Origin of the sequence: Pseudomonas syringae group sp. J254-4, assembly GCF_032586855.1 — a bacterium.
GTDB lineage: Bacteria > Pseudomonadota > Gammaproteobacteria > Pseudomonadales > Pseudomonadaceae > Aquipseudomonas > Aquipseudomonas amygdali.
This window is the reverse complement of sequence record NZ_JAWHOO010000006.1, coordinates 69474-126953: the sequence shown is the minus strand read 5'-3', so window position 1 is coordinate 126953 and position 57480 is coordinate 69474. Positions and strand designations below refer to the sequence as shown.

Annotated in this window: 52 protein-coding genes (2 of these 52 running past the window's edge); 19 read left to right on the top strand and 33 right to left on the bottom strand. The window is 60.1% G+C overall.

Annotated features, from left to right (window positions below; genetic code table 11):
- The 14 genes from RYB09_RS09925 to cpaB form a co-directional block, all read right to left on the bottom strand.
- Positions 1-459, bottom strand: the 5' end (the start) of a protein-coding gene (locus RYB09_RS09925; protein ID WP_316888170.1) for a DUF3426 domain-containing protein. 852 nt of this gene lie to the left of the window's left edge; only the first 459 of its 1311 coding nucleotides appear in the window; the start codon lies at positions 457-459; its stop codon lies beyond the left edge, outside the window.
- A 24-nt stretch (positions 460-483) separates the two neighbouring features.
- On the bottom strand, positions 484-1362 hold the full coding sequence (prmA, locus tag RYB09_RS09920; RefSeq protein WP_058402626.1) for a 50S ribosomal protein L11 methyltransferase: 879 nt from the start codon (positions 1360-1362) through the stop codon (positions 484-486).
- A gap of 138 nt (positions 1363-1500) precedes the next feature.
- Positions 1501-2844, bottom strand: coding sequence for an acetyl-CoA carboxylase biotin carboxylase subunit (gene accC, locus RYB09_RS09915; protein WP_058408668.1), 1344 nt, complete (start codon positions 2842-2844; stop codon positions 1501-1503).
- 17 nt (positions 2845-2861) lie between these two features.
- On the bottom strand, positions 2862-3317 hold the full coding sequence (gene accB / locus RYB09_RS09910; protein ID WP_002555370.1) for an acetyl-CoA carboxylase biotin carboxyl carrier protein: 456 nt from the start codon (positions 3315-3317) through the stop codon (positions 2862-2864).
- Positions 3318-3393: 76 nt separating this feature from the next.
- Positions 3394-3846 carry a type II 3-dehydroquinate dehydratase gene (gene aroQ / locus RYB09_RS09905; protein ID WP_002555369.1) on the bottom strand — a complete coding sequence of 151 codons (453 nt, stop codon included), beginning with the start codon at positions 3844-3846 and terminating at the stop codon, positions 3394-3396.
- 129 nt (positions 3847-3975) lie between these two features.
- Positions 3976-5766, bottom strand: a complete 1791-nt coding sequence (locus tag RYB09_RS09900; RefSeq protein WP_316888167.1) for a protein-disulfide reductase DsbD — start codon at positions 5764-5766, stop codon at positions 3976-3978.
- A 111-nt stretch (positions 5767-5877) separates the two neighbouring features.
- Positions 5878-6150 (bottom strand): DUF3613 domain-containing protein, encoded by a 273-nt coding sequence (locus tag RYB09_RS09895; protein WP_230016897.1) that lies wholly within the window; start codon positions 6148-6150, stop codon positions 5878-5880.
- Entirely contained in the window at positions 6147-6848 is a 702-nt protein-coding gene (locus tag RYB09_RS09890) for a hypothetical protein (RefSeq protein WP_230016895.1), read from the bottom strand. Before RYB09_RS09890 ends, RYB09_RS09895 begins: the two co-directional genes overlap by 4 nt.
- 37 nt (positions 6849-6885) lie before the next feature.
- Positions 6886-7770 (bottom strand): type II secretion system F family protein, encoded by an 885-nt coding sequence (locus RYB09_RS09885; RefSeq protein WP_058402623.1) that lies wholly within the window; start codon positions 7768-7770, stop codon positions 6886-6888.
- Position 7771: 1 nt separating this feature from the next.
- Positions 7772-8656 carry a type II secretion system F family protein gene (locus RYB09_RS09880; RefSeq protein WP_316888163.1) on the bottom strand — a complete coding sequence of 295 codons (885 nt, stop codon included), beginning with the start codon at positions 8654-8656 and terminating at the stop codon, positions 7772-7774.
- A 21-nt stretch (positions 8657-8677) separates the two neighbouring features.
- Positions 8678-9934 (bottom strand): CpaF family protein, encoded by a 1257-nt coding sequence (locus RYB09_RS09875; protein WP_005746717.1) that lies wholly within the window; start codon positions 9932-9934, stop codon positions 8678-8680.
- Positions 9934-11124, bottom strand: a complete 1191-nt coding sequence (locus RYB09_RS09870; protein ID WP_002555362.1) for a CpaE family protein — start codon at positions 11122-11124, stop codon at positions 9934-9936. Before RYB09_RS09870 ends, RYB09_RS09875 begins: the two co-directional genes overlap by 1 nt.
- Positions 11121-12371 carry a type II and III secretion system protein family protein gene (locus RYB09_RS09865; RefSeq protein WP_219170294.1) on the bottom strand — a complete coding sequence of 417 codons (1251 nt, stop codon included), beginning with the start codon at positions 12369-12371 and terminating at the stop codon, positions 11121-11123. Before RYB09_RS09865 ends, RYB09_RS09870 begins: the two co-directional genes overlap by 4 nt.
- Positions 12372-12391: 20 nt before the next feature.
- Positions 12392-13351, bottom strand: coding sequence for a Flp pilus assembly protein CpaB (gene cpaB, locus RYB09_RS09860; protein ID WP_219170292.1), 960 nt, complete (start codon positions 13349-13351; stop codon positions 12392-12394).
- 322 nt (positions 13352-13673) lie between these two features.
- On the opposite strand from cpaB, the gene RYB09_RS09855 reads away from it, so the two are divergent.
- Positions 13674-13862 (top strand): Flp family type IVb pilin, encoded by a 189-nt coding sequence (locus RYB09_RS09855; RefSeq protein ID WP_219170290.1) that lies wholly within the window; start codon positions 13674-13676, stop codon positions 13860-13862.
- A 96-nt stretch (positions 13863-13958) separates the two neighbouring features.
- Positions 13959-14366 carry a response regulator gene (locus tag RYB09_RS09850; RefSeq protein ID WP_002555358.1) on the top strand — a complete coding sequence of 136 codons (408 nt, stop codon included), beginning with the start codon at positions 13959-13961 and terminating at the stop codon, positions 14364-14366.
- A gap of 20 nt (positions 14367-14386) precedes the next feature.
- Here the strand turns inward: RYB09_RS09850 and pbpC are convergent, their stop codons facing one another.
- A complete protein-coding gene (pbpC, locus tag RYB09_RS09845) occupies positions 14387-16735 on the bottom strand; it encodes a peptidoglycan glycosyltransferase PbpC (RefSeq protein ID WP_316888160.1) in 2349 nt (782 codons plus the stop codon).
- A gap of 95 nt (positions 16736-16830) precedes the next feature.
- Here pbpC and RYB09_RS09840 point away from each other — a divergent pair, with 95 nt between their 5' ends.
- Positions 16831-17124, top strand: a complete 294-nt coding sequence (locus RYB09_RS09840; RefSeq protein WP_002555356.1) for a hypothetical protein — start codon at positions 16831-16833, stop codon at positions 17122-17124.
- A 297-nt stretch (positions 17125-17421) separates the two neighbouring features.
- On the opposite strand, the gene RYB09_RS09835 is transcribed toward RYB09_RS09840, so the two are convergent.
- A complete protein-coding gene (locus RYB09_RS09835; protein ID WP_316888159.1) occupies positions 17422-22371 on the bottom strand; it encodes an alpha-2-macroglobulin in 4950 nt (1649 codons plus the stop codon).
- Between the two features lie 282 nt (positions 22372-22653).
- On the opposite strand from RYB09_RS09835, the gene RYB09_RS09830 reads away from it, so the two are divergent.
- A complete protein-coding gene (locus RYB09_RS09830; protein WP_219170284.1) occupies positions 22654-23994 on the top strand; it encodes an MATE family efflux transporter in 1341 nt (446 codons plus the stop codon).
- On the opposite strand, the gene RYB09_RS09825 is transcribed toward RYB09_RS09830, so the two are convergent.
- The 6 genes from RYB09_RS09825 to RYB09_RS09800 all read right to left on the bottom strand — a co-directional run bounded on the left by RYB09_RS09825 (position 23988) and on the right by RYB09_RS09800 (position 30898).
- On the bottom strand, positions 23988-24890 hold the full coding sequence (locus tag RYB09_RS09825) for an alpha/beta hydrolase (protein WP_219170282.1): 903 nt from the start codon (positions 24888-24890) through the stop codon (positions 23988-23990). The two genes, RYB09_RS09830 and RYB09_RS09825, sit on opposite strands and share 7 nt — an antisense overlap.
- Positions 24891-24970: 80 nt before the next feature.
- Positions 24971-26377 carry a type VI secretion system Vgr family protein gene (locus RYB09_RS09820; protein ID WP_316888155.1) on the bottom strand — a complete coding sequence of 469 codons (1407 nt, stop codon included), beginning with the start codon at positions 26375-26377 and terminating at the stop codon, positions 24971-24973.
- Positions 26378-26699: 322 nt separating this feature from the next.
- A complete protein-coding gene (speA, locus tag RYB09_RS09815; protein WP_058402612.1) occupies positions 26700-28613 on the bottom strand; it encodes an arginine decarboxylase in 1914 nt (637 codons plus the stop codon).
- 100 nt (positions 28614-28713) lie between these two features.
- Positions 28714-29085: a translation initiation factor Sui1 gene (locus RYB09_RS09810; protein WP_004655683.1), complete on the bottom strand. Its 372-nt coding sequence runs from the start codon at positions 29083-29085 to the stop codon at positions 28714-28716.
- 188 nt (positions 29086-29273) lie between these two features.
- Positions 29274-29819, bottom strand: a complete 546-nt coding sequence (locus tag RYB09_RS09805; protein WP_219170278.1) for an NUDIX hydrolase — start codon at positions 29817-29819, stop codon at positions 29274-29276.
- Positions 29819-30898: a DUF2333 family protein gene (locus tag RYB09_RS09800; protein WP_316888152.1), complete on the bottom strand. Its 1080-nt coding sequence runs from the start codon at positions 30896-30898 to the stop codon at positions 29819-29821. Before RYB09_RS09800 ends, RYB09_RS09805 begins: the two co-directional genes overlap by 1 nt.
- A 301-nt stretch (positions 30899-31199) precedes the next feature.
- Between RYB09_RS09800 and RYB09_RS09795 the strand changes: the two genes are divergently transcribed.
- The gene (locus RYB09_RS09795) at positions 31200-32855 is read left to right on the top strand and encodes a PleD family two-component system response regulator (protein WP_316888150.1); all 1656 of its coding nucleotides are present in this window, start codon (positions 31200-31202) and stop codon (positions 32853-32855) included.
- Between the two features lie 8 nt (positions 32856-32863).
- Here the strand turns inward: RYB09_RS09795 and RYB09_RS09790 are convergent, their stop codons facing one another.
- Positions 32864-33652, bottom strand: a complete 789-nt coding sequence (locus RYB09_RS09790) for a response regulator transcription factor (RefSeq protein WP_193601331.1) — start codon at positions 33650-33652, stop codon at positions 32864-32866.
- 168 nt (positions 33653-33820) lie between these two features.
- Positions 33821-34291 (bottom strand): A24 family peptidase, encoded by a 471-nt coding sequence (locus RYB09_RS09785; protein ID WP_058402698.1) that lies wholly within the window; start codon positions 34289-34291, stop codon positions 33821-33823.
- Between the two features lie 75 nt (positions 34292-34366).
- On the opposite strand from RYB09_RS09785, the gene RYB09_RS09780 reads away from it, so the two are divergent.
- A complete protein-coding gene (locus RYB09_RS09780; RefSeq protein ID WP_316888149.1) occupies positions 34367-34822 on the top strand; it encodes a TadE/TadG family type IV pilus assembly protein in 456 nt (151 codons plus the stop codon).
- Positions 34812-37580, top strand: a complete 2769-nt coding sequence (locus RYB09_RS09775; protein ID WP_316888148.1) for a PAS domain-containing protein — start codon at positions 34812-34814, stop codon at positions 37578-37580. The genes RYB09_RS09780 and RYB09_RS09775 overlap by 11 nt, the downstream gene beginning before the upstream one ends.
- Here RYB09_RS09775 and RYB09_RS09770 read toward each other — a convergent pair.
- The 3 genes from RYB09_RS09770 to RYB09_RS09760 form a co-directional block, all read right to left on the bottom strand.
- A complete protein-coding gene (locus RYB09_RS09770; protein ID WP_058402606.1) occupies positions 37577-39601 on the bottom strand; it encodes a pilus assembly protein TadG-related protein in 2025 nt (674 codons plus the stop codon). The two genes, RYB09_RS09775 and RYB09_RS09770, sit on opposite strands and share 4 nt — an antisense overlap.
- A gap of 137 nt (positions 39602-39738) precedes the next feature.
- Complete coding sequence (locus tag RYB09_RS09765) at positions 39739-41055, bottom strand: bifunctional DedA family/phosphatase PAP2 family protein (RefSeq protein WP_058402605.1); 1317 nt, start codon at positions 41053-41055, stop codon at positions 39739-39741.
- 3 nt (positions 41056-41058) lie between these two features.
- The gene (locus RYB09_RS09760; RefSeq protein WP_316888145.1) at positions 41059-41730 is read right to left on the bottom strand and encodes a DNA-3-methyladenine glycosylase; all 672 of its coding nucleotides are present in this window, start codon (positions 41728-41730) and stop codon (positions 41059-41061) included.
- Positions 41731-42014: 284 nt separating this feature from the next.
- On the opposite strand from RYB09_RS09760, the gene RYB09_RS09755 reads away from it, so the two are divergent.
- The 12 genes from RYB09_RS09755 (at position 42015) to lipA (ending at position 53426) form a co-directional block, all read left to right on the top strand.
- Positions 42015-43280: a glutamate-5-semialdehyde dehydrogenase gene (locus RYB09_RS09755; RefSeq protein ID WP_316888143.1), complete on the top strand. Its 1266-nt coding sequence runs from the start codon at positions 42015-42017 to the stop codon at positions 43278-43280.
- Positions 43281-43302: 22 nt separating this feature from the next.
- Entirely contained in the window at positions 43303-43962 is a 660-nt protein-coding gene (nadD, locus tag RYB09_RS09750) for a nicotinate-nucleotide adenylyltransferase (RefSeq protein WP_161794688.1), read from the top strand.
- Between the two features lie 60 nt (positions 43963-44022).
- Complete coding sequence (rsfS, locus tag RYB09_RS09745) at positions 44023-44409, top strand: ribosome silencing factor (protein ID WP_002555337.1); 387 nt, start codon at positions 44023-44025, stop codon at positions 44407-44409.
- A gap of 9 nt (positions 44410-44418) precedes the next feature.
- Positions 44419-44886, top strand: a complete 468-nt coding sequence (rlmH, locus tag RYB09_RS09740) for a 23S rRNA (pseudouridine(1915)-N(3))-methyltransferase RlmH (RefSeq protein ID WP_002555336.1) — start codon at positions 44419-44421, stop codon at positions 44884-44886.
- A 28-nt stretch (positions 44887-44914) separates the two neighbouring features.
- Positions 44915-46810 carry a penicillin-binding protein 2 gene (gene mrdA, locus RYB09_RS09735; protein ID WP_058402603.1) on the top strand — a complete coding sequence of 632 codons (1896 nt, stop codon included), beginning with the start codon at positions 44915-44917 and terminating at the stop codon, positions 46808-46810.
- Positions 46811-46841: 31 nt separating this feature from the next.
- Positions 46842-47945 (top strand): rod shape-determining protein RodA, encoded by a 1104-nt coding sequence (gene rodA, locus RYB09_RS09730; protein ID WP_003368803.1) that lies wholly within the window; start codon positions 46842-46844, stop codon positions 47943-47945.
- A 17-nt stretch (positions 47946-47962) separates the two neighbouring features.
- The gene (gene mltB, locus RYB09_RS09725) at positions 47963-48970 is read left to right on the top strand and encodes a lytic murein transglycosylase B (protein WP_002555333.1); all 1008 of its coding nucleotides are present in this window, start codon (positions 47963-47965) and stop codon (positions 48968-48970) included.
- A complete protein-coding gene (locus RYB09_RS09720) occupies positions 48970-49998 on the top strand; it encodes a septal ring lytic transglycosylase RlpA family protein (protein ID WP_002555332.1) in 1029 nt (342 codons plus the stop codon). The genes mltB and RYB09_RS09720 overlap by 1 nt, the downstream gene beginning before the upstream one ends.
- 242 nt (positions 49999-50240) lie before the next feature.
- Positions 50241-51401 (top strand): D-alanyl-D-alanine carboxypeptidase family protein, encoded by a 1161-nt coding sequence (locus RYB09_RS09715; RefSeq protein ID WP_058408686.1) that lies wholly within the window; start codon positions 50241-50243, stop codon positions 51399-51401.
- A gap of 93 nt (positions 51402-51494) precedes the next feature.
- Positions 51495-51770, top strand: coding sequence for a DUF493 domain-containing protein (locus tag RYB09_RS09710; protein ID WP_002555329.1), 276 nt, complete (start codon positions 51495-51497; stop codon positions 51768-51770).
- Positions 51770-52426 carry a lipoyl(octanoyl) transferase LipB gene (lipB, locus tag RYB09_RS09705; RefSeq protein WP_005745386.1) on the top strand — a complete coding sequence of 219 codons (657 nt, stop codon included), beginning with the start codon at positions 51770-51772 and terminating at the stop codon, positions 52424-52426. Before RYB09_RS09710 ends, lipB begins: the two co-directional genes overlap by 1 nt.
- Positions 52419-53426 (top strand): lipoyl synthase, encoded by a 1008-nt coding sequence (lipA, locus tag RYB09_RS09700; RefSeq protein ID WP_002555327.1) that lies wholly within the window; start codon positions 52419-52421, stop codon positions 53424-53426. The genes lipB and lipA overlap by 8 nt, the downstream gene beginning before the upstream one ends.
- A gap of 145 nt (positions 53427-53571) precedes the next feature.
- On the opposite strand, the gene RYB09_RS09695 is transcribed toward lipA, so the two are convergent.
- The 6 genes from RYB09_RS09695 to leuS form a co-directional block, all read right to left on the bottom strand.
- Positions 53572-54909 carry a lytic murein transglycosylase gene (locus RYB09_RS09695; RefSeq protein ID WP_316888138.1) on the bottom strand — a complete coding sequence of 446 codons (1338 nt, stop codon included), beginning with the start codon at positions 54907-54909 and terminating at the stop codon, positions 53572-53574.
- Positions 54910-54992: 83 nt separating this feature from the next.
- On the bottom strand, positions 54993-55148 hold the full coding sequence (arfA, locus tag RYB09_RS09690) for an alternative ribosome rescue factor ArfA (protein ID WP_002555325.1): 156 nt from the start codon (positions 55146-55148) through the stop codon (positions 54993-54995).
- 273 nt (positions 55149-55421) lie between these two features.
- Complete coding sequence (locus RYB09_RS09685) at positions 55422-55637, bottom strand: hypothetical protein (RefSeq protein WP_316888135.1); 216 nt, start codon at positions 55635-55637, stop codon at positions 55422-55424.
- 6 nt (positions 55638-55643) lie between these two features.
- The gene (holA, locus tag RYB09_RS09680; RefSeq protein WP_057402161.1) at positions 55644-56681 is read right to left on the bottom strand and encodes a DNA polymerase III subunit delta; all 1038 of its coding nucleotides are present in this window, start codon (positions 56679-56681) and stop codon (positions 55644-55646) included.
- A 41-nt stretch (positions 56682-56722) separates the two neighbouring features.
- Positions 56723-57328 carry an LPS assembly lipoprotein LptE gene (lptE, locus tag RYB09_RS09675; RefSeq protein WP_002555323.1) on the bottom strand — a complete coding sequence of 202 codons (606 nt, stop codon included), beginning with the start codon at positions 57326-57328 and terminating at the stop codon, positions 56723-56725.
- Between the two features lie 89 nt (positions 57329-57417).
- A protein-coding gene (gene leuS, locus RYB09_RS09670) for a leucine--tRNA ligase (RefSeq protein ID WP_316888131.1) crosses the window boundary here: on the bottom strand, positions 57418-57480 show its 3' end. 2544 nt of this gene lie beyond the right edge of the window; only the last 63 of its 2607 coding nucleotides appear in the window; the start codon falls outside the window, past its right edge — the gene reads right to left on this strand; the stop codon is at positions 57418-57420.

The following is a 57480-nucleotide window of genomic DNA, read 5'->3' as shown; positions in this document are numbered from 1 at the left end:
CCAGGCAGCCTCGTCGGTCTGGCGGTTGTCACGCTTCGCGGTAAGGCTCTCATCGTCAGTGCCGTCATCGCTGGCCGGGCGGGCGAAGGTGTCGGGTCGTCGAGTCTCGCGCTGTTCGAGGCGAGCCAGTTCTTCGTCCAGGTTCAGATTGTCCAGATCCAGCTCGCTGACCTGCCAGGGGTCATCGTCTTCAAGTGCCTTTTCCGGTTCTGGCTTCAGCTCGGGTTCGGGCGTCGACGCAGGCTCTGGTTGGGGCGGGGCTATGACCACCGGTGCGGCGCTCAGGGCCTCCTTTTCGGAGTCGACTATGGCGCGCTGCTCCAGCAACTGCCGGGCTGCGTTGAAAACCTGCAGGCAGGCGCCACATCGCACCACGCCGCGGGCCACGCTCAGTTGAGCGTGGCTGACTCTGAAACTGGTCTGGCAGTGCGGGCACTGGGTGACAAAACTGTCGGTCATGCGGCTGTCCGGTTGAAGCGGCGGTTAACGGCGGCGTCCCGTGATGCGTACCCAGCCATCTCGGTTTGCGATCGGGTCCAGATCAAAGCTTTCAGCATAGGCCGCAGCGACTTCCTCACCCTGTTCGGCCAGGATGCCTGACAGGGCCAGGCGACCGCCGGTTCTGACCAGCGATGCCAGTTGCGGTGCCAGGGAAACCAGCGGGCCAGCCAGAATGTTGGCGACCAGCACATCGGCTTGCTGGTGCGGCAGGTCCTCGGGCAAGTACAGCGGGAAGCGCTCGGCAGCGATATTATTGCGTCCGGCATTGTCACGAGAGGCTTCCAGTGCCTGCACGTCGATGTCAGTACCCACGGCCTGTTCGGCACCCAGCAGCAGGGCGGCGATGGCCAGAATGCCCGAGCCGCAGCCGAAATCCAGCACGTTGCAGCCTTTGAGGTCCTGGCCGTCCAGCCATTCAAGGCACAGTGCGGTGGTCGGATGGGTGCCGGTGCCGAATGCCAGGCCAGGATCAAGCAGCAGGTTCACGGCATCCGGTTGCGGTGCAGCATGCCAGCTTGGCACGATCCACAGGCGCTTGCCGAAACACATTGGCTGGAAGTTATCCATCCAGCTGCGCTCCCAGTCCTGATCTTCGATGACTTCGGCGCTGTGCTCGGGCAGTTCTTCGCCGGTCAGCAGGCTCAGGTGTGCCAAGGCCATTTCGGCATTGGTGTCGGCTTCGAACAGCGCCAGCAAATGGGTGTGTGTCCATAGCGGCGTGGTGTTGAGTTCAGGCTCGAAAATCGGCTGGTCTTCGGCGTCCATGAATGTCACGGACACGGCGCCGACTTCAAGAAGGGCGTCTTCGTAGGTTTCGGCTTGTTCTGGGCTGATGGCGAGACGGACTTGCAGCCAAGGCATGGCGGATTACCTTCGATTCGGAAATTAAGTGCGGCTTGCACGGCCGGCGCGGCCGCAGGAAGCGGGCAAGTTTACTGCTATGCGCTGCAAACAACAAAGCCGCATCGCTGCGGCTTTGTCGTTCTGAAACACACTGGCTTATTGATTGGCCAGTTTGTGCTCCAGGTAGTGGATGTTGACTCCGCCTTCGCAGAAGCCTTCATCACGGGTCAGATCACGGTGCAGCGGGATATTGGTCTTGATCCCGTCGACCACGATTTCGTCCAGGGCATTGCGCATGCGTGCCATGGCTTCTTCGCGGGTCGCGCCCCAGGTGATCACTTTGCCGATCAGCGAGTCGTAGTTGGACGGAACCTTGTAGCCGCTGTACAGGTGCGAATCGACCCGCACACCGTTGCCGCCTGGTGCGTGGAAGTGCTTGACCAGACCTGGGCTTGGAACGAAGGTTTTCGGGTCTTCAGCGTTGATCCGGCATTCCAGCGCATGCCCTTTGATGACCACGTCATCCTGGGTGTACGACAGTTTGTTGCCGGCGGCGATGCTGAGCATCTCCTTGACGATGTCGATACCGGTGACCATTTCGGATACCGGGTGCTCCACCTGAACACGGGTGTTCATTTCGATGAAGTAGAAACGGCCGTTCTCGTACAGGAACTCGAAAGTACCCGCGCCGCGATAGCCGATATCGATACATGCCTTGACGCAGGCAGCCAGAACATCTGCACGTGCCTGTTCGTCGATGAACGGTGCCGGTGCTTCTTCCAGAACCTTCTGGTGACGGCGCTGCAGCGAGCAGTCGCGGTCGCCCAGATGAATCGCCTGGCCCTGACCGTCGGAAATAACCTGGACTTCCACGTGACGCGGGTTGGTCAGGTATTTTTCCAGGTAGACCATCGGGTTGCTGAACCAGGCCGCAGCTTCTGCGCGGGTCTGGGAGGCAGCTTCGATCAGGTCTTCTTCGCGATGAACCACACGCATGCCGCGACCACCACCGCCACCGGCGGCCTTGATGATCACCGGGTAACCCACTTCACGACCGATGCGCAGAGCGGTTGATTCGTCTTCCGGCAGCGGGCCGTCGGAACCCGGAACGGTTGGCACGTTGGCCAGCTTCATGGCGTCCTTGGCAGAAACCTTGTCGCCCATCAGGCGGATGGTGTCTGCTTTCGGGCCGATGAAGGCAAAGCCCGATTTTTCGACCTGTTCGGCGAAATCGGCGTTTTCAGCGAGGAAGCCGTAGCCAGGGTGGATCGCCGTGGCGCCGGTCACTTCGGCAGCCGAGATGATCGCCGGAATGTTCAGGTAGGACAGATTGGCTGGTGCCGGACCAATGCAGACGGTTTCGTCTGCCAGGCCCAGGTGCATCAACTCGCGATCTGCCGTGGAGTGTACAGCGACGGTCTTGATGCCCAGTTCTTTACAGGCACGCAAGATGCGCAAGGCAATTTCGCCGCGGTTGGCGATTAGAACTTTTTCCAACATCGCAGGCTCTCCCCGGGTCAAACGATTGTGAACAGCGGCTGGTCAAACTCAACCGGCTGACCGTTTTCTACCAGGATGGATTCGATCACGCCGCTGGCTTCTGCCTGGATGTGGTTCATCATTTTCATCGCTTCAACGATGCAGATGGTGTCGCCTTTCTTGACGGTCTGACCCACTTCGACGAATGCAGGCGAAGTAGGTGCCGGGGTGCGGTAGAACGTACCGACCATTGGCGACTTGACCACAAAGCCGTTCAGTTTCGGAGCCGATGGTGCTTCTGCTGCGGCCGGAGCGGCTGCTGGAGCCGGTGCGGCGACAGGCGCAGCAACCGGGGCTGGCGCGTAGTAAGGCTGCGCTGGAGTCTTGCTGTGACGGCTGATCCGTACGGACTCTTCGCCTTCACGAATTTCCAGCTCGTCGATACCGGACTCTTCCAGCAATTCGATCAGCTTCTTGACTTTGCGAATATCCATTAATCAACTCCCAAGGTTCTGTAAGGGCAATTTGTCGGCCGTTTCAAGCGATGTGGTCAGCTTCAGGCTGGACTCGTCATGGCTTGGCACTGGCGGCCAGTTGTTCCAGGGCGGCTTCCAGGGCCAGGCGGTATCCGCTGGCTCCCAGGCCGCAGATCACTCCTACAGCGACATCTGAAAAGTAGGAGTGATGGCGGAAAGGTTCGCGTTTGTGCACGTTTGATAAATGCACTTCGATGAATGGGATGCTCACTCCCATCAGCGCGTCACGTATTGCAACGCTTGTGTGCGTAAAAGCGGCCGGATTGATCAAAATAAAGTCCACACCCTCACCGCGTGCGGCGTGAATACGGTCGATCAGTTCATACTCGGCATTGCTTTGCAGGTACATCAGATGGTGACCGGCATCGCGCGCGCGTTGCTCCAGGTCCTGATTGATCTGGGGCAGGGTGATGGTGCCGTAGACCCCGGGTTCCCGAGTGCCCAGCAGGTTCAGGTTGGGCCCGTGAAGGACCAGGATAGTCGCCATTGCGTGTTCCTTTTATTGTCTGCGAGCGGTTTACGCCCGGCGACTATGCCGGAAGGGCAATGGACTGTCCAGTTAACAACAGTAGCCAGCACGATGAGCGATATTCGCGCAAAGTTTGTGACTCACCGTTTAGTTTTGGTCATTTGCCCTATTCAAGCGTTCAATCAGGCCCGTGGCGTCGATTTCGCCGACGACTCGCACATTTTGCAGCTCTTCGCCGTTTTTTGCGAAAAACAGCAGCGCGGGAGGACCGAACAGCTTGTAGCGGTCGAGCAGGGCACGTTGCTCTGCGTTGCTGTCGGTCATGTCGAAGCGAACCAGACTGTAACCCGATAACCCGGCAACGACTCCGGGATCGGGGAGAACTTCGTGCTCGATGACCTTGCAACTGATGCACCAGTCGGCGTACCAGTCGAGCAACAGCGGTTTGCCTGCGCTTTGCGCTTCCTGCATCACACGGTCCAGTTCGGCCGAGGTGGTGATCGTCTGCCACTGGTTCGAGGTTGATGCGACTGCCGGGCTGTTTGCCGTGGCGTATTCGCGGCCCAGCGGACGCATCGGGTCGGTTTGCCCGGACAGCGCGCCATACCAGCAGGCCAGCGCGTAAACCAACAGCGCCAGCCCCAGCAGTTGAGCGAGCTTTTGCCGAGTGGTCTTTTCAGTGAGCTCCAGTGCGCCGAGAAACAGCGCAACGCCCGCAGACAGCAGGCCGACCAGCAGCAAGGTGATCTGCCCCGGCAGGACGCGGCTCAGCAAGCCGATGGCCAGTGCCAGCAGCAGCACACCGATTGCATTTTTCACCGTGACCAGCCAAGGCCCGCTTTTCGGCAGCCATGCAGCACCACCGGTGGCTATCAACAGCAATGGCGCGCCCATGCCCAGGCCCAGCGCGAACAGTTTCAACCCGCCACCAACAGCATCGCCGCTGGCGCTGATGTACAGCAACGCACCGGCCAGCGGTGCGGAAACACAGGGGGAGACCAGCAGGCTGGAAACCATGCCCAGCACTGCTGCGCCCCAGAGTGATCCGCCTTCGGTCTTGCCAGCGATACGGTCCAGACGAGAGCTGATCGACTGCGGCAGACGCAGCTCGAAAGCGCCAAACATGGCGATGGCAAAGATCACGAAAAACGCCGAAAACGGCACCAGCACCCAGGCCGATTGCAGGCGTGCCTGCAGATTCAGACTCGCGCCAAACATACCCATCAGCGCGCCAAGCAAGGCAAAACAGGCCGCCATCGGCAGTACGTAAGCCAGTGACAGGCTCAGGCCGCGCAGGCCGCCAACCTTGCCGCGTAGCACCACCCCGGACAGAATCGGCAGCATGGGCAGTACACAGGGGGTGAAGGTCAGGCCTACGCCTGCGAGGAAAAACAGCGCCAGTTCTTTCCAGCTCCAGGCGGCTGCGGTGGCTGCTGTAGTGGCGGATGCCGAGGCGGCCGGGCTGGCGGCCACATCGCCAATGTTCAAACGCTCGGTTTCAGGCGGATAGCACAGGCCCTTGTCGGCGCAGCCCTGATAGGTGACAGCGAGCGTGAAGGGGCGTTGTTCACCGGGTTTGCGTGGCAGGTCGATGTCGAGAATGCCGTGATAGACCTCGACATCGCCAAAGTATTCGTCGTGTTTCTGTTCGCCCTTGGGCAGTTGCGCTTCGCCCAGGCCGATATCAGCAGGCTCGGTGCGAAACTGGAAACGATGGCGATACAGATAATAGCCATCGGTGGCGACCAGCCTCAGCTTGATCGATTCTGGTGTGGTTTCGATCAGGCTCAGCTGAAAAGCCTGACGCACTGGCAGGAAATCCTTGCTGTTATCCAGCGAGCCGCCGCCCAGGGTTGACGACGGGCGGCTGTCCAGTAGACCGGCACCGGAGGCGGGCAGGGCCAGGATCAATAACATCAGGCATAACAAACGGCGCATGGCAGTCTCGAATCTCGAAAGTCCGCGCATGATAGCGGAGTGTTTCGCGGCCTGCTGACAGGAGGTTTGTAAGGTGTGGTGTCATTCAGGTAACAGAACCGCCCCGCGAGGCTATTTTCTACCCGCTGAAAACTTGCCGCCAGCCTCCTGTTCGTAGTACTCGGGGATTTTGTACTTATAGGTTTCCAGCCAGCGTTGCAGGCTCAGGTCACGCTCGGCGGCGGTATTGATTTGTGGCGTCGGCGATGCAGCCTTGCCGCTGGCTTGCAGTTGCAGCCAGGTTTCAGTCTGTTTCTGCGCGTAAGGTGATTGCTCGTCGCTCGCAGCCCAGGCGCTGCTGACGATAAACAGGGTGAAAATGCTGCCGACCAGTGCGCCTTTCATGGTTGTGCTCCTGTTGTACTGGCGGACGCGAGTGGTGTGGCCCGGGTTTTTCCGATTTTTTCGGCTCGCGCCTGGGCCTCGGTGATCTGCTCGGGTGTCAAACCGGCGCGGGAGGCCAGTTCGGCGGCTTGCGTCCATTTGTTCTGGTAGATCAGCAAGGTGGCCAGATTGATTGCCGCCAGCGGATCGGACTGTTTGAGCTCCATGGCGGTCAGAAACTGGAAGCGCGCCTGCTCCAGTTTCAACTGGTTGAGATAGACAACGCCCAGGTCGTTGCGGATTTTTTCGTCAGTCGGTTGCAGTTTGCTGGCCATGAGCAGATGTTGCTGGGCCAGCACGTTGTCGCCACGCGCCGCAGCCAGTTGTCCCAGCCCATGCTCACCCTCGGCTGCCAGACAGGTGCCCAGCAGGCTGCGATACAGCGGCTCGGCTTCGTTGCTGCCCAACAGCCGCAATACCCGCGCCTTGCGCAGGCGAACCTCACCAAGGCTGTCCGGCAGGCTCTCCAGATTGGCGAGGCTGGCGTGCAGGCGGCCCTCATCTGCCATGTTCTGAGCCAGGTTCAGGGAGAACTCCTGATCCGATGTCAGTTTGGGGCACTGGCCGGGCTGAGCCGTGGCCTGCGTCCAGAGCGTGCGACCGTCACTGGTACATCCGTTCAGTAACAGCAGCCCGATTAGAGCGATCACTGATTTCATTGCAATGCGTCCTTTCGTGCATTGTTAGCACTGGAGCTTAACTGCCCAGTGCGCGGCTTATGGCGATAAACCCGGGCCCCGCCAGTACGATCAGCAGGGCCGGAAACAGAAAAACCATCATGACCACCGACATTTTTGCCGACAGTTTGGAAATATATTCCTGCAGGCGGGTCAGGCGTCGGTCGTCAATCAGTTGCTTGAGCGTGAGCAGAGACTTCAGGGCACCGCCGCCCTGATGAATCAACTGATTGAGGATCACGCACGTGTCACTCAATTCATCGACGGCCAGCAAGGCCGCGGTTTTTCGCAGTTCTTCGCCCAGTTCCAGGCCAGAGTCGACCCGTATCAGCACCACGCGAATTTCCTCGGACAGCACCGGCAGCAGGTCTTTACCCTCAATACTCAGCACGCGCAGCGCTTGCTCGACTGCCATGCCGGACTCGAACAGGATGCGCAGCAACGGGATAAACGTAGAAATTTCCACCACCACTTGTTTCTGGCGGCGCTGAGCGACGGCCGCAAGAATCCGTTTGGGCAGCAGATAACCGATTCCCAAGGCAAATACCGGTGCTATGAGCGGCTGCTCGACGCCTTTGAAAAGCAGCAGTTGGGCCACAATGACCACGACCATCATGCCGAGCGGAACGCCGACCTGGCACGCGGCAAACAATGAGCGTTTGCTGGCGCGCCGCCAGCCGATTCGATTGAGCAACATCTGGGTTTCCGAGTCCAGGCTGATGCTGCGCTGGCCAACGCGGGTATCGCCGAGCAACCGCAACAGGCTGCCGATGCGGCTTTCGCGAATCACCTGGCCCCTCAATCGTCTTGCCACCAAACGTTCGTTGCGGCGTTGCCGAGCCATGCCGGACAGCAGCAGAAATGCGGCAGCGGCGAGCATCAAGGCAGCGAGTAACAATTCCATCTCAAATGCTCCTCAGCATGCGCCACAGCACCACACACCCTGTTGCCTGTAGAACGAAGGCCATGCTCAATAGGATCTTTCCGCTGTCATCGTTCCACATATGCAACAGATAGCTGGGGTTCACGGTCAGAAAGTAACCGGCCATGCCGACTGGCAGCAGCGCCAGCACTAGCGCTGTCATGCGGGTTTCACCGGTCATTGCGCGCAATTGGCGACCGGCCTGTTCCCGGTCACGAATCAGCTTGATCAGGTTTTCCATCAGCTCGCTGGCATTGCCGCCATATCGATGATTGACCCGCAAGCCAAGGGCAAACAGATGAAACTCGTCGCGCTCATACAGCTCGGCGAAATCCCTCGCGGCATCCGGCAGGCTGACGCCCAGTTGTACGTTACGCTCGATACGGCTCATGCCGTCCTTGAGTGGCTGATCCGTTGCTTCGATGCCGTGCAGCACCGCGTCGGCCAGGGTTCTGCCTGATTTAAGGCTGCGTACGGTGTGGTCGAGCAGTTGCGGCAATTGCTGGATCATGCGGCGCACACGAACCTCATAGCGCCACGACACGAATAGGCGTAGCGTCAGTGGCACCGCCAGCAGCACGCAGACCGCGCCGATGCCGCCGCCCAGTCCGTAGCCGATCAGAATCAACAAGGCATAGAGCGACAATGCCAGGCCCATGCGCTCGGTCGGTTGACCCAGCCCTGCCCGCAAAAAGGCCCGATCCAGGTAGGTCCATCCAGCCTTTTCGACCACTGGCTGAACCTGTCCGGCGGTCAGACGCTGCCTGACCCGTTCACTGGCACCCTGATTGAGCGCGAGGTAGAACATGCGAATGGACGCAGTCAGCAGCAGCAAGGAGATCAGGCCGAGTACCAGTGATGCATTCATTACGCCGCCTCCCTGAGCACGTCAGTAGCCTGGCCGCAGCTTATCGCCTGCGGCGTGTGCAGCTTCGCGCATGAAGCCGACTCCGGTGCGGCGATCAAGGCGGAACAATGTATTGGTTACATAGATGTCATCGCGTATGCCGACCACTTCCACCACTTCGCTGACACAGCGTCGACCATCAGGCAGGCGTGCCAGCTGGATAATCACATCCAGCGCTGCGCAGACCATCTGGCGCAGGGTCTTTTCCGGGATCAGTCGCCCGGTCAGGCCAACCAGTGTTTCCAGGCGCAGCAGAGCATCCTGAGCATTGTTGGCGTGAACCGTACTCATGGAACCGTCGTGGCCGGTGTTCATTGCCGTCAATACGTCGAGCACTTCAACACCACGGATCTCGCCAAGGATGATGCGGTCCGGGCGCATCCGCAGCGAGTTGCGGATCAGGTCGCTGGCGCGCACCTCGCCATGCCCTTCGGCGTTGGGCGGGCGGGTTTCCAGACGCACCACGTGCGGGTGGCTGAGCTGCAGCTCGGCAACGTCCTCGATAGTGACCAGGCGCTGGTTGCTGTCGATCAACTGGCTCAGAACGTTGAGCATGGTGGTCTTGCCTGTGCCGGTACCGCCGCTGACGAGGATGTTGCAGCGCTTGCCGACCGCTTCCTGAAAAAACTCGAAAATGGATTGATCAATGGTTTGCATGGCCACCAGATCTGCGCTCTTGAGCATGTCCTTGCGAAATTTCCGGATCGACAGGCAAGGGCCGTCCAGCGCAATCGGCGGGATGATGGCATTGACCCGGCTGCCGTCGGGCAGGCGCGCATCGACCATGGGCGAAGATTCATCCAGGCGCCGCCCGAGTGGCGCGAGGATGCGCTGCATCACGCGCTCGACGTGGTGTGAGTCGATAAAGCGCAGGTCGGTGTGGTGCAGCACGCCATCGCGTTCGACAAACACCTTGCCCGGCCCGTTGACCAGAATTTCCGTGACCGACGTGTCGCGCAGCAACACTTCAAGCGGGCCGAAACCGGTCAGCTCATCGACCAGCTCTTCGGCCAGTCGCTCCATTTCGTAGCGCGAAATAGCCAGCCGCAATCGCGCGACGTATTCGGCCACCTTGTCGATGACAAATTGCGCCAGCGCCGGTCGTGAGCCTTCGAGCAGGTTTTTGCCGCTTTCTTCGATGCCATCGATGATGTAACGGTGCAGCACCAGTTTCAGGCCTTGGCCGTCATCGGCCTGCCCGCTGCCACGCGACGAGATGCCAAACAGTTTTTCCGCCATTACCTGTTCCCCCACAGTCGAGCGAGCCAGCCCTGATCGGGTTTATCGTGAGCCTCGGCATTGCGTGCCAGATGCTCGCCAAGCCGACGCAGCCCGGAACACAACGCGTCGCGTGAGGCCAGCTCGAACAGCGTCACTCCCTGGTTTTTGGCGTTGAGGCGCAGCTCTGGTGCCAGCGGCAATACGGCCTGCACCGGCAGGCCGAAGGTCTTGGCCACGGTTTCCGAATTGGGTGCGACCGAGCGCTGATAGCGATCAATCAGCAGGCTGGCGTGTTGCATTCTCATGCCTTTCTCACGCCAGTTATTAAGCACCGTCAGGTTGCGTCGACAGCCCAGTACGCTCTGGTCGGCGTACCACAGCAACTGATCGCAATGGCTGACCAGCGAGCGCAACGCCTCGCTGTCCGGCTGGCCCACGAGGTTCACGACCACATGCTGAAAATGCTGGCGCAGGGCGCTGAGCAGCATATAAAGCTCCGCTGCGCTGGACTGCTCCAGATGATCGTCGGCTTCGCTGTACGCCAGAATGCGCAGACCGCTTTCACTGGTGGTGAACGCACTGTCGATCAGCGTTGCATCGAGCCTGCGCAAGTGGCGCAGGGCATCGCCAAAGCTGAATGTGGATTCAAGGCCGAGCATCAGCAGGCTGTCGCCGCGCGGCAGGCCGAGGTCCAGCAGCAGCGTGCGTTGCCCGGTCTTGTGCACCACCATCGCCAGGTGCGTCGCGATCAAGGCTCCGTCGTCATCGCCTTGCGCGCCATACAGCACTGACAGGCCGCTCATGTTCGGGTTGGGTGTCACGGCAGGCAGGCGCTTGCTCAAGCGTCTGACCAGGCCGGCGACCTCACTGGAGCGAGAGCCATAGGCGACGAAATCCCGCGCCCCGGCACGCATGGCATTGAGCACCAGCTGGTTATCCATACCATCGCCGAGCGCAACGATGGCCAGCATCGGCTTGGCCTCCAGCGCACTCTCGATCAGGGCGCTCTGGGTCATCAGATGCTCACGGTCCAGCCCGACGAACACCACGCTGGCAAAGGTCACGTCCACCAGCGCGAGCAGATCGTCGAGGCTGCCGGTGCCTGCGCTGACCACCTGGCCCAGTGAGCCAAGGGCACTCTGCAGCCATTCCAGATCAGTGTTGTTACGGGTGATTGCCAGGAAGGTCTGGCTCAGGCTCTGGCTCATTTGGATAACCCGTCGCGACGGTCAAAGTCGCCGTTTTCCAGAAAATACAGGCGCGGAAAGCTTGGATCGTAGGTGCGCAGCCCCTCACCCGGCAGCGAGGGCAATTGCGCGTTGGCGGCCAGTGGTTGAACCAGGTGCGGGGTGACGATCATCAGCAGTTCGCGTTCATCGCGCTGGATTTGCGAATTGCGGAAAAACGCGCCGAGAATGGGGATGTCACCCAGACCGGGAAACTTGCCTACGGAACCGACGTTACTGGAGCTGATCAGCCCACTGACCACAAAGCTTTCTCCGTCGGCAAGCGCGATACTGGTGTCGGTACGCCGTATGTTAAGCGCCGGCACGTTTGTGCCGGCGATGGTGATACCGGCAGAGAAATCCAGTTCGCTGACTTCGGGGGCAACTTTTAGCAGGATTCGATCACGGCCCACTACTGTCGGCGTCAGGGTCAGGCGTACGCCAAACTCCTTGTACTCGATGGAAATACCATTGCCCTCGCCATTGGGCACAGGCACCGGGAATTCTCCACCGGCCAGAAAGCTTGCACTTTGCCCATTGAGCGCAACAAGGCTGGGTCGTGCCAGGGTGTAGGCGTAGCCGCTGTTTTCCATGGCATTGAGCATGCCCAGCACCTTGCTGCTGCCACCGCCCCAGACAATATTGAAATTGCTGTTGTTCAGCGGAATGCTCGGCCTTGTGCCACTCACCGTACCGGGGGTGACGTTGACGCCGGGAACCGTGCCAGGCGCGCCGAACAGAAAGTTGTTCGAGCCCTTGCCGAATATCGAGGTACTGGCCTCCTTGAGTTTGGTGCGGCTGACTTCGATAAAGCGGATGTCGGTCTGCACCTGGCTGGGTAACTCGGCATCAGCAGATGGCGCAGGGACGGTCTCTACCATCGACGCCGTGGCCCGACCGCGCACGAACACCATGCTCTGGCGCGGAGCGGTGGCGCAGGCGGTCCAGACCATCAGGCTGGTGGTGCCCTGCGCAACGCCCGTCAACAGAAAACCATCGGTGCCGTTGACATGCACATCGGCGATTTTCGGGTCGCCGACGGCAATGCGGGTGATGGCCACAGGTGAGCGCACTTCCTGCTGAATGCCTTGATCGATTTCCACCGCCGCTGGCATTGCAGCAAGTCCTGCACAACTGCCGGAAGCGGCCCAGGCTGATTGTGCAGACAGCGCCGCCAAGGCTAACGCCAGCAGCCGGGGTTTTGTTACTGGCACGGAACAACAGCTCATCAAATGCAATCCTTGCTCAATCAGGGAGTTTGTTGCGTGATCTGGTTACCGCGTATGACCTCGACTGCGCGAGGCGTGCGAGTGGCTGCGCCCTGTGTCGGCGAGTTGGCCGGGCCCAGGCTCAATTGTCTGAAGCTGACCAGTTGGCGGTTGGCAGAGTCCAGTCGTTCGGCGGCATCACGGCTACCGGCTTCGCTCGCCCAGTAATTCTGAAGGTTGCCCTCGTCGGCGCTGCGCACGGCCAGACGCAGGACACCGGTTTGCGACGCCAGCATCAGCCGTGCCAGCAAGGCTTCCGGTACCGCGACGGTGACGGTTCGCGCGTTGATCCGCAGCTGTTCCTGTTTAAGGCGTTCGTCAGCGTTGATGTCCTGCACCGGCTTGCCGTTGCGATCCGGGCCGAGCAGCCCGCCAACCCCGAGAACTCGCAGGGCGGGTACGACCACCTGGCTGGAGCGATTCAGGTTGCTGGTGTCCTCGGGCAGGTAAAGCAGCACATCCACATAGTCGCCTGGGCTGAGCTGCCCGGATGCGCCAATCACCTCGTCAACCTGCAACGCCAGCGCTCGTTCATGAGGGCGAATCATCCGCGCCAGTGTGCCGCCTGCTTCAAAACTGTTCTCGCTAAGCCAGGTTCCGGCCGTCAGTGTTCGCCAAGTGCTGCGGCCCACCAGTTTGTCGATGTGCTCGAAACTTCCAGGCGGAGCGACCTTGAGGCGCTCTACGGTCAGGTCTTCAGCCGTGATGGGGGTATAGGCCGGTACGTCCCGGGCCAAAACCACTACGTTGTGGCGCAGCGCATCCTCGACGGGCGGAGTCGGGGGCGTTTGGGGCGATATTTCGGTGGCGTCAGGCACCGTGGGTGGCGTGACAACTGCAGGTGCTTCGGCCGGTTTGCTGACGGCGATTCCCAGATAACCGGCAATCAACGCCCCCAGCAAAAACAAGACAGCAAGCACCATGGTAATGCGACTGCTCATGGCAACGTTCCCTTTGTCATTGCAGGACAACTTCAAACCGGTGCGACAACTTCGCAATGTGGCGCGGCGGACGACGTTCCCGTCCGTTATGTGACGTTAGCTCAAGACACTCAGAATGCCATTGTGCTTTGGTATAAAAATGCTGTTGCGTGAACAACATAGCGTTTGACCACGCCAGACGCAGGGGATGGCCAGTCTTATAACTTTCCGGTTAATGCTTTATTGAGATTGTGGGTTTACGGATTGGAGACAATGCTGTGCAGGCAGACAGTTTCGCATGTGACACGCATGTTCGCGCCTAGAAGGCACAAGGAGAAATGAGATGTCCCTTACACGGCTATACGTAGGTACCTATATCCGGGTTAAATCCTTTATCAAAGACCGTGAAGCCGCTTCGGGTATAGAGTACGCCTTGATCGCAGCGATGGTTGCAGTGGCTATCATCGCTTTTGTTCCCACGATAAACGCCAAGATCACTACAATGTTTACAACTATTCAGAATGCGTTGTGAGTTGAGCACAGATGGAGATATGTCAGTAGATAGCCTTTTTTAACAGGAGTAATCTGGATATCCTGATCGCATTTATTCACGTTTAAAGGTGTCAAAATGGCTGTCCATCCTACCCGCCAACAGCTGCTGTTGGTTGATGACGAAGAGGACGCGAACGAGGAGCTTGCAGAACTGCTCGAAGGCGAGGGGTTCTGCTGTTTCACGGCGTCGTCCGTGAAAATGGCCCTGCACCAGCTGACAGCCCATCCGGATATCGCGCTGGTGATTACCGATCTGCGGATGCCGGAGGAAAGCGGTATCCAGTTGATCCGCCACCTGCGCGAGCACACGTCGCGTCAGCACCTGCCTGTCATCGTGACCTCTGGGCACGCCGACATGGACGACGTCAGCGACCTGTTGCGCCTGCATGTACTGGACTTGTTCCGCAAACCTATCTACCACGTTCGTCTGCTGGAAACGCTCAACAACCTGTTCCCCGAGCCGAAAATCTTTCAGGTTCAGTGACCACAGCGTTTTCGTAACCTTCACTCCACCACGCTGAATTCAACCCTCGCGGTCTGGCCGCTTTCGTCCAGTACGCTTAATTGATAACGGCCCGGCTTGCTCAGGGTCGGGGTGAAGTCTTGCCGGGTGTCGGTGTCTGCCAGTGGCGCGCCGTCAATGAACCACCAGCGATGTCCGCTGCCGCCCAGGGCCGAGAGTCTGAGGCGCAGCGCCTGACGGCTGCTCGCTGGCAGGCGCAGGTTGTCGCCTTCGCGCACGCCGACGATGCTAAGCGGCGGTGCCTGGTTGAGGTTCTGTGGTGGACAGTCCGGGTCGGCGGGTGGCAGGCGGGCTTCGCGTCGTTCGGCCCTGGGCAGCCAGGGTTCCAGAGGGGCAGGCCAAAGCGCGATGTCCTGCGCTTGAACGTCCGGGCAACCGGCAGCCACGCGTAACCCCTTGGCGTTGATCCAGACACGTTCCTGCAAGCCCAGGCCGAGCGGTTGATCGGCCGCCTGCAAGGTTGGCGGCGTGGTGCCGTCCAGTGTCCAGGCGAAGCGCTGTCGACGGCAGTTCGGGTCGCTTTTGCTCATCGGTTGCCCCAGCGGCCAGCAGATCGCTGCCATGCCGACATTCAGCGGCACCGGTTGCACCGGCGCAGCGATCCCGCGCTGGCTGTCGCGATTGACCAGCACATCATGAACCTGAAGCATCAGTGGCGCTGCCGACGCCAGCCCGAACTGCCCCGGCACCGGTGTGCCGTCCGGGCGACCGATCCATACCCCGACCAGAAAACGCGGCCCCACGCCAATCGCCCAGGCATCGCGGAAGCCATAGCTGGTGCCGGTCTTCCAGGCCAGTTGCGGGCGCTGCACCAGCTCGGCGCGCGGGTCTATGTCCGGACGCGACTGGCCGCTGAGGATGCGCCGGATGATCCACGCGGCCCCTGGCGACATCATCCGCCGTTCGCGCAATCGGTCCTGCGGTTGCAATCGAACATCGGCGCTTCGCCCGCCACGAGCGAAGGCGCTGTATCCCGTCACCAAATCCTCCAGCCGACTGCCCGCACCTCCCAGAATCAGCGCCAGATTCGGCTCGGCCAGCGGCGGCAGGGTCAGCGGTACGCCGCCATTGCGCAGTTCGGCGGCGAAGCGTTTCGGTCCATAGACCTCCAGTAACTGTACGGCAGGCAGGTTGAGCGACATCGACAGCGCCGAACTGGCCGCGACCGGCCCGCCGAAGCCGGTCGAAAAGTTGCCCGGCCGGTAGTCGCCGTAGCGACGCGGGACGTCCTGCATCAGTGATTCGGAGTGGATCAGCCCGGCATCCATTGCCATGCCGTACAGGAATGGCTTGAGGGTGGAGCCGGGCGAACGCAGCGCTGTCACCATGTCCACATGCCCGAAACGTTTGGCGTCGTTGATGTCCACAGAACCCACATAAGCGCGCACGGCCATGTTTTCTGCCTCGACTACCAGAATCGCTGCCGAGGTCCGTTTCGGAAGGCGCGCGCGCCAGCCCATCAGCAGGTCTTCCATGCGCCGTTGCAGTGAGGCATCCAGCGTGGTGCGGATCAGCGGCGGGCTGTTGGGGCGATTAAGGCGTCGGGCCAGCAGCGGCGCAAGGCTGGGTTCCTGTCGCGGTGCCAGCCATAACGGCTCTTCCAGAGCCTCGTCCACACTGGTTTGCGGCCATACCTGAAACTCGGCGAGACGCCTCAGGACCTTGTCGCGGGCAGCTTGCGCCCGTTGTGGATGACGGTCCGGACGCAGGCGGCTGGGTGCCTGTGGCAGCACCGCCAGCAATGCAGCCTCTGCGCGAGTCAGATTGTGTGGGGATTTGCCCAGATACGCCCAGCTGGCGGCCGCCACCCCTTGCAACGTGCCGCCGAATGGTGCGCGATTGAGGTACAGGCTGAGGATTTCATCCTTGGACAGGTGCCACTCAAGCTGCAAGGTGCGCCACAGCTGGCGAAACTTTCCGGATAACGTACGCGAATGCGGATCGAGCAGCCGCGCCACCTGCATTGACAGCGTACTGCCACCGGATACCACGCGCGCGCCACTGAGGTTTTGCCAGGTAGCACGTACCAGCGCCAGCGGGTTTACGCCAGGATGGCTGTAGAACCAGCGGTCTTCGTAGGTCAGCAGTGCTTCAAGGTAATAAGGCGAAACCTGCTCGTTGCTGACCGGATAGCGCCACACGCCATTGGCATCGGCAAAGCGCCACAGCGGTGTGCCGTCCTCGGCCAGCACGACGCGGGCCAGATCGTCTTTGGGCAGTGGCAACGGCCACAGGCGATCCGCCAGCCAAAGCAGGGCGATCAGCAGCATGATCGCGCCTGCCAGCCACTTGAGTTTTTGCCGCAGACGCAGAAGAAATTCAGGTTTCAACGCAAAGAGCCTTTATTATCCACGGAACCTGACACGCCTTGCGACGGCCAAAGCGGACAGATCATTTTCTTCACGACCCCAATCAGGACGTACATATGCAGGTAGAAGGCTTTTTTGAATGGCTCGGGCAGGCCATCGGCGCGGTGATTCGCTTCTTCGTCGACGGTCTGGCGTGGTTGTTCAACGGGTTTACCCATGCTGGAGGAAATTTTGTCGATGGCCTGTCACGCACGCTGGGCATGGACACTTCACTGATCAGCATCGTCGCACTGATCATCGGCCTGATGCTGCTTTACTCGGCTGTCCGGGCATTCATGCGCGCCTCGATCATCCTCGGGATCATCTGGCTGGCGCTGGGCCTCTGGTTGCTGAGCTGGATCATTCATTGATGCGTTGAAGGCTAGCCTGCCGCCATTGTGGGTGAACGGGGCGACGCCTTCGCGAGCAAGCTCGCTCCCACGTAGATACACCGAAGAACCACCATTGCTGTCGATGCAGTGAGGCCTTTGTGGGAGCGAGCTTGCTCGCGAAGACGATGGTTCGGGCACGCTGTTTCCGAAGCCTGTACCGGTCCTTTCGCGAACAATGCGGATCGCCGCCCCGGTCGCTCCTACTGGATCTGTGGTGCGTCGGCCCCTTTGTGAGCAAGCTTGCTTCCACTGTCATGCATTCCAATCAATTGGCGATCATTTTCCCTTCACCACCATCTGCGCTGGCGCTTCGCCCAGGGCTTGCCAGTTCGGGCGGTACATGGATTCGACCTGCGGCGGCGGCACGCGGTACGTACCCGGCGTGACTGCCCGGGCCAGGTAGAGCAGGTGCACGGTGCTGCTGCCGTCGATATCCAGCGCCGCCACGTAACGATCACCGCGGTATTCCTGATGCTTGATCCCGGCGTTTTCCATCGATTCGCGGATCGTCTTCACTTCTTCACTGGCGTCTTCCAGGCTTGCCGAGCTTTGCGCCAGGTTCTGGTTTTCCAGTTCCAGGCCCGCAGGCAGCAGGTCCACCACCAACGCATCCGGTACGCGCTGTTTGGCACCAATCTCCAGATGCACCAGCACCAGTTGCCCGGTTTTCAAGGCGCCGACGTTCAGTGGCGCGCCGCTCAGGCTCAGGTATTCGCGACGAATACTCAGATTTTCGCCACCGGCCGCAGGCGCCTGGGTTGGATAACCGGAGACGGTCAGTTGCTGATAGAGCGGCTCGCTACCTTGATTGTGTACTGAAAGCGGCGAAGCCAGCAGTGCACCGTCCAGCTTGAGGCCCGGCTGTTTGTTGCTCAGCTCGCGGGTTTGAGTGCCGCTGGCGAGGCTGGCGGTCCAGTCCTTCTCCGCCTTACCCAGCAGGTTACGACCGGCAAGGAACAGCGAGTTGCTTTCCTGAGTGGACAGGTAGCGATTGGCGGCCACTTCATCGGCCAAGGCAAACAGGCGCTCGTCACGCCTTTCCCTGGCGAGATCATTTTCTTCCAGCAAGGCCAGAATCAGTGCCTGATCACGCAGCGAGCTGCCGTAGTCGGCCAGCCATTCATTTTTGCGGCTGACTGCCAGGCCTGCGCTCAGGGCCAGATCGGCACGCGGTTTGTCGCCCATCTTCTCCAGCGCAACCGCCAGTTGCACCAGCGGCAGCCCGGAGCGGGCGTCACTGCGTCGGTCGAACAGGCTGCGCAAGGCCGCTAGCGGAGCCTGTTGGCTGCGTGACAGCACCAGCCCCGCATAGGCTTGCACGGCGAAGCGCGTATGTTCGGCGTTCTGGCTGTAATTGACCTGAATCTGGCCGGCATCCTGCAGATAACGCAACAGGCGTTCACTGGCTTTCTTCAGCGCATCCGGCGGCACGGCAAAGCCCTGATCGCGGGCGCGCAGCAGGAAGTCGGTGACATAGGCGGTCAGCCAGTATTCCTCGTCGCTGTCCGAGCCCCAAAGGCCAAAGCTGCCGTTGTAACGTTGCATGCCCAGCAGGCGCTCGATGCCGATCTCGACCTTGCGCTTGCGTTCGGCATCCGGTTCGCCGCTCAGGCCCAGACGCTTGAGGGTCGCCGCGTCGGCATACAGCGATGGATACAGGCCGCTGGCGGTCTGCTCCAGGCAACCGTAAGGGTAGGCCTTCAGTGCCCGAATCTGTTCACCAATGTTCAGCGGCGGACGGCTCGACAGCGACAGCATGGCTTCGCGACCGGCAGGCTCGAAGGCTTCAAGTGCACCGTCCGGCAGGCTCCAGCTTTGCTCGTTGAGAGTGGCGCGATAATGCCTGAGCATCGCCGGGTAGGCAGGGCGCACACCGATGCTCCACTCGCGAGTGAAGGCGGGCAGGGTTTCACCGGGCAGGTCCAGACCTTCGACCAGCACTTTGATTTTGCCCTGACCCAGTCCACCCTGCGCCAGTACCGGCACTTTAAGGGTGACGCGCTGCCCCTCTTTGAGTTGCAAGGGTTTGCTCTGATCGCCGCCAGGAATGCTCAACTGGCCTTCAGCGCTGATCTTCACGTCCAGTTTCTGTGCTTTGCCCGACAGGTTGGAGATGTCCAGCGCGACGCTGGTCTGGTCGCCACCGGCCAGAAAACGCGGCGTCGACAGCTCGGCGATGATCGGCGCAGCCACCACGGTTTTCGCCTCGGCCATGCCGTAGCGGTCGTCGGTCCAGGCCTGAGCCATGACCCGCAGTTCGCCGTTGAAGTCTGGAATGTCAACACTCGCTTCGCCTTCACCCGCGTCGTTCAGGGTAACCGGCGCGCTTTGCAGTGCCACGATGGTCACGCTGGTGTCCGGACGCTTACCGCCTTTGGCCAGCGCATCACCACCGAACGCCATGCTGGCCAGACGGCCCTGACCGGCTTCGATCAACTGGCCGTAGATGTCCAGTTGGTCCGCGCCATACTGCTTGCGGCCAAACAGGCTGGCAAACGGGTCGGGCGTGGCGTAGCGGGTGATGTTGAGAATGCCGACGTCCACTGCCGACACCAGCACTTGCACCTGCCTTGGCACGCTGCCATCGGCATTTTTGGCGACAATCTTGAGTTTAAGCGGCTGTTTGGGGCGCATTTTCTCCGGTGCGGTGACCGTCAGCGCCAGTTTGCGTTGCGCACGATCCAGCGGCAGGTGCAGCACTCCCACTGCGCGTTTCGGTGTGACGTTGGCCTTGCGCTCGCCGGGGCGTATGACCAGAGCGGTGACGTACAGATCGTGGCGCGCCCATTTTTTGTCCAGAGGGATTTCATACGATTTGCCCTCGGCCGGCACGTCGATTTCCTTCCACCACAATGGGCCTTCGCTGGACTCGACCAGCAGATAGCCCTTGCCCGCAGCGGGTGGCGTGACGGTCACAGTGGCGGTGTCGCCGTCGTTGTAGGCCGGTTTGTCCAGCGCCAGCTTGACCTGATCCGGCCTGACCGCGCCGCCATCGGTGTTGTCCTGCCAACGATAGCCCGCCCAGAAGCGCAGGCTGCTGACCATACCGGTGGACGGGTCTTCCACTTCGACACGGTAAGGGCCCCACTCGACCGGGAAGCTGATTTTGGCCGTTGAGTCCTTGGTGATGTTGAGGGTTTCCTCGTTCAGGTTGAGGAATTTCTCGTTGAAGTGGTAGCTCCAGCCATCGTTGGCCGAATAATTCCAGTAGTAGTCACGGCGCTCACGAATCAACCGGACTTTTACATTATCTGCGGCCAGTTTGTTGCCAGCGGCATCGGCCATCACGATTTCAAATTCGGCCGGGCCGTCGCCGTTGGTCTGCGCTTCGCCCTTGCCGGCTTCGTCGTCGTAGTCATCGCTGCCTGTACTGCTGCCGAACAACGCACGCACGCCGGGCAAGTGCTCGGCAGGCCAGATCGGCTGCACCAGACGACGGGTGATCGGACGCCCGCCGGACTCTTGCAGGCTGGCTTGCAGAATCAGTTGCAGTGGCGATTTGGCTTGCGCCCATTCGCTCTGCACGGCAAGCGTCGAGTGGCCTTCGGCGTCGAGCGTAACGGGCTCCAGCTCCAGGTCGTGCTTGAGGTCTTCTTCGGTGATCGAACCGAACTGATAGCCCGGCAGTTTCGGCACGGCTTCGCGCAGCGGACGCACGTAGACCTGACCGGTCAGGGTATTGCCCGAGGCGGGCGCGCCATACAGGTAGCGGCCAGTGATATCGAACTCGGGGTTGTCAGCAGGCGCAACCGGTGTGTCGCTGCCCTTGAGTTCCAGAGCCAGGCGCTCGGGCAGGAAGTCTTCAACCTTGAATTCATAAAGCTGCGGTTTGCCGTCGCCCAGGTCGAACACCAGTTGCCAGCGACCGGTGGGCGCTTCGTCGGCGAGTTGCAATTGATACTGGTAGAACCCGCTGCTGTCGGCTTCCCAGACGAATTTGCGGCTGACCTGATCATCAGGGCGGCGCACTTCGACGGTGATGGGTTGTGGCTTGACGTTCTTGCCGTCGCTGTCACGCAGCAGGCCGTTGAGCAGCACGGTTTCACCGGGGCGATACAGGTCACGCGGGCCGAAAATGAAGAATTGCAGCGGGTGAGCCTGCGGGCCGGAGATGTCGAACTCGGCCAGGTCCAGCGCCGAGCTGTTCAGGCGCAGCATGCTGGTCTGTTCGTCCTTGTGCGCCAGCACCACCGCGGCCTTGGCTGGCAGCGGCAGTTGAGTGTGGCCGTCGCTGTCGGTCTTGCCCTGGGCGACAACCTTGCCGCTGTCGTCGTACACGTCGATGCTCACATCGCTCAGCGCCTTGCCGCCCTCGAGCGCCTGAGTGAAGACGTCCAGACGGTTGCTGTAACGGTGTACCGACAGGCCGATATCACTGAGGGTGAACAGGGTGGCCGGCTGCGAGTAGCTGTAGGTCCCCGAAGCGCGCATGACTGCCAGATAAACACCCGGCTGTTGCAGGGGTTTGATACCGGCAATCGGCAGCAGCAGGGTCTCACGGGTATTGCGCGCAGGCTTGAGGTCGAAACGGCCGCTGTAGACCAGTTCGGCCATGGGCAGCAGTTCTTCGGAGCTGTAGCTGGACAGGCTCGACGCGCCGTCCCACTGGGCGAGGAAGTTGGGCATCGAGTCGGGTTTGACGCGGAAGAATTCGACATCCACCTTGTCGACGTTCAGGGCGATGACTGGCAGGCCCTCGGCCAGACGCGTCGGCAACAGGCTGCCACGGCTGGCGAAGCCGACGGTGGCTTGCAGGTCACGGGTTTCCAGACGGCTGATGTATTCGGCTGCGAGTGTGGCCTTGTTGACGGCCTGCAGACCGGCATCGACGGTCAGCACCAGTTTGCGCTGCGGCTCAAGGTGGCGCAGGCGCAGTTCCATGAGGTTGTCCGACAGCTCCCAGGCACCGTCGACCTTACCGTTCTTGCTGTCCACCAGATGAAGTTTTTCGCCGAACTTCTGTTCCGGATCGAGCGGCACGGAAAAGCTCACCGACAAGGCGCTTGCACCGTCGATCTGGATTTCCGACACGTCGATGACGGTCAGTTCGCGTCCTGCGTAGCGCTTGCTCAGCGCGGCGAGGTCGACTGCGGGTTTGGGCTTTGTATCGGTAACCGCTGCCTGAGTCGTGGGTGCCGCGGCTGGCACAGGCTTATCCTGAGAGGAGGAATCACAGGCGCTCAGCAACGCAAGCGCGCAAGCCAGAAACAATCCTTTGTTGAACATGGTGGCACTCATCGGCAACGGTAGAGAGGGTGCGACTATATAACAGTCGTGATGACAAGTATTACTGTCAGATTGAACAGGTAGCCCCTCGCATTCCTCGCACGCCAGCGCAAGACACAGAGCGCGGCGATCGTTCCTAACGCTCACCAGCGTGGGAATGCCTTGAGTGACGCTCCGCGTCACAACTGTTCGCTGCGCTGCACATTCATGACCTGGCCACCATCATCTGAACAGCAAAGCCTTGGCGCTCTGGCTACAATGCTCGCCTTGCCGGGAGTTCTCATGTCCACGTTGCTCAACGATTGGCGTCATCGCTCAACCCATCGTCGTGTCTGGGCGCTGGCTGCGCCGATGATTCTGTCGAATATTTCCGTTCCGCTGGTAGCGCTGGTCGACAGCGCAGTGATCGGTCATCTGCCGCACGCGCATCAGTTGGGTTCCGTCGCGGTCGGGTCGACGCTTTACACCTTCCTTGCCTGGGCCATGGGTTTTCTACGCATGGGCACCACCGGTTTTGCCGCGCAGGCGGCAGGGCGCAATGACAGTGCTGCGCTGCGCCGGATCCTGTTGCAGGGGCTGTTGCTGGCCGTCGGGCTGGCGTTGTTGCTGGGTGTGATCGCCTTGCCGTTCAGCCATCTGGCGCTGGCGATGATGCAGCCGTCTGCCGATCTGCAGCAAATGACCCTGGATTTCTTCCACACCCGGCTGTTTGGCCTGCCTGCGGCGCTGGCCAGTTATGCGCTGGTCGGCTGGTTTCTCGGCGCGCAGAACGCCAGAGCGCCACTGGCCATTCTGCTCATCACCAATCTGGTCAATATCGCGCTCAACCTGTGGTTCGTCATCGGCCTGGACTGGGGCGTGGTCGGTTCGGCGCGTGCCTCGGTGCTGGCAGAGTGGACCGGCGTAGTGCTCGGTCTGCTGCTGGCCCGCAAGACCTTGCGCGCCTGGCCGGGGCAGATCGTCTGGTCAGCCCTGAGGCTGTGGAGTAACTGGAGACCCTTGCTGGCGGTCAATCGAGACATCTTTCTGCGCACACTGGCGCTGCAATCGGTGATGTTCCTGATCACTGTGCAGGGCGCTCGTCTGGGTGACGCAACGGTTGCCGCCAACGCATTGTTGCTCAACGGCCTGCTGTTGACTGCCCATGCACTGGACGGGCTGGCGCATGCAGTCGAGGCTCTGTGCGGCCATGCCATTGGTGCGCGTGACCGGGATACGCTGCGGCGCTCGCTGGTGGTCGCGGGAGGCTGGTCACTGATTGCCAGCGTGGCATTTGCGCTGTTGTTTCTGGTGGGTGGGCATGGGTTCGTCAGCGTGCAGACCGATATTCCCGAGGTTCGCGCAACGGCCATGACCTACCTGCCATATCTGGCGCTGATGCCATTACTGGCCGTCTGGAGTTACCTGCTGGACGGGCTGTTCATCGGTGCCACCCGTGCGCGTGAAATGCGCAACGCGATGCTGTTCAGCGCAGCAGGCATCGCGCCGGTGGCTTATCTGGCTTCCAGCCACGGCAATCACGCGCTATGGCTGACGTTTCTGGCCTTCACCCTGCTGCGTGGCCTGAGCCTTGGCGCCATTGCCTGGCGATTGACACGCCGGGACGGCTGGTTCGTTCACTGACTCTTCAAGGCCGCACGGTTCTTTTCCGCGAGCCTTTGCGGGGTGTGATTGACGAACATGTCGACCTCGTCGACCACCGGTGCCAGACCGCTTAACAGCTTGGCAAATGCGCCGACCAGCGTGCCGTGATTGGTGCGCGAGAAATACAGATCGCGTACCGGCACACCCGCCTCGCGCAATGCCCGCGCCAGGCCACCGGTGTTGCGTTTGGGGTTGACCAGCGAGTCCGTATTCGAGGCCATCAGCAACGCAGGGGGCGCGCTGGAACTGACGTGGTTGATGGGTTGCGAGTCAGGCGGTGAGTCGGGGAAAAAGAATACCGGTTTCACATCGGCGTTCTCGATAGGCAGAAAGTCGTACGGCCCGGCCAGCCCGATCCAGCCGCTGAGAATGGACGGCGACAAGCCTTCACGGGCCAGCCAGCGCGGGTCGAGCGCCAGCATCGCAGCGTTGTAGGCACCTGCACTGTGGCCCATCACGTACAAGCGGTCAGGATCGCCACCGTAGGTTTTTGCATGCTTGTGCGCCCAGGCCAGTGCCTTGGCTGAATCTTCCAGAAAGCTTGGGTAGCGCACCTGCGGATAGAGCCTGTAGTCGGCAATCACGACGACCATGCCACGTGCAGCCAGAGCCTCGCCGACGAAGGCGTAATCGGCTTTCGAACCGGTGTTCCAGCTGCCACCATAGAAAAACACCACGACTGGCGCGTTGGCCGGTTTAGCCTGCGGGGTGTAAACGTCCAGCGTGTTACGTGGATCCTGCCCGTAAGCCAACCCGTAGACATGATCGACAGGGCCGGTCGGATTCAACGTGTTGAGCAGCTTCAAGGGCGAGCAACCGGACAATGCTGCCAGTACGGCCCCCGTCATCAGTGTCAGGAAAATCACTCGTATCATAAGGGAAGGGCTCTGGCAGATAAGTCGGATATGCCTGAGACCGTCGCGCTTCGCCCCAGTGCCGCATAGTTACTGCTACGTCATTCAATAGCGTCCGGATCACCCGAAGAACGGCCATTCGCCTTGCTGGCAAAGCTGATGCGCGGGCTGCTCAGTGTCAGGCCATCATCGTCGATCTGCACCGTGCTGGACCCCGCATCCAGCGTGACTTTGCTGCCTTCACCAAGGTATAGGCGGACCCCGTCTGCCAGTTGCAGCTGTCGGTCAGGCCCGATGAACATTTGCCGGTCGATGTGCATTTGAACGTTATCGACAGGCGCTGGATCATTCTCGCGACGCGTCTCCTGCGCCGGCAGACAGCCGATGATCAGTGGTGGGTGTGTGTCATCCTCAGAAAAGCTCACCGCCACTGACATACCGACGCGACATTCGATATCCAGCCCCGGTGCCAGATGCAGCCAGCAGCCACTGCCCGGATCATTCGGGTGCTGCCACTCCCATTCCAGCCGGACGCGCACCCGGCCTGCCGCATCAAGCCTTGCCGGTTCACCGTTGATGCCGATGATCCAGCCGCGCTGAAGTGGCGCAATGGGCGGTCGCGGCACCGGGGCAGGCGTTCTGAAGCCGACTTCCCATGGTATGGCCTTGAACTGGTTCGAGTATCGATCTGATGCCCCGCAGTCATTGCCATCAACGAGGCCGAAGCGATGCCGGACTTCGGTGATCAGCCACATGTGGTTCCAGTGCTTCTCGGGATGGTCGGCCAGCGGCAGCAGTTCTGCGCAGGTCATGAACGGCAAGGTACTCTCGCCGGTTGCATGTTGGCCTGCGCGGCTGCCGGGCAGTTGCGTTGCATGCTCGGCGACGGCAAACCGGGTGACACCGGACTGTTGCGCGAATTGACGCCAGCGTGCGACAGGGCTGCGCGCAAACCCGTGCAGGTTGGCGCCGAACACCAGTTCGTGGCGACGTCGTGAATGGACAAAGTGGTAGTGAATGCCTTCTTCTGCGCACAGGCGCTGGACCAGTTGCAGGTCGGATTCCTGATACTGCACGCAACAGTCGCGTTCGCGGCACTCGGTCGGCAGGTCAAAACGGAAACAGTTCTTCAGACCATGTTCTTCGAGCACCTGGGCGATGATCCGGGTGGCGGTCATGTGCTGAAAGATGCGCGACTGGTGGCGTAACCCGAGGCAGGCCAGCCGAGGCCCCATTATCAGCGTGTAACAAGCCGGGCCGGGTTGGTAATGCTTGCGTGTCGCGCCTTGAATCTGACCGTGAAAGTTCTTCCGGCTTCCGAAGCTCAGCAAGGCAGGCTTGTACATCAGGCCGGTCAGGTCCAGATCCAGGCCGTCGCCAAGAATGTCCAGTTCAAAGGCAAAAGGCTGGCTGATCGCCTCGCTTGCGCTGAACGATATGACAGTGAAGCAGCGCTGCAGGCGGGCAATTTCCAGACGAAAGAGCGGCGCGCTGGTGGGGTCGGGCATGATGGAGTGCTTCTCTACCGGGAATGCGACCGCGAATTCTGGCGCAGAAAACGGGCAGGGTAGAGGGCTGCAGGTAGAACAGGACGTTGCCTACAAGGAATGTTGGTAGCGGCTTACGATGTGCGCATGACCATCGCGCCAACGCCTAAGTCTCGTAGGAGCGAGCTTGCTCGCGAAGAGGCCGGAACGCACCCCGAAACAAGGCGTTTGGCCTCATTCTCCTGGCTTATCAGAACTTGCCTGTAACGATGAGTGCACAGCATTGGCACCACAGTCACAGTAGATGGGGCCCCAATTGCAGGCCCCATCGCAAATCCCGAAATCAGGACGAAAGGTACGAAGAACGTGTCAGCCCCAGGCGCAGGGCGTCGAGGAAGTAGGTACGCTCGCGCGGGGTAATCTTGGCGCTGGCGACCTTGTCCCGGTAATGGGTCATCAGTTCTTCCGGCGACAAATGCACGTAGCGCAGCATGTCTTCGATGGTGTCGTGGGTTTCGATGCCTGCGTGGTAAACACTGCCGTCCGGGTTCTGGTAGATGTTCACCGAGTCGGTATCACCGAACAGGTTGTGCATGTCCCCCAGAATTTCCTGGTAGGCGCCTACCAGGAAGATCCCCAGCAGATAGTCTTCGCCTTCGTTCAATGAGTGCACCGGCATGCTGGTTTCGATGCTCTGCTCATCGACGTACTGCTTGATCTTGCCATCGGAATCGCAGGTCAGGTCCTGAAGCACGGCGCGGCGCACCGGCTCTTCGTCCAGACGGTGCAAGGGCAGAATCGGCAGCACCTGGCCGATGGCCCAGGTATCGGGCAGGCTCTGGAACACCGAGAAGTTGCAGATGTACTTGTCGGCCAGCTTGTCGTTGAGTTCGTCGAGCACCTGACGGTGCGAGCGTTGACGTGCCTTCAGCGAGTTGTACAGGCGGCGGCAGACGGCGAAGTAGCATTGCTCGCCCAGTGCCTTTTCCGACAGGCTGATCTTGCCATCGGCATACTGGGCCGCGATGTCGCTCATGTAGTGCGTGGCGCGCCAGTAGGTTTCGGTGACCATCTCGATGTCGGTCGGACCCAGCAGGTCCACCAGCCATTGCACGGTTTCCGGCAGGCTGGCCTTGTCGGCGATTTCCGGGACTTCGTCGTTGTGTTTTTCGACGTCGGTCACCTGGACCACCAGCATGGCGTGGTGGGCGGTCAGCGAGCGGCCGCTTTCCGAGAAAATATGCGGATGCGGCAGGCTCTGTGCATCGCAGAATTCCTTGAGCATACCGACCACTACACCTGCGTAGTCGTCCATGTCGTAGTTGATCGAACTGGCGTTGCGTGAGTGTGTGCCGTCGTAATCGACGCCCAGACCGCCGCCGACATCGATGTAATCCACCGGCAGGCCGAGTTTGCGCAGCTCACCGTAATAGCGGATAGCCTCTTTGAAGCCGTGCTGGTAATCAGCCAGGTTGGCGATCTGCGAGCCCATGTGGAAGTGCAGCAGGCGGATGCCTTGATCGAGCCCAGCCTTGCGGAAGCGTTCGACCACCGACAGCAATTGTGCGGCCGACAGACCGAACTTGGATTTCTCGCCGCCGGTGTCTGCCCATTTGCTCGACGCCAGGGAGGACAGACGCACGCGTAGGCCCACCTGAGGGGCGACCTTCAGCTCGGCGGCTTCTTCGATGACCAGCTCGACTTCGGATTCTTTCTCGATGACGATGAACACGTTGTGGCCCAGCTTCTGACCCATCAGCGCCAGACGGATGAACTCACGGTCCTTGTAACCGTTGCAGACGATGGTGCCGCCTTTGGGCGCCAATGCCAGCACAGCCATCAGCTCCGGTTTGGAACCCGCTTCCAGGCCGATAGAGACGTTCTGCGTGGCGATGATGTTTTCTACCACCGCTTCTTGCTGGTTGACCTTGATCGGGTACAGCGCGGTGTATTGGCTCTGGTATTCCAGGCGCGCAATGTTGCTGTCGAATGCACCGGTCAGTTGACGCACACGGTCTTGCAGAATGTCGGGGAAGCGCACCAGCAAGGGCAGCGACAGGCCGCTCTTGCGCAGGTTGTCGACCTGTTCGTAAAGGTCGATGGGGGAGCTGTCCGGCCCATTGGGACGGACTTCAACACGACCTGCTTCGTTGATTGCAAAATAACCCGCGCCCCAATGGCGAATACCATAAACGCTGCGGCTGTCCGCAACTGTCCATTGGCTGCCATCGTCTTTGCGTGTGCGTCGTACGGACATCGAAGTCCCCTATAAAGAAGTCGTTGCGCCAGCCAATAGCCAGCTGGGCGCAGTGTAATGAGTTGAAATGACGATTTGATTCGCTGCCCGCTACGCGGGTTCAGCCGCCGGACTTTTTAGCCTTGAAGCCTTTTTTGATCAGCTCTGCCAATAGCAGTTCGACGTGATCGCCCTGAATCTCGATCACGCCGTCCTTGAGCGATCCGCCTGTGCCGCAGCGCTGTTTGAGGGCCTTGGCGAGGTCTTTGAGCGGCTCTTCGGCCAGCGGGACACCACTGATGGTGGTGACGGTCTTGCCGCCACGGCCTTTGCTTTCCCGGCGCACGCGGGCAATACCGTCACCTTCGGGGATGGCGGTCTGTTTGCAGGTGCAGTCGGCAACGGGCTGACGACAATCCGGGCAGTGACGCCCTGCGTCGGTTGAAAACACCAGGCCACCGAGGGCGGCGAGAGAAGCGGCTTTTTTAGCCACGCAAAAATCCTCTTGTTGAGGACTGAAGATGGGTCGGGCTCACACGAGCCATCGACCGCGAAGCCCCACTCTGGCAGGGGCAGCGCTACTGAAACGGCAGGGCCGGTCCAGCTTGAAAAGGTCGCGCAGTGTAACGGCAAACAGACCGGTTGCTAAGGGGCTGGATGCGCCAATTTCTGAACACTGGCTTACTGAGCATTCTCTATCTGCTGCAGGTAGCGTTTCAGCGCCGCGAGCGAGTCCGGGCAGTAAGGGATTTCTTCAGCCTGATGCAGAACGTCGGCGATGGGCATGAAGCGCGCTTCCAGCACTTCTTCGGGCTGCAATCTCAAGGGCCCGTCCCACACGGCTGAAAACACGGCGCACCAGAGCCGGTTGCCCGGCTGATCGAAGAAAAACCGTTCGTGGGCCTGCAACGGTACGCCATTGACGCCCAGCTCTTCTTCCAGCTCCCGGGCAGCGGACTCGTCATAGCTTTCATCCGCCTGCACCATTCCGCCTGCGGCGACATCCCAATAACCGGGATAAATCGCTTTGCTCAGTGTGCGCCGATGAACGCAAAGCTCGCCGGCACTGTTGAACAGCAGGATATAAGTGCCGCGCCCGATCAGTCCGCGCTCGCGCAAATCGGCGCGGACCCGCGAGCCGAGCAGTCGGTCCTGCTCGTCGACCCAGGCGATCTGCTCGGCATCCGAGGCGGCACGGTGCGCGGCCTCGTTGGCAGGAATAGACATCAGCCTTGATTCAGCAACTGGCGCAGGTCGATGACCGCGGCGTTGGCACGCGAGATGTAGTTGGCCATGACCAGCGAGTGGTTGGCGAAAACACCGAACGGGCTGCCATTCAGGATCATCGGGCTCCACAGCGGTTCCTGGGACGCTTCCAGCTCACGAATGATCTGACGCACGCTGACGGTTGCATTCTTCTTGGCCAGTACATCGGCGAAGTCGACCTCGATGGCGCGCAGCAGGTGCGACAGAGCCCAGGCCTGGCCGCGTGCTTCATAGAACACGTTATCCACTTCCAGCCATGGGGTCTCGACGATTTCCTCGTCTACCTGCGGCACTTCGCCGGGCTTGACCGAAGCAGCAGACTCGGTTTTCAGTGTGCTGTTGAGTTTGACCCGGCCGACACTGGCCGAAAGGCGTTGCGACAGCGAGCCCAGACGGGTGCCGACATCACCCAGCCAGTTGTTCAGATTGTCGGCGCGGGCATAGAACAGCGCGCCTTTCTGGTTCGGGTCGGACAAACGTGCCTGGTAGCGACTCAGAGAGTTGATACCTTCGGCGTATTGCGACTCGCTGGAAGGCAGAATCCAGCTGCGATTGTTGAAGTTGAACAGCGGCTCGGCGCGAGCCAGATCGCCATCTTCGGCAGATTGAGACTGGGAACGGGCAAAGTCCTTGCGCAGCGCACGACTCAAGTCACGCACCTGCACCAGTACGCCGTATTCCCAGCTTGGAATGTTGTCCAGCCACAAGCCCGGTGGCATGCGGTCGTTGGACAGATATCCTCCGCGCTTGTTGAGCAGGGTGCCAGCCACGGTCTTGAGCGTTTCAACCGTCGTGTAGCCGATAACCATTGGCTTGCCTTCGCGCTCGGCGGCGGCTTGAGCGTTCTGTTGTACCGGGAACAGTGCAGGCTCTTTGCTCCAGTACCAGCCGACTACCAGTGCAACCAGCAGGTAAATCAAGATCAAGGCGCCCAGAGCGCGGCTATAGAACAGGTTACCCAGGTAACCGCGGCGTTTGACCGATGAAGTGTCAGCGGTGCGCTCACCCGCGCTGCCTGCGCGGTTCTTCCAATCCAGCATGGTAGGGTCCTTTCGATCTTGAGTTGAATGCTTCACGTGGGGTTCGACCGCAACCTTACCCTAAGGTGCGATCGGGGCAGCTGCAAGCTTCGAGCTTCAAGCCAGAAGCGAATTGCTTTCAACTTCCAGGTTGCAACTCAAGGCCTATAGCCAGGCTCTATCAGTCGATTGATTTTGAGTAATGGCTAAACGCCATCAAAATGTTGTCAAATAAGTGACTTACGGCACTGTTCTGTTGTAACGGAGGTGCTAGCATAGCGCCATCAGCCGTATTGCTCAGTAAAACCACAGTAGTCTCAATATGACCGAGCCAGAAGACCCTAGCCGAGATCGCCTGAAGCATCATTTTGCCCAACGGGTCATCCACCAGGCACGCCAGATTCTGGAGACGTGGCAACGTCTGCAGAAAGCCGAGTGGTCGGCTGGCGACATGGCTGAGCTCAAGGAATCGACGTTGCGTTTACTGCGCTTTGCCGAGCGCTTCGAGCAGGTTGAACACATTTCACTGGCGCATGACATCAACCAGGCACTTGAGGCTGTCGAAGCCAATCGCGGTCGCCTCAACAGCAGCGTCATCACTGACCTCAATCGTCTGATGCAACGTCTCTCCCGCACCGGGCTGCGGCATGGCGACCAGCTTGAGCAAACGTCGCTGCCTCCGCTGCGCAAGCCGGTCTATGTGGTCCTTCAGGACCATGAGCGGGCCGAGCGTCTGGCCAAGCAGCTGGAGTTTTTCGGTCTGGCAGCCCTGTCGCTGCACAGTGTTGCCGAGTTTCAGCGCGCAATGGCGCAACGGCATCCGGCGGCGATTGTCATGGATGTCGATTTCAGCGGGGCCGGTCAGGGTCTGAAGCTGGCCTCACAGGCCCAGGAAGGCCTGGAGCAGAAGCTTCCGCTATTGTTTTTCAGCATTAACGAAACCGATACGCCCACCCGCCTCGCAGCAGTGCGGGCCGGTGGCGAAGAGTTTTTGACCGGCGCGCTGGAAGCGTCGAGTCTGCTGGAAAAAATCGAAGTTCTGACCTGCGTCGCTCAATACGAACCCTATAAAGTGCTGATCATCGACGATTCCCGCGCTCAGGCAATGCACACCGAACGCATTCTGAATGCAGCCGGAATTGTTACGCGGGTTCTGCTCGACCCGATTCAGGCAATGTCCGAATTGGCGGAGTTCCAGCCGGATCTGATCATTCTCGATATGTACATGCCCGGTTGCACCGGCACTGAGCTGGCCAAGGTCATTCGCCATAACGACCGCTACGTCAGCGTGCCGATCATTTACCTGTCGGCCGAAGATGATCAGGACAAGCAGCTTGACGCCATGAGCGAGGGCGGCGATGACTTCCTCACCAAGCCGATCAAGCCACGTCATCTGATCACCACAGTTCGCAACCGCGCCGCCAGGGCCCGCAGCCTCAAGTCGCGCATGGTTCGTGACAGCTTGACCGGGCTCTACAACCACACGCACATTCTGCAACTGCTGGAAGATTGCAGCTTTCGCTCACGACGCGAGGGCAAGCCGCTGTGCTTTGCCATGCTCGATATCGACCACTTCAAGAAGGTCAACGACAGCCACGGTCACCCGATGGGAGACCGCGTCATCAAGAGCCTGGCGCTGTTTCTCAAGCAGCGCCTGCGCAAAACCGACTTCATCGGTCGTTACGGTGGTGAGGAATTTGCCATCGTCATGCCGGACACCGACATTCAGAGTGCCCATAAAGTGCTTGATGAGATTCGCCATCGCTTTGCGGAGATCCATTATCCCGCGCAGCCGACTGATCTGTTCTGCACTTTCAGCGCCGGGGTAGTTTCTCTGGGGGCGAATGACGACAGCCTGAGCCTTGCGTCACAGGCGGATACGGCGTTGTACTGCGCCAAGCACGCGGGCCGCAATCAGGTGCATTCGGCCCTCGTGGATGTGCCTTATCACGTCGTGTTGACGGAAATCGAGGCCTGATTCCGTTTTTAGCCCTGGCTTTCGATCAGCTTTTGCCGCTCTGCCGATTGGCCGGGTGAAAATGCCAAGGCCAGTTGGGTGCGGTTATGCATGTGGGTCAAGCGCAGCACTTGGGAAACGTAGAGCTTGACGGTGTTTTCGGTAATGCCCAGTTCGCAGGCAATCTGGTAATTGGTCAGTCCCTTGCTGACCAGCCGCGCCACATCAAGCTGGCGGGGTGACAATTTGGCCAGCGCCACGGGCATCTGTGCATCACTTTCGAGGCTGGTTTTGCGCTCCGACTGCGCCCTGTTCTGAACGTTATCCAGATTCTGATAGAGGTCGTCTATGGAGGCGGCCAGAAACTGAAGTTTCTCGTTGAGCAGGCCCAATTGTTGGCGATTTTTCTGCCGTTCGTTCAGCGCTTCCACCTGCAACTGGACACCCTCAAGCAACTCTTCAAGGTTGACCGGCTTTTGATAGTAATCAGCGATGCCGGCTCGCAGGGCCTTGATGACATCCTTTTTCTCGGCTTGTCCGGTCAGCATGATGGCCTCGAACAAATGCGTCTTGCCGCCAGCCATCTTCATCGCTTCGACCATCTCGATCCCGTTCATGCCTGGCATTTCCAGGTCGCACACTACGATGCCAATAGCGCTGTCGCTGCTGAAATGCTCGATGGCCTCAAGGCTTGAATAGCAGCGCACGCACTCATAGCCGCTGCTCTCTAGAAACTCACAGAGTTCTTCAACGATAAGAGGCTGGTCATCGACCACCAGAACTTTCGTGACCGGGTAGTTATCCACATGCAACTCCATGCTGTAAGGCCGGCAGACCGGAACCTTTATCCATTCAGCAAACATGATTAAGCGTTGTATAAACCGTCTCGGGTATTCCGATGACAGTACGCCACAGCGATGTATTAACCGTAGTCGTACTTTCTGACTATGTACATAGCATTAAACTTCCCATTGGCCGAGAGTCGACTAATGGAGCAACGCGACTGTCAGCAGCGAGCCAGCCAACAAAAAAGGTGAAAAGGGATATTTATCTGACGCATCAGCGAACATATAGGCGTAACGCCGCGCAACCTGTTGGTTTATATGACGCTGTACTTTCCTGGCAAGCAACGCCCAGATCAGCACGGCGACGCCTGCGCCGATAAACGTGCACAGCAAATAGGCGCTGTTGGAGGCGAGCGCGAGTGCGGTCATCAGCTTGACGTCTCCGGCGCCCAGCTTGCCGAGCGCATAACCAGGCAACGTCAGGCCCAGTGCCAGCGCCAGTGTCTGCGCGGCTTCCAGCGGTGCGGCGCCCAGCCAGGTTGTTCCTGTGCCTGCCAGCCAGGCAGCGGCCAGTGCTGCTGCGCCCAGTGTCAGGCTGTTTGAAATTTGCTTGCGTCGCGCGTCCTGTTCGGCGCAAATTGCAAACCAGACAAGCAGAAGAAATAGTTTTATCAAGCAAAAAACATCCTGTTTTCCGGAAAGAATCTATGCTCTGTTGAAGCAGTAAATGTCAGGGTAGACGTTGATATGAAAACCGTTCTGCAGCATGCCTTGCCCGATCGGCAACAGGGTGCCGCCGCTATTGAGTTCGCTGCGGTGTTCGTTGTTTTCTTTGCTGTGTTCTATGGCATGGTGAGTTATAGCCTGCCGTTGCTCATGATGCAGTCTTTCAATGCGGCGGCGAGTGAAGCCGTGCGCCGAAGTGTTGCCCTTAGCCCGACAGTAACTGGCTATAACACCCTGTTGGTCAGCCAGGCACAGAGTGTCGTCATGAATCAGCTGTCATGGATGCCACCTGCGCTGGGTTTCAACGCCAGTTATACCAACGTGACCTACACCGCCGGTGTTCTGACGGTGACCATCCAGTACCCCAAGACCCGATTGACCCAGGTACTCCCGTTATTGACGCTCCCTGGCATCGGCGAGGTTCCGCGCTTGCCGACCAACCTTACTGCACAAGCGAGTCTGCAACTTGTCCCTTGAAAAAAATCGTCTGAGCCGTTGGCTGGGCCGTGGTGAAGCGCCGCCGGTATCCCAGGCTGTGCCCGTGTCAAGCGAGCCGGGCCCGGTCGGGGTCGACCTTTATGTGCTGCTCGATGACGAAGGGCGGATACAGAGCATCAGCCCGCAGTTGCTTGCGCGGTTGGGTATTGCTGCTCCGCTGGCGGCTGCGCAGCGGTTGATGAACCTGTTGCTGCCCAATAGCGCGCTGGTCATTGAAGGCGTGCCGCATGACTGGCTGGGGCACATGCTGGACCTGGACTTCAAGAGTGCCGATGCGCACACCTTGCACGCTCGTGGCTGGGTGCAGGCGCATGGCAAGGGCTGGCTGTTGCAACTGCTGGATATCAGCGACTTGATGGAAGAGGCCAGTGCCGCCCGCAGCCGCCAGCAATGCCTGCGCTTCGCCGGGCAGATGGCTGAGCGTGTGCGCGTGTGCAACGTGGACCGGCTGACTGCCGTGGTGACCGAGCAGCTCGAGGAACTGGCGCAGCTATGGCGCGTTCCCTGTCTGGCGCTGGTATTGCCGGAAGTCAGCGGCACTGGCTGGCGTGTCTACTGTCAGTACAGTGCCCACACCGCGCCGGAGTTATGGCAGGTCGGGCAGCGACTGGGTAATGCGCTGGATCGATTCGACGCCAACATTACCCATCAACTGAGGTTTGGCGGCGGCGTCGACCAAGGGCCGCTGCAGAGTGCCTTCGGCAACGCGGACGGTTTTCTGATTCCGCACAGCCGCGACAACGTTGCCAAGGCGTGGCTGATGTTCGGCTTCTATAACCCACAACAGCAGGCTCCAGACCTGGGAGAGCGCGAGTGGCTCAACCTGTGTTCGGCGCTGGCCGGGCCGGTGCTTTTTCGCTTGTCCGAGCAGCACAACCGTCACCATGTAGAGCGCCTGGCGGTGCTTCAGGATCTGCTGGGCACCGGTTGGTGGGAGCTGATGCCTGCGCGTGACGAAATCCTCCTGGCACCGCAACTGGCGCGCAGTTTACGTCTGAGTGATCGGGTCGAAAGCCTGTCACGTCAGGACTGGCTGGCGTTGATTCATCCGGTCGATCGACAAGAACTTTCCAGTCGTCTGGCGCAGTTGCGTGACAAAGGCACAGCCCTGATGCTTTGCGTGCGTCTGGCGCAAAGCGACCCTGCCCAGGAAACCCTCTGGTTTCGTATTCAGGGTCAGGCGCTGATCAGTGGTCAGGTTCAGCGGGTGTTGGGTTTCATGCTCGATGTCAGTGATATCAAGAATCAGGAAACCGAAGCAGCGGCCGCTCACGCCCGGCTGGATAACCTGATTGCCAGCTCGCCGGCCGTGATTTACGTGCAGCGCTACGATCACGGCAACCTTGAGCCAACCTTTTTCAGTGACAGCCTCACGCCCTTGCTGGGCTGGACGCTGGCTGAATGCGTAGACGGCCAGTTGGCGGAATACATTCACCCCGAAGACCGCGACATCTGGTTCGAGCGTAACCGGCAGCTGTTGCGCGAAGGCGTTGTCAGTCGGCGTTACAGGTTGCGCAACAAGAACGGCCATTACCATTGGTTGCTGGACGAAGCGCGATTGCTGCGTGACGACCTCGGCATGCCGGTGGAGGCGGTCGGCCTGTGGCTGGACGTGACCGAAGCCACTCTGGCGGCCGAGCATGTGCGTCAGAGCGAAGAGCGCTACCGCATTCTGGTTGAAGACTCACCGGCCATGATCTGCCGCTACTCTCCGGAGCTGGTACTGAGTTTCGGCAACCGGCCACTGGCCAATTACATGGAATGCACGCCGGAACAACTGACCGGGATCAATCTGGGGGACTGGCTTTCTGACGAGCAGCGCGAGGCGTTCATTCGGCGTATCGGTCAACTCACCCCGCAAGCGCCGGTCAGCACCGAAGAAATCTGTATCGAACTGCCCGGCCGTGAGTACGCCTGGTGGGTATGGGCTGACCGGGGAATATTCGACGAGCACGGCACGCTGGTCGAGGTTCAGGCTGTAGGCCGTGATAACACCGATGTGCGCCGCTCCAGGATGCAATTGAACCAGAGTGCGAAAATGGCCACGCTTGGCGAAATGTCCACAGGCCTTGCCCACGAGATCAATCAGCCCCTCAACGTCATGCGCATGGCGGTAGTCAATGTCCTCAAGCGTCTGGGGCGCGGTGACGTGGACATCGAATACCTCACCGAAAAACTCAACCGTATCGACACACAGGTACAGCGCGCTGCCCGCGTGGTGGACCACATGAGGGTATTCGGGCGGCGCTCCGAAGTGGAGGAGCAGCTGTTCGATCCGGCGCAGGCGGTGGAAGGCACTATCTCGATGCTGGCCGAAGGCATGAAGGGCAAGGGTGTGCAGTTGCGGGTCGGCACCATGATCGAAGACGTGCAGGTTCGCGGGCATGTCGATCAGCTTGAGCAGGTGCTGATCAACCTGATGGTCAACGCCCGTGATGCGTTGTTGTCGCGCCGGGAAAAAGACCGGGATTTCGAACCGTGGATCAGCGTCGAGGCCGAGCGGGATGAAAACATCATCAGGCTGGTGGTTCAGGACAACGGCGGGGGGATTGATCCGCGTTTGCTGGAGCGCATTTTCGAGCCTTTCTTCACCACCAAGCCGGTGGGCGTCGGCACCGGACTGGGCTTGTCTGTCAGCTACGGCATCGTCGATCAGATGGGCGGCCAGCTCAGCGTCGGCAACGTCGGGGAGGGCGCTCGTTTCCAGATCGAGCTGCCGATATTCAATGCCAGTTAGATAATCAGCGTCGCCTGACCGATGTTGCAGCTTAAATTGGCACCCACATCGGTGGCACCCAGATTCAGGCCAAGTGACTCGAACAGCGGGTCGACGACTGATGTCAGCAAGCCGGTCAGCGTGTTCTCCACAATAGCGTCCAGCGCAACGGTCAGGCTGTTCAGCGTTGCAGCTGCTCCAGTAATGACGTTGCCTAGCACATTGCTGGTCGCAGGTTTATAGACATTCACCTTTACGCTGGAAACCGTGCCGTTCAGCAACGTACTGGGTTTGGTGTGCGCAACGCTTGTCAGGAAATAGGGCGCGCTGTTGATTTCCGGCAGATTGGGCGAGCTGAAGGTTGTACTGACGACCGTTGAGCTGCCCAGCGGCGACTGGCTTACCGTGTCGAACGTGAGACCTATGCCGCCACCGCCGAAGGGGGTACGGGCGTCGCAAGTTCCCAAACCTGGCAGTCCCAGTGGCTTCTTGCAGGTTTGAGTGCCTATATCAATCACTGGCAGGGGCAGTGGGGCAATTGCCGATGGATCGGTGCTTGCAGGAAAACCGTCATTGATCAAGCCGACCTTGGCGCTGAGCAGTCCTGCATCTGTTTTGACGCTGAGGGTCTTGTTGGTATTGCTGGTGCAGGTGAAGCCGGTCACGTAGGTGTCGGCGCTGGCCAGCGACAGGCTCAGATCGATTCTGGGGCCCGATGTACCAGAGGTCAGAAACTTCACATCGGTGACCATGCAACTGGTCAGGCCCAGCGCGCAAGTGGTGGAGCCCAGTACGCCCGCGATGTTCAGGCTCAACGCGCTATTGAGGATTGGTGTCAGGCTGCCCACCACCGAGCCCGCAGTGTTAGCCAGCGACGTAATGGTGCCCAGCACTGGCAGATTGATCGACACCAGCGCGCGCATCTGCGCGGTGCGCACGTAGATCCGGTTGGCACCGGTTTTGGGATTGAGCGGATCAATCTTGCTCGGGTCGCCGATGGCCGATAACTGAGGCGGCTCAACCACCTGAAATCGTGTGGTGACCTGTGCCAGGGTGCCGACATTTATCTGCGCAGCTGTGGATATGCCGGTCTTGTCATTGGCCAGTTGCGCAATGCCCTGGACCAGGTCCAGAAGGCGCAGATTGGTGTTCAATGCAGCGAGGTCCGAACTGCCTTGTATCGACAACAAGTCTCCCAGCAACACAGTGGTTGCGCCGGCCGCCAGCTTCAATGCCTGCAGGCCCGCGATGGTGGCCGTACCGTTCAAGGTCGCGCCGGGGTCGAGCACATTGATAGCACTCTGGATCAACTGGCTGACAGAAACCGATGTGTTGAGCACCTCGCTGTAACCGACCGCAGTCAGGTTAAGGTCGGTCTTGAGTCGGTTCAGATAGCTCAACAGGCTGAGGTCGGTGCTGGCGAGGCCCTGCCAGTTCGCTACGCTCAGGTTGAGCGTGCCACCGAGCAGGCTGCCGATGAGCGGATTCAGAATGGCCGCCCGTGTGCTGTCCACCGTCACGGCCGCACTGCGAATGGTCAGCGCCGCCAGTGGCGCGGCACTGGCAGCCACGGCCGTGGCGCTGATGGTGATGTTCGCAGGGGAGGGCGTTTTTTCGAACAGGGCAACAATACCGGCAGCAATACTTCGTGGCACCGGATGCGCCGCGACCACTTGAATGGCCAGTGCCTGAGTGGAGTCCGCGACAAATACGCGCTGGCTCTGCAGGCCCACCGTAAGGGTGCCGCAGAGGGTCGTTAGCGTTCGCCCTCCGGTATTCGGGGTAAAGCCGTTACGCGTGGCGCTCTGCGTGGCGAAGCCAGCGGCGGTGGCCGCATCGCTGCATGTCCCCCTGCGCCCCGCAGCTTCCAGGGCGGCGATGTCCGCGATCCGCTGCAACGAGCGTTTTTCCAGATACAGCCTGCCGCTGTCGACCACTATCAGCGTGCAAAGCAGCGCCAATCCCAATGTCAGCGCGGCCATCATGCCGATCGCGCCGCGTTGCCGGGTGGGCATTGCCGCATAACCATCCAGTGGGGACATCAGCACTCCTTCGGCCACGCCGTTGCTCACTCACCTGCTTCAGGGGAGTGTAGTCAACGCCTCGAAAGAGCACTGGCAAGGTGCCAGATTTGAGAAGTGTCGCACCCGTTTCGTACGGGCGCGATCAGGTATGCCGATCAGTACTGGTAACGCAGTACCGCGTGGGAGAGGGCGCGCACTGCGAAAATGCCTAGCAGCGCGGTCATTGCCGGGACGATGAGCCACCAGACCCGGACCGACATGGCGGGCAAGGGGTCGTTGCGCTGAATGAATGCCAGGCTGGCGGCGCAGACACAGAACGCCAGGAGCATTCCTGCGAGGATGTCCGTTGGCCAGTGAACGCCCAGATAAACCCTGGAAAGCGCGATGGCCAGTGCCGGAATGCCGCCGACCAGCATCCAGCTCAGGCGCAGGCGCACGGGCTGGCCGCGCCCGGCCAGCACCGCCAGCGTCATGAACAGCGCAAAGGCCGCAGAACTGTGGCCACTGGGCATGCTGTAAGTGGTCAGCGGCTCTACCAGCACCTCCGGACGAGCGCGGGCGAAGAACGTTTTCAGGGTGCCATTGGCAATCGCGGTACCCAGTGTTGCGGTCAGGGCAAAGGCTGCGTGACGCCATTGTCTGGCAACGGCCAGCACGATGATCAGCAGGGAGGCCGCCAGCAACTGGGCCTTGAAGTCGCCGATGCTGGTGACGAAGATCACGATGTTCTGTGCGGCCTCGCTGCGATGCTCTTGAATGAGCGTCATCAGGCCGTTGTCGAAGTCTGCCAGATAGGGCCAGCCGATGAACAGCGCCGCGACCAGCGTCAGGCTGAGCACGGAAATAAGTTTGGTTGCATAACGCTTTTGGCGAATGCTGCTCTGAATACTCAGCCCGAACAGAATCGCCAGACCGGCACCGACCACTGCCGCCTCAGGCCAGAAGCCTTCCGGCAGCGGCAGGCGAATGGCCGCGCCCGCCGCCCAGCCCGGCATCAGGTAGGCAATCGACCAGCCTGCCGCGGCCAATACACTGACGGCCGCAAAGCGCGGCAGCGGCATGTCGCACATGCCGGCAATCATTGGCAGCATCGGGCGTAGCGGGCCGATGAAGCGCCCGACCAGCAAACTGGCGATGCCGTAACGGTGGAAGTATTTTTCCGCACCTTCCATCCACTCCGGGTGCGTGCGCAAGCCGGGCAACTGACGGATATTCTGATGAAAGCGCCGACCTATGAAGTACGACACCGCGTCACCCAGCAGCCCACCGAGAAAACCCAGTAACAGCACTTCGCTCAACGGCAGTATGCCGCTGCCCGCCAAGGCGGCGATGGCAAACATGATGACCGTGCCCGGCACGACGATCCCGACGATCGCGACGCATTCAGTGAAGGCCACCAAAAAGATCGCGACAGCCACCCAGGAAGGGTTTGCGGTCAGCCAGCCGGTCATGCCATTGAGCAGATCGCCCATCGGTCAGTTTCCTTGATCGAGAAATAAGTAGTCGCGGCCTTCGACCTGACCGCGTCTGAGAGGGTTCCGTGTGCAGAAACGGGCATAACCGGCATCTACGAAGCGATACATCAAATGCTCATCGCGCCCGGCAGGGATACCCAGGCGGGTGGTCTGGATAATGCGCTCGGGTGTCTGGCCGATGTCTTCGACCAGCAACCTCTGGGGGTCGAAGCGCCTGGCGTCCCACTCCGGTACTTTCAGACCAAGCGCCTTGCAAAGCAGCGTCTGGCCAGCACAGAGCCGTTGCGGCGGGCGGATTGCGCCGCTGGCGTCGGGGTTGTTCAACTGCATCTGCGCCAGGGCGTTTTCTTCGCTGGTTGCGTCGGTCCAGGGAAATGCCGATTTGATCAGCACTGCATTGCCCGGCCCCTCGGCGCTGAAATTCAGCGAGTCACCGCCGCGCGCGTAGTACATATAGATATGCCCGCCGTCGAGGAACAGTGCCTTGCGCTTTTCGGTATAGCCCAGCGAAGCATGGCTGCCTTTTTCAGCGCAGTAGTACGCTTCGGTTTCGATGATTCGGGCGGCCAGCCACAGCTCGCCCACCTTATGCCGAATGACCTTGCCCAGCAGATCGCGGGCCAGCAACTGAGCATCGCGATGGAAGAAATGGTCCGGAAGAGCTGCGGGCATAGTCAGGCAGGTACGTTGAGAAGGTGCCCGATAATAACAAGCGCAACTTTAATTGCAGCTGAATGTGTCTGGATTAACGGCTTTGTTGTTTCTGAACGTGACTGAATCATGACAAGCCATTCAGCGCCATGCGCGATGTCTGCATGCGCATGGCGTGCTGCAATGCCAGTCGCCGGTCAATAAATCTGCGCACTGATATCGACCATCCGCCTGTCTGCGCTGTCGTTCGTGCGGCACGACAGCTATAATCAGCCGCTTTCCTCTTTGCCAAGACCTCTGAGACCATGACTGAGTCCGTTCTTGACTACATGACCCGCCTGGGTCGCGCCGCCCGCGAAGCATCGCGAGTGATCGGTCGTGCCAGCACTGCGCAGAAGAACCGCGCCCTGCAAGCCACTGCCGCTGCTCTGAATGAAGCGCGCGCCGAGCTGTCTGCCGCCAATGCGCTGGACCTGGCCAATGGTCAGGCCAACGGCCTTGAGCCGGCAATGCTGGAACGACTGGCCCTGACCCCCGCGCGTATCGACAGCATGATCGTCGGGTTGCGTCAGGTAGCAGGTCTGGCAGACCCGGTCGGTGCGATCCGCGACATGAGCTATCGGCCGTCGGGTATTCAGGTCGGCAAGATGCGTGTGCCGCTGGGGGTTGTGGGAATCATCTACGAGTCGCGTCCGAATGTGACCATTGATGCGGCCAGCCTGTGCCTGAAGTCCGGTAACGCGACCATTCTGCGCGGCGGTTCCGAGGCCATTCATTCCAATCGTGCCATTGCCGCCTGCATCGAGCGTGGTCTGGCCGAGGCCGGTCTGCCTGCTGCCGTGGTGCAGGTGGTTGAAACCACCGACCGTGCAGCGGTTGGCGCATTGATCACCATGCCCGAGTACGTTGACGTCATCGTTCCGCGTGGCGGCAAGGGCCTGATCGAGCGGGTCAGCCGCGATGCGCGTGTGCCGGTCATCAAACATCTGGACGGCATCTGCCACGTGTATGTCAGCGCTCACGCCGATCTGGCCAAGGCGCAGAAGATTGCCTTCAATGCCAAGACCTACCGCTACGGCATCTGCGGCGCGATGGAAACCCTGCTGGTCGATCAAACCATCGCCGCCGACTTCCTGCCCGCCATGGCCGCGCAGTTTCGCGAGAAGGGCGTCGAGTTGCGCGGTTGCGAGCGCACCCGTGACCTGATCGACGTAATTCCGGCCACCGAAGACGACTGGCACACCGAATACCTGGCTGCAATCCTGTCGATTCGCGTCGTTTCAGGGCTGGACGAAGCCATCGAGCACATCAACCATTATGGTTCGCATCACAGCGATGCCATCGTTTCCGACCATCAAAGTCAGATTCGCCGGTTCATGGCCGAGGTCGATTCCAGTTCGGTCATGGTCAATGCACCGACCAGCTTTGCGGACGGTTTCGAATACGGATTGGGTGCCGAGATCGGCATTTCTACTGATAAGCTGCACGCCCGCGGTCCAGTCGGGCTTGAAGGGTTGACCTGCGAGAAGTACATCGTGATCGGTGATGGTCAATTGCGCGGACAAGCCTGACTTGAACAACCCCACGACAGCGCTGCCCAGACGTATCGGTATGCTTGGGGGTACGTTTGACCCGGTTCATATCGGTCACTTGCGCGGTGCGCTCGAAGTGGCCGAACTGCTGGAACTCGATGAGTTGCGCCTGACGCCCAGCGCCAGGCCTCCGCATCGTGACATGCCGAGTGTCACTGCCGAGGACCGTCTGGCGATGGTTCAGAGCGCGGTTGCGGGTGTGTCGCCCTTGACGGTGGATGACCGTGAACTGAAGCGGGACAAACCGTCGTATACCCTCGACACACTGGAATCGATGCGCGCCGAACTGGCGCCTCAGGACCAGTTGTTCCTGTTGCTGGGTTGGGATGCCTTTTGCGGGCTGCCGACCTGGCACAGGTGGGAAGAACTGCTGGAGCACTGCCATATCGTGGTGCTGCAACGCCCGGACGCGGACAGCGAGTCGCCGGATGCCATGCGTAATCTGCTGGCGGCACGCGCGGTCAGCGACCCCAAGGCCCTGAAAGGGCCGGGTGGACACATTACATTCGTCTGGCAGACGCCTTTATCGGTGTCTGCCACCCAGATCCGTCAACTGCTGGCCAGCGGTAAGTCGGTACGTTTTCTGGTGCCAGACGCGGTACTGGCCTATATCGATGCGCGCGGGCTTTACCGTGCGCCGAACACTGATGGGTCGTCCTGAAACTGCTTTGATCGATAAGCGTTTGAACGGTCCCACACATACGAGCTGAATGAGTTTTATATGACAAAGCAAAAAATGAGCAGTGAAGAAGTCATCAATGTTGCGATTGCAGCCCTTGAAGAAGTCAAGGGTGCCGACATCCTGACCATCGATGTGCGTGACAAGACCAGCATCGCCGACTACATGCTGATCTGCACCGGTACGTCCAACCGTCAGCTGAACGCACTGGTCGATAACGTCCGTGACAAGGTCAAGGCGGCCGGCCTCAAATCCCTGAGCGAAGAAGGCAAAGGCGACAGCGACTGGGTTCTGCTGGACCTGGGCGATGTGATCGTTCACGTAATGACCGCTGCTGCACGCCAGTTCTACGACCTGGAACGCTTGTGGCAGGGTGCCGAACAAAGCCGTGCCGCCAGCGCTGCGCATCACACTCCAGGCAACGAATAAGGCCTTGATGTGCGTCTGCGTCTGATTGCTGTGGGTTCGCGCATGCCCAAGTGGGTGGAGGAAGGTTGGCACGAGTACGCCAAGCGGATGCCCTCCGAGCTTGCGCTGGAACTGGTGGAAATCCCGCTCAATACCCGAGGCAAGAACGCCGATGTCGCGCGCTTCATCCGTCAGGAAGGCGAGGCGATGCTGGCGAAAGTGCAGCCGGGCGAGCGGATTGTCACGCTTGAAGTGCATGGCAAACCGTGGAGTACCGAACAGCTGGCGGTCGAACTCGATCGCTGGCGCCTCGATGCGCGCACGGTCAACCTGATGGTCGGCGGCCCCGAGGGGCTGGCACCTGAAGTCTGTGCCCGCAGTGAGCAACGCTGGTCTCTGTCGCCGCTGACCCTGCCGCATCCACTGGTGCGCATTCTGATCGGCGAACAGATGTATCGCGCCTGGACGGTCCTGTCCGGGCACCCTTATCACAAGTAGCATCGTCTTTACTGTGAATACGGCCTAAATGTCTCAACCGATCCGCCTCAAAGACCACGAAAAGGACGCACGCCTGGTGCGCGGCAGGGTCGTGTTCGGTGCCGTGGCGGTGGTGTTGCTGGTGTGCGTGCTGATTGCCCGGTTGTATTACCTGCAGGTCATCCAGTACGAGTATCACTCCACGCTTTCGGAAAACAACCGCGTTCACGTTCAGCCGATTCCACCCAGCCGTGGGCTGATCTACGATCGCAATGGCGTTGTGGTCGCCGACAACCGGCCCAGTTTCAGTCTCAGCATGACCCGTGAGCGTGCTGGCGAGTGGTCCAGCGTGCTCGACACCATTGTCGAGATCCTGCAGCTAACCCCTGACGATCGCATCATCTTCGAAAAGCGCATGAAACAGGGGCGTCGGCCATTCGAACCGGTGCCCATCCTGTTCGAACTGAGCGAAGAGCAGATCGCCTTGATCGCCGTCAACCAGTTCCGCCTGCCGGGTGTCGAAGTGGTTGCGCAACTGGTCAGGCATTATCCGCAAGGGCCGCACTTTGCCCACTCGGTCGGCTACATGGGACGGATCAACGAGAAAGAGCTCAAGAGCCTCGACCCGATCAATTACAGCGGCACGCACCACATCGGCAAGACCGGTATCGAGCGCTTTTACGAGCCCGAGCTGCATGGTCAGGTCGGCTACGAAGAGGTCGAGACCAACGCCCGTGGTCGCGTGCTGCGTGTACTGAAACGCACCGACCCGATTCCCGGCAAGGACATCGTCCTGAGCCTGGACATCAACCTTCAGGAAGCTGCCGAGGCCGCACTGGGTGGGCGTCGTGGCGCGGTAGTCGCGCTGGACCCGGCCACCGGAGAAGTGCTGGCGATGGTCAGCGCGCCGAGTTTCGATCCGAACCTGTTTGTCACCGGTATCAGCTTCAAGGCCTACGCCGAGCTGCGCGATTCCATCGACCGACCGCTGTTCAACCGCATTCTGCGCGGCCTTTACCCGCCCGGTTCGACCATCAAGCCTGCCGTGGCGATTGCCGGGCTGGACGCCGGTGCGGTAACGCCCGGTTCAAGAGTGTTCGACCCGGGGTATTACCAACTGCCCAATTACGATCACAAGTACCGTAACTGGAACCGCACCGGCGATGGCTGGGTGGATCTGGATACCGCGATCATGCGTTCCAATGACACGTACTTCTACGATCTGGCGCACAAACTGGGCATCGACCGGCTTTCCACCTACATGAACAAGTTCGGCATCGGGCAGAAAGTGTCGCTGGATATGTTCGAGGAATCCCCCGGTCTGATGCCGTCCCGTGAATGGAAGCGCGCGACCCGTCGTCAGGCCTGGTTCCCTGGCGAAACGCTGATTCTTGGCATTGGGCAGGGCTATATGCAGGCCACGCCGTTGCAACTGGCCCAGGCGACCGCACTGGTGGCCAACAAGGGTGTGTGGAACCGTCCGCATCTGGCCAGAACCATCGAAGGCAAGGCGCCTGTGGATGAAAACCCGATGCCGGATATCGTGCTGCGTGATCCGGCCAACTGGGGGCGAGTCAACCACGGTATGCAGGAAGTGATGCACGGCGCGCGTGGTACGGCGCGCAAGGCTGCCATCGGTGCGCAATACCGGATCGCAGGCAAGAGCGGTACGGCTCAGGTTGTCGCCATCAAGCAGGGCGAGAAATACGACCGCACCAAGGTTCAGGAGCGTCACCGTGACCACGCCCTGTTTGTCGGCTTTGCACCGGCCGACAACCCGAAAATCGTTGTTGCAGTGATGGTCGAGAACGGCGAGTCCGGTTCCGGCGTTGCTGCACCCGTTGTGCGTCAGGTGATGGACGCCTGGCTGCTCGACGAAAACGGCCATCTCAAGCCTGAGTATGCCGGTTCCCTGAATCTGGAGGCTGCGGCCCGTGAAGAGTAATTTCGACCGCATCCTGTCCAGCGAAGACGTGATGCGCCGCCGTGCCACGTTTCTGCAGCGCATTCATATCGATGGCCCGTTGTTGATCCTGTTGCTGACCCTGGCGGCTGGCAGCCTGTTCGTCCTGTATTCGGCCAGCGGCAAAAACTGGGACCTGCTCATCAAGCAGGCCAGCTCGTTTGGTATCGGTCTGGTGGCGATGGTGGTGATCGCCCAGTTGGAGCCGCGCTTCATGGCGCGCTGGGTGCCGGTACTGTATGTCATCGGCGTCCTGCTGCTGGTAGTGGTGGATGTCATGGGTCACAACGCCATGGGCGCGACGCGCTGGATCAACATTCCCGGGGTGATCCGCTTCCAGCCTTCGGAGTTTCTCAAGATCATCATGCCGGCGACCATCGCCTGGTATCTGTCCAAACGCACGCTGCCCCCGCATTTGAAGCATGTAGCGGTCAGTCTCGCCCTGGTCGGTGTGCCGTTCATTCTGATCGTTCGCCAGCCTGACCTGGGGACGTCACTGCTGATTCTGGCCTCAGGTGCCTTTGTGCTGTTCATGGCCGGCCTGCGCTGGCGCTGGATTATCAGTGTGCTGGCGGCCGCTGTGCCTGCGGCGGTGGCCATGTGGTTCTTCTTTATGCACGACTACCAGAAACAGCGCGTGCTGACCTTCCTCGACCCGGAAAGCGATCCGCTGGGCACCGGCTGGAACATCATTCAGTCAAAGGCAGCCATCGGTTCGGGCGGCGTTTTCGGCAAAGGCTGGCTGCTGGGCACTCAGTCTCACCTGGACTTTCTGCCGGAAAGCCACACCGACTTCATCATCGCGGTGCTGGGTGAAGAGTTCGGTCTGGTAGGCATCTGCGCGCTGCTGATCATCTATATGTTGCTGATCGGCCGCGGGCTTGTGATCACTGCGCAGGCGCAGACATTATTCGGCAAACTGCTGGCCGGAGCGTTGACCATGACGTTTTTTGTTTACGTTTTCGTCAACATCGGTATGGTCAGTGGCCTGCTGCCAGTGGTGGGGGTGCCATTGCCCTTCATTAGCTACGGCGGAACTTCGCTGGTGACCCTACTGTCAGCGTTTGGGGTTTTGATGTCGATCCATACACACCGTAAATGGATTGCTCAAGTTTGATTAAGGTGAACTATTCAATGCAAGCAATGCGTAACTGGGCTCGATATGCTCCGGTGGTCGGTCTGGTGGGCATCCTTGGATCGGTGCAAGAGGCACTGGCCGGCGACTATGAAGGTTCGCCCCAGGTAGCGGAATTCGTCGGTGAGCTGACCCGCGATCACGGTTTTGCCGGTGAGCAGTTGATGAGCCTGTTCCGTGAGGTCGAGCGCAAGCAGGCCATTCTCGATGCCATTTCCCGCCCGGCCGAACGGGTCAAGCAGTGGAAAGAGTATCGGCCGATGTTCATCACCGATACGCGCATCGCCCGCGGTGTCGATTTCTGGCGTCAGCACGAGGCCGCATTGGCCCGCGCCGAGCAGGAATATGGCGTTCCGGCGCAGATCATCGTTTCGATCATTGGCGTGGAAACCTTTTTCGGCCGCAACACCGGCAATTACCGGGTGATCGATGCATTGTCGACGCTCGGTTTCGATTACCCGCCACGCGCCCAGTTCTTCCGCAAGGAGTTGCGCGAGTTTCTGCTGCTGGCGCGCGAACAACAGGTTGACCCCTTGACCCTCAAAGGCTCGTACGCCGGGGCAATGGGCCTGCCGCAGTTCATGCCGAGCAGTTTCCGCGCTTATGCAGTGGATTTCGACGGCGACGGCCATATCAACATCTGGACCGATCCGGACGATGCCATCGGCAGCGTTGCCAGTTACTTCAAGCGTCATGGCTGGGTAGCCGGGCAGCCGGTAGTCAGCCGCGCGACCGCACGTGGCGACCGGGTTGACGAAGGGTTGAGCCCTGCGCTTGATCCGGTAATGTCGGTCGGGGAGTTGCGACAGCTGGGCTGGGCGAGTCATGATGCGCTGCGCGACGATATGCCGGTGACGGCGTTCCGTCTGGAAGGCGACAATGGTCCTGAATACTGGCTGGGTTTGAACAATTTTTATGCAATCACCCGTTATAACCGCAGTGTGATGTACGCCATGGCCGTGTATCAGCTGTCTGAATCGTTGGTTCAAGCTCGAGGCGTCAAGTAATGCGGGCATTGCCGATTCTGCAAACATTCAAGCTTCTGGCGTTGACCGGCCTCGCAGTGCTGGTTGCCAGTTGCTCGTCGCCGTCACGTACAACCTCGTCACAGTCGCCAAAAGGCGGTGCCGCGGTGCGCTCGATGCCGGGGCTGGACATCAACCGTGCCCACAAGGACGGCGCGCCGTGGTGGGATGTGGATGTCTCGCGCATCCCCGATGCGACGCCGACCCTGCACACCGGTGCCTATAAGGCCAACCCGTATACGGTGCTGGGCAAGACCTATTTCCCGATGAGCGATTCAAAGCGTTACGTCGCTTCGGGCACCGCTTCCTGGTATGGCACCAAGTTTCATGGCCAGAACACCGCCAACGGCGAGGTGTATGACCTGTATGGCATGAGCGCCGCGCACAAGACCCTGCCGCTGCCCAGCTATGTCAAAGTGACCAACCTGGACAACAACCGCACGGTGATTCTGCGCGTCAACGACCGCGGGCCGTTCTATTCGGACCGCATCATCGACCTGTCCTATGCTGCCGCCAAAAAGCTGGGCTATGCCGAAACCGGCACCGCCCGGGTCAAGGTCGAAGGTATCGACCCGCAGGAATGGTGGGCCCAACGTGGCCGTCCGGCACCGCTGATGCTCAATCAGCCGCAAGTGATGGCCCAGGCCACGCCGCCCGCGCTGTCGACATCGACCGGAACCGTCGAGCAATACACGCCGCCACCGCAGCAACACGCCGCACCTGTCGTGCCGTTGCAGGTTGACGCAAAAAAAAACGCTTCAGGACAAGCCGCTGGGCTGTTTCTCCAGGTGGGAGCCTTCGCCAACCCGGACGCTGCGGAGCTCCTGAGGTCGAAACTGAGCGGGATGGTTCGAGCGCCGGTATTCGTCAGCTCGATAGCTCGCAATCAGCAAACGCTCTATCGGGTCCGGATGGGACCGATCGACACGCCGGGTGAAGCCCAGCAACTGCAAAACAGCGTCAGGTCGGCCAATCTTGGTCAGCCAAGCGTAGTGACATCGGATCAGTAAGTTTTATCGACAATCGTTCTCCGGCAACAATAGAGGACGGTATGCAGTCGCAGGCGGCGCAGCTTTGCCATCAGGGCACGCGTTGCAGGTAACTGCCCACAAGGTCGTGTGTCGAACAGGCGACTTTGTCAGCCAGGGTTACAGCCTGGCGCCACGAGCCGTACCGAGGCGTTTTCGCCTCGCCGGTCTGTTCAGTTTTGCCCGCAAGGGCATGTTTGCCCATTAGGATTCTAGAGAGACGGATGAACATCACCACCTTTGCAAAACGTTTGTGCCTGCTTGTTCCACTGATTATCACCCCGACCGTCTGGGCGGCAGAGCAGATGACGCCTGCTGCACCGCAGCTGGCAGCCAAGTCCTACGTACTGATGGATGCCACCAGCGGTAACGTTCTGGTCGAGAACAACGGTGACCAGCGTCTGGCGCCTGCCAGTCTGACCAAGCTGATGACCGCCTATATCGCGACCCTGGAAATTCGTCGCGGCCAGATCGGCGAGAACGATCCGGTGACCATCAGTGAAAACGCCTGGCGCACGGGCGGTTCGCGGATGTTCATCAAGGTGGGCAGCCAGGTGACGGTCAGCGACCTGCTGCACGGCATCATTATCCAGTCGGGTAACGACGCCAGTGTTGCGATCTCCGAGCACATTGCCGGCAGCGAAGATGCATTTGCCGACATGATGAACAAGACCGCTGGCGACCTGGGCATGACCAACAGCCACTTCATGAACCCGACCGGTCTGCCGAACCCCGAGCACTACTCGTCGGCTCACGACATGGCGATCCTGGCGCGTGCAATCATTCACGAAGACCCGGCTCACTATGCGATCTACTCGCAGAAAGAGTTCTTCTGGAACGGCATCAAGCAGCCTAACCGCAACCTGCTGCTGTGGCGCGACAAGACCGTTGACGGTCTGAAGACCGGTCACACCGACGAAGCCGGCTACTGCATGGTGTCTTCGGCTGTACGTGACGGCATGCGTCTGATCGCGGTAGTGTTCGGCACCAACAGCGAGCAGGCCCGCGCGGCTGAAACCCAGAAGCTGCTGACCTATGGCTTCCGTTTCTTCGAAACCCAGAACTTCTATCAGAAGGGCACCGAGCTGGCTCAGGCAGCCGTCTGGAAAGGCACCGAGCGTCAGGTCAAGGCCGGTCTGGCTGAAGATCTGAGCATGACCATGCCCAAAGGCGACATGAAGAAGCTTTCCGCCAGCATGACCATGAACCCGCAACTGGTTGCGCCAATCGCCAAGGGCGACGTGATCGGCAAGGTCGAGGTCAAGAAAGACGATCAGGTGGTTCACACCGCTAATCTGATTGCGCTTGATGCAGTTGAGGAAGGTGGCATTTTCCGCCGCGTGTGGGATAGCATCCGCCTGTTCTTCTACGGCTTGTTCAACTGACCCTCCAGTAACTACTGCCGACCTTCTCGCGGCCTGCTCATGATCTGAGCGGGCTGCGTGTCCGTCGTCACGGCTTGTGAGACCTTTACTGCCATGACTGATACCGACATCAAGTCGCACAAAATCGAATTCCCCTGCGATGACTATCCGATCAAGGTGATCGGTGATACCAGCGTGGGCTTTACTGCTGCTGTCATGGAAGTCCTGCACAAGTACGCACAGGTCGACCTCAAGACGCTCGCCGAGCGTCAGAGCAGCAACGGCAAATACACCACCGTCCAGTTGCACATCGTCGCTACAGGCGAAGATCAATTGCGCGATATCAATAGTGCCCTTCGCGCTACGGGTTTCGTGCACATGGTGCTCTGATGACGGCTGCGCTGGGTTTTCGTGATCTGGGCCTGATCGATTACGAAACTGCCTGGCACGCCATGCAACGCTTTACCGATGGGCGTGGCCGCGAGGCTGCCGATGAGGTCTGGCTGGTCCAGCACCCCCCGGTTTTCACCCAGGGGCAGTCCGGCAAGGCCGAACATTTGCTGCTGCCGGGCAATATTCCTGTCGTACAGGTCGATCGTGGCGGCCAAGTGACTTATCATGGCCCGGGCCAACTGGTGGCTTACCTGATGCTGGACGTCAGGCGCCTTGGTTTCGGCGTTCGCGATCTGGTAACCCGGATCGAGAACACCCTTATTGCCTTGCTCGCCGACTACGGCGTCAAGGCAGCCGCCAAGGCCGATGCACCGGGTGTATACGTCGACGGCGCGAAAATCGCGTCGCTCGGTCTGCGCATTCGCAACGGCTGCTCGTTTCATGGTCTGGCGTTGAACGTCGACATGGACCTTGAGCCGTTCCGCCGCATCAACCCTTGCGGATACGCCGGGTTGGCCATGACCCAACTGAGCGATCAGGCAGGGCAGATAGAATTTTCCGAGGTAAGTGCCCGACTGCGTGCGCAGCTCGTCAAACACCTCGACTACGCTGAGCAGGCGACCCTTACGGGCGGAATAAACCATTATGACTGACACCGTGCAAACCCTGATCCCGACGCTGGATGTTTCCGAGCGAGTGGCCCGTCCGAAAGTCGAAGCGGGCGTCAAGCTTCGCGGAGCGGAAAAGGTTGCGCGCATCCCGGTCAAGATCATTCCAACGGTAGATCTGCCGAAGAAACCCGACTGGATTCGCGTGCGCATCCCGGTTTCTCCGGAAGTCGACCGTATCAAGCAATTGCTGCGCAAGCACAAGCTGCACAGCGTCTGTGAAGAGGCGTCCTGCCCGAACCTGGGCGAATGCTTCTCCGGTGGCACCGCAACGTTCATGATCATGGGCGACATCTGCACCCGTCGCTGCCCGTTCTGCGACGTGGGTCATGGTCGTCCGAAGCCGCTCGACGTCAACGAACCGAAGAGCCTTGCCATCGCAATTGCCGACCTGCGTCTGAAGTACGTAGTGATTACCTCGGTAGACCGCGATGACTTGCGTGACGGTGGTGCTCAGCACTTTGCCGACTGCATTCGCGAAATCCGCCTCCTGTCGCCGGGCGTACAGCTCGAAACACTGGTGCCCGACTACCGTGGCCGGATGGACGTGGCGCTGGAAATCACCGCTGCCGAGCCACCGGATGTGTTCAACCACAACCTGGAAACCGTGCCGCGTCTGTACAAGGCTGCGCGTCCGGGTTCGGACTACCAGTGGTCGTTGACCCTGTTGCAGCGCTTCAAACAGATGGTCCCGCATGTACCGACCAAATCCGGGCTTATGCTGGGCCTGGGCGAGACCGACGAAGAGGTTATCGAAGTCATGCAGCGCATGCGCGAGCACGACATCGACATGCTGACGCTGGGTCAATACCTGCAACCGTCGCGTAACCACCTGCCGGTGCAGCGCTTCGTGCACCCGGACACCTTCGCCTGGTTCGCCGAGGAAGGTTACAAGATGGGCTTCAAGAACGTCGCATCCGGGCCGCTGGTGCGTTCTTCGTACCATGCTGACGAACAGGCCAAGATTGCCAAGGCGATGCTCTGATAGATAGCGAGCGTTGAAACGAAGAAGGGCCAGGTAGCGATACCTGGCCCTTTTTTTGCGGTTGATTATCGTGCCGATGCTCTGCGGACTATCGTGCCGATGCTCTGCGTTGGCATGCCGTTCTGGACGCTCTGCGTCCTCCCGATTACTGCCCCGCAGGCTTGCGCAGGGCCTCCAGCAATTCATGCGTCGGGTAACCATCGGCTGGCCAGCCGAATGACTGCTGCGCGCTACGAATGGCCTTGCGCGTATTGGCACCGATAATGCCGTCTGGTGCGCCTGCGTCGTACTGGCGTGCCGAGAGCAGGGTTTGCAGTTCAATGCGTTCAGAGCGGCTCAGCGGAGTGTCCCCGCGCGGCCATGCGCCTACTACGTAGCCAGCCCCTTTGAAGCGGTCAGAAAGCAGGCTGATCGCCAGTGCGTAGGAGGTGGAGTTGTTGTACTTGAGAATGGCGCGGAAGTTATCCAGCACCAGAAAGGCTGGCCCGCGATAACCGGCTGGCAACAGCAAGGCGGCTTGCTGCTGGCTGGCTGCAACTGGAATCGCCGAGCCGTCCGGCTGTTTCAGGCCCAACTGCTGCCACTCCGCAAGACTCTTGCGGGTTGTCGAATCTGCCAGCGAGTAATCAAACCCGGAGCCGAGCACCACTTCGAAGCCCCAGGGCTGACCACGTTGCCAGCCAGAGCTTTGCAGGTAATGCGCAGTGGAGGCCAGGGCATCGGCGGGAGTGTTCCAGATGTCACGGCGGCCATCGCCGTCAAAGTCGACGGCGTGGGTGTTGTAGGTGGTCGGGATGAACTGGGTCTGGCCCATCGCACCGGCCCACGAACCCAGCATCTTGTCCGGTGTGATGTCGCCATGCTGGATGATTTCCAGCGCGGCCAGCAATTGGCTCTGTGCAAAACCCGGACGACGGCCTTCATAGGCCAGCGTAGCCAGCGAGCGAATGACGGATTGCGTGCCCTGGAACGACCCGAAATTACTTTCCATGCCCCATACCGCGACCAGCGCCTGACGATCCACGCCATACTGCTGCTCGATCTTCTGCAGGTCGTCAGCGTACTGCGAAAGCAGAGCCTGCCCCTTGCGCACGCGTGCGGCGGAGATGGCACCGTCCAGATATTCCCAGATCGGACGGGTGAACTCAGGCTGGCTGCGGTCGGCCTTGACCACGCTCATGTCGGGAGTGACACCGGCGAATGCCAGATCGAATACATCCGCCCGGATACCTGCCTTTAACGCCTGAACACGAAAACCGGCCTGCCATTCGCTGAAGCTGACGGCGGGTTGAATCGTGAGGGTGTCATCAACGACCAGCGCAGGCGTAGGGGCTACGGCAGGAGCGTTTGTCTGTGCTTTGCTGGATTGAAGAGGCGTGGCATCGGCTGCAGTGGGTTTTTCTGCGCAGGCTACCAAGGCAATAAGGCTGGAGGCAGCGATGAGTTGGCGCAGCTGCGGGCGACGGGTAAAACGAGAAGGCATGCTTGAGTCCAAGGGTATTACCGTTAGGTGCAGACCATAACACGGCTAAGCGGTTGAAAGCGCCTCGGAGATGTTGCTCGATATCAGGCCGCCATAAAGCAGGAAGCCTCCCAGCTTTTAGACTGGAAGGCTTCGCGGCGGTAGCTGCCTTTGCCCTTGGCGGGTTGTTCCTGACGACTGCGAAACAATGGCTGGGCGATGATTGATTTGGCCTTGTTCGGCCGCTTTGGCTTGCTCATGGCGGGGGACTCCTGATGGGTGTTGTAAAACGCTACAAATCATCGGGCAGATTGACGGTTGTGTCTAATAGTCGTGTGCTATGACGCTGAGCACGGACTTGAATGCAATACCTGTGGGAGCGAGCTTGCTCGCGAAGGCAATCGTCCGAACGCTCGAGTTTCAGGGGCTGCACTGACCTCTTCGCGAGCAAGCTCGCTCCCACGAGATATGTGTAGGCGGCCGAAAAGCGCGCCTGGCCGCTGTGTAGTAACGAGGGTGTAAACGCAGGCCGATCAGGGCATATCGAATTGATGAAGCAGCGCCATCATGGTGATCACCAGAATTGCGAGCCCTGTTGCTACCGTCCAGTTTGCTTCTGCGGTGTTTGAAAACCACGACCCTCTGGACGGATATCTACCGCGTGACAAAAGTCGCACGATGGGCCAGCCAACGGGATAGCAGATTACACGAAGGATTACTTCGAGTAACTCTTGAACAAGCTCGGACATGACAGCTCACTCCGCAGGCAATGCCAGCCGTTGCCCGGCCATCAGCAGCGCCAGCCTGCTCAGGCTGCTCCAGGGCGAGCCTGCCGCCTGACCCTTGATCTGCGCATCAATGCGCTGTGCATCCATGAGCAGCTGGCTCCAGCGTTTTGCCGAATGGCGTTGCAGGGCTTTGCTCATCAGCGGCTTGCGCTTGTCCCAGATTGGCGGGCGGGCTGAGCTGAAAACTTTGTCGAGCGGCACGCCCTGACTGAACTGCTGGGACATGTTGGCCAGTGCGCGCAGCTCGCGGGTCAGGGCCCAGAGGATCACGGGGGTTTCGACCCCTTCGCCGCGCAGGCCTTCCAGCATGCGCAACGCATGGGCTGCTTCGCCGTTGAGCACTGCATCGGTCAGACCGAATACGTCGAAGCGCGCACTGTCGGCCACGGCCGCCTGTACTGTCTCGACGGTGATCTGGCCTTCTTCGGCCATCAACTTGAGCTTTTCGATTTCCTGCGCGGCTGCCAGCAGGTTGCCTTCGACCCGGGCAGCGATCAATTCGACAGCGTCCTGGGTCGCAGCAAGCCCTGCCTGAGAGAGGCGCTGGCGAATCCATTGCGGCAGTTGGCCAATGTCTACCGGCCAGATCTGCACGAACTGGGTTTGCGCACCCTCAACCAGTGCCTTGCCCCATTTGGTTTTCTGCGCACTGCCATCGAGCTTGGGCAGGCTGATCAGTAGCAGGGTGTCTTCGGCCGGCCTTGCGCAGTATTCCATGAGCGCCGCAGCGCCTTTGTCACCGGGTTTGCCGGAGGGTAAACGCAGTTCCAGAAGACGGCGCTCGGCGAACAGTGACATGCTGGCGCCGGCCTGAAGCAACGTACCCCAGTCGAAACTGGCGTCAGCGCTGAACACCTGTCGCTCATCGAAGCCTTGCTGGCGCGCAGCGGCGCGCACGGCGTCAGCCGCTTCCTGGCAGAGCAGCGGGTCGTCGCCGCTGATCACGTAGACAGGCGCAAGCGCACCTTGCAGGTGTTTACCCAGTTGGGCGGGGGCGAGTTTCATGAGTCAGAGCATGTCGGGGCCAGCTGACTGGCCCCGGACACTTACCTGGCCGGTACTTCGACAGGCGACTGCTGAGGCGTCTCGTCACGGATCCGCTGAGCGGCTTCCTGTGCGTCGGCTTCAGCCTTGGCAACTGCGTCAGCCTTGGCCTGCAGCTGTTCCAGGCGTGCCGGCGTCATCTGCTGCAAGCGCGCCATCAATTTCTGGATCAGGTCGTTGCGCATTTCCTGACGAACCTGGGCGGCTTCCTGATCGGAACCGGTCAGGTTGTTGCCATCGTGAACGTAGGAGCGGTCCGTGCTGACCTTGTCGCCGAGCAGGAAGCGATCTCTGTCGCCATGCACTTCATAGGTCAGGGTGGTGGTCAGCTGGTATTCAGCCGAGCGGCCCGAGCCCGAGTAGCTGACGGTGCGCTGGGTTTCGGCTTCGTTGGTCAGCATGAGCTTGTAAGGCGCGCCGGTGTAGACCTTGACGCCGGAACTGGTCAGCAGGCGAGTGAGTTGAGTCACGGTTTCGCCATAAGCGTTACGCGCGCTGACATCCAGCTCCTTGATCGCCAGCTCGGTGGTGCCGGTGCCACGCAGCTGGAAGCCACAGGCACTCAACAGAACAGCCAGGCCCATCACCAGCAAATTGCGTTTGATCATCTTGATGCTCCCCTTGAATCCGTTTGGGCCGCCAGTGCGTACCCTGGAAATATGTTCGGCGCCCGGCGTTTGCCTGGCGCCCGATCCAATCAGCTTGCGACGATATTGACCAGCTTGCCAGGCACGACGATCACCTTGCGAATGGTCAGGCC

Coding starts and splice junctions, on each gene's coding strand:
- prmA (WP_058402626.1), bottom strand. CDS start 1,362: ATGCCTTGGCTGCAAGTCCGTCTCGCCATCAGCCCAGAACAAGCCGAA.
- accC (WP_058408668.1), bottom strand. CDS start 2,844: ATGTTGGAAAAAGTTCTAATCGCCAACCGCGGCGAAATTGCCTTGCGC.
- accB (WP_002555370.1), bottom strand. CDS start 3,317: ATGGATATTCGCAAAGTCAAGAAGCTGATCGAATTGCTGGAAGAGTCC.
- aroQ (WP_002555369.1), bottom strand. CDS start 3,846: ATGGCGACTATCCTGGTCCTTCACGGGCCCAACCTGAACCTGCTGGGC.
- RYB09_RS09900 (WP_316888167.1), bottom strand. CDS start 5,766: ATGCGCCGTTTGTTATGCCTGATGTTATTGATCCTGGCCCTGCCCGCC.
- RYB09_RS09895 (WP_230016897.1), bottom strand. CDS start 6,150: ATGAAAGGCGCACTGGTCGGCAGCATTTTCACCCTGTTTATCGTCAGC.
- RYB09_RS09890 (WP_230016895.1), bottom strand. CDS start 6,848: ATGAAATCAGTGATCGCTCTAATCGGGCTGCTGTTACTGAACGGATGT.
- RYB09_RS09885 (WP_058402623.1), bottom strand. CDS start 7,770: ATGGAATTGTTACTCGCTGCCTTGATGCTCGCCGCTGCCGCATTTCTG.
- RYB09_RS09880 (WP_316888163.1), bottom strand. CDS start 8,656: ATGAATGCATCACTGGTACTCGGCCTGATCTCCTTGCTGCTGCTGACT.
- RYB09_RS09875 (WP_005746717.1), bottom strand. CDS start 9,934: ATGGCGGAAAAACTGTTTGGCATCTCGTCGCGTGGCAGCGGGCAGGCC.
- RYB09_RS09870 (WP_002555362.1), bottom strand. CDS start 11,124: ATGAGCCAGAGCCTGAGCCAGACCTTCCTGGCAATCACCCGTAACAAC.
- RYB09_RS09865 (WP_219170294.1), bottom strand. CDS start 12,371: ATGAGCTGTTGTTCCGTGCCAGTAACAAAACCCCGGCTGCTGGCGTTA.
- cpaB (WP_219170292.1), bottom strand. CDS start 13,351: ATGAGCAGTCGCATTACCATGGTGCTTGCTGTCTTGTTTTTGCTGGGG.
- RYB09_RS09855 (WP_219170290.1), top strand. CDS start 13,674: ATGTCCCTTACACGGCTATACGTAGGTACCTATATCCGGGTTAAATCC.
- RYB09_RS09850 (WP_002555358.1), top strand. CDS start 13,959: ATGGCTGTCCATCCTACCCGCCAACAGCTGCTGTTGGTTGATGACGAA.
- RYB09_RS09840 (WP_002555356.1), top strand. CDS start 16,831: ATGCAGGTAGAAGGCTTTTTTGAATGGCTCGGGCAGGCCATCGGCGCG.
- RYB09_RS09835 (WP_316888159.1), bottom strand. CDS start 22,371: ATGTTCAACAAAGGATTGTTTCTGGCTTGCGCGCTTGCGTTGCTGAGC.
- RYB09_RS09830 (WP_219170284.1), top strand. CDS start 22,654: ATGTCCACGTTGCTCAACGATTGGCGTCATCGCTCAACCCATCGTCGT.
- RYB09_RS09825 (WP_219170282.1), bottom strand. CDS start 24,890: ATGATACGAGTGATTTTCCTGACACTGATGACGGGGGCCGTACTGGCA.
- RYB09_RS09820 (WP_316888155.1), bottom strand. CDS start 26,377: ATGCCCGACCCCACCAGCGCGCCGCTCTTTCGTCTGGAAATTGCCCGC.
- speA (WP_058402612.1), bottom strand. CDS start 28,613: ATGTCCGTACGACGCACACGCAAAGACGATGGCAGCCAATGGACAGTT.
- RYB09_RS09805 (WP_219170278.1), bottom strand. CDS start 29,819: ATGTCTATTCCTGCCAACGAGGCCGCGCACCGTGCCGCCTCGGATGCC.
- RYB09_RS09800 (WP_316888152.1), bottom strand. CDS start 30,898: ATGCTGGATTGGAAGAACCGCGCAGGCAGCGCGGGTGAGCGCACCGCT.
- RYB09_RS09795 (WP_316888150.1), top strand. CDS start 31,200: ATGACCGAGCCAGAAGACCCTAGCCGAGATCGCCTGAAGCATCATTTT.
- RYB09_RS09790 (WP_193601331.1), bottom strand. CDS start 33,652: ATGGAGTTGCATGTGGATAACTACCCGGTCACGAAAGTTCTGGTGGTC.
- RYB09_RS09780 (WP_316888149.1), top strand. CDS start 34,367: ATGAAAACCGTTCTGCAGCATGCCTTGCCCGATCGGCAACAGGGTGCC.
- RYB09_RS09770 (WP_058402606.1), bottom strand. CDS start 39,601: ATGTCCCCACTGGATGGTTATGCGGCAATGCCCACCCGGCAACGCGGC.
- RYB09_RS09765 (WP_058402605.1), bottom strand. CDS start 41,055: ATGGGCGATCTGCTCAATGGCATGACCGGCTGGCTGACCGCAAACCCT.
- RYB09_RS09760 (WP_316888145.1), bottom strand. CDS start 41,730: ATGCCCGCAGCTCTTCCGGACCATTTCTTCCATCGCGATGCTCAGTTG.
- RYB09_RS09755 (WP_316888143.1), top strand. CDS start 42,015: ATGACTGAGTCCGTTCTTGACTACATGACCCGCCTGGGTCGCGCCGCC.
- rsfS (WP_002555337.1), top strand. CDS start 44,023: ATGACAAAGCAAAAAATGAGCAGTGAAGAAGTCATCAATGTTGCGATT.
- mrdA (WP_058402603.1), top strand. CDS start 44,915: ATGTCTCAACCGATCCGCCTCAAAGACCACGAAAAGGACGCACGCCTG.
- rodA (WP_003368803.1), top strand. CDS start 46,842: ATGCGCCGCCGTGCCACGTTTCTGCAGCGCATTCATATCGATGGCCCG.
- mltB (WP_002555333.1), top strand. CDS start 47,963: ATGCAAGCAATGCGTAACTGGGCTCGATATGCTCCGGTGGTCGGTCTG.
- RYB09_RS09720 (WP_002555332.1), top strand. CDS start 48,970: ATGCGGGCATTGCCGATTCTGCAAACATTCAAGCTTCTGGCGTTGACC.
- RYB09_RS09715 (WP_058408686.1), top strand. CDS start 50,241: ATGAACATCACCACCTTTGCAAAACGTTTGTGCCTGCTTGTTCCACTG.
- RYB09_RS09710 (WP_002555329.1), top strand. CDS start 51,495: ATGACTGATACCGACATCAAGTCGCACAAAATCGAATTCCCCTGCGAT.
- lipB (WP_005745386.1), top strand. CDS start 51,770: ATGACGGCTGCGCTGGGTTTTCGTGATCTGGGCCTGATCGATTACGAA.
- lipA (WP_002555327.1), top strand. CDS start 52,419: ATGACTGACACCGTGCAAACCCTGATCCCGACGCTGGATGTTTCCGAG.
- RYB09_RS09695 (WP_316888138.1), bottom strand. CDS start 54,909: ATGCCTTCTCGTTTTACCCGTCGCCCGCAGCTGCGCCAACTCATCGCT.
- arfA (WP_002555325.1), bottom strand. CDS start 55,148: ATGAGCAAGCCAAAGCGGCCGAACAAGGCCAAATCAATCATCGCCCAG.
- RYB09_RS09685 (WP_316888135.1), bottom strand. CDS start 55,637: ATGTCCGAGCTTGTTCAAGAGTTACTCGAAGTAATCCTTCGTGTAATC.
- holA (WP_057402161.1), bottom strand. CDS start 56,681: ATGAAACTCGCCCCCGCCCAACTGGGTAAACACCTGCAAGGTGCGCTT.
- lptE (WP_002555323.1), bottom strand. CDS start 57,328: ATGATCAAACGCAATTTGCTGGTGATGGGCCTGGCTGTTCTGTTGAGT.